Annotated in this window: 36 protein-coding genes and 2 pseudogenes; 20 read left to right on the top strand and 18 right to left on the bottom strand. The window is 72.5% G+C overall.

All coding sequences use genetic code 11. The features are described from left to right. Positions 1-404 (bottom strand): PqqD family protein (locus DLJ47_RS10450; RefSeq protein ID WP_146228067.1); only part of this gene is annotated, 404 nt, incomplete at its 3' end. A 466-nt stretch (positions 405-870) separates the two neighbouring features. Here DLJ47_RS10450 and DLJ47_RS10445 point away from each other — a divergent pair. Further along, positions 871-1,794: a hypothetical protein gene (locus DLJ47_RS10445; RefSeq protein ID WP_146228066.1), complete on the top strand. Its 924-nt coding sequence runs from the start codon at positions 871-873 to the stop codon at positions 1,792-1,794. Positions 1,795-2,000: 206 nt separating this feature from the next. Beyond that, the gene (locus DLJ47_RS10440; RefSeq protein ID WP_109899840.1) at positions 2,001-3,878 is read left to right on the top strand and encodes a Xaa-Pro dipeptidyl-peptidase; all 1,878 of its coding nucleotides are present in this window, start codon (positions 2,001-2,003) and stop codon (positions 3,876-3,878) included. A gap of 76 nt (positions 3,879-3,954) precedes the next feature. Here DLJ47_RS10440 and DLJ47_RS10435 read toward each other — a convergent pair whose 3' ends face one another. Next, positions 3,955-4,767 (bottom strand): alpha/beta fold hydrolase, encoded by an 813-nt coding sequence (locus DLJ47_RS10435; protein WP_109899839.1) that lies wholly within the window; start codon positions 4,765-4,767, stop codon positions 3,955-3,957. 71 nt (positions 4,768-4,838) lie between these two features. On the opposite strand from DLJ47_RS10435, the gene DLJ47_RS10430 reads away from it, so the two are divergent. The 4 genes from DLJ47_RS10430 to DLJ47_RS10415 all read left to right on the top strand — a co-directional run bounded on the left by DLJ47_RS10430 (position 4,839) and on the right by DLJ47_RS10415 (position 8,720). Next, a complete protein-coding gene (locus tag DLJ47_RS10430; protein ID WP_109899838.1) occupies positions 4,839-5,522 on the top strand; it encodes a TetR/AcrR family transcriptional regulator in 684 nt (227 codons plus the stop codon). A gap of 305 nt (positions 5,523-5,827) precedes the next feature. After that, the gene (locus DLJ47_RS10425; protein WP_146228065.1) at positions 5,828-6,220 is read left to right on the top strand and encodes a hypothetical protein; all 393 of its coding nucleotides are present in this window, start codon (positions 5,828-5,830) and stop codon (positions 6,218-6,220) included. 237 nt (positions 6,221-6,457) lie between these two features. Next, positions 6,458-8,011 carry an OFA family MFS transporter gene (locus DLJ47_RS10420; RefSeq protein WP_109899836.1) on the top strand — a complete coding sequence of 518 codons (1,554 nt, stop codon included), beginning with the start codon at positions 6,458-6,460 and terminating at the stop codon, positions 8,009-8,011. 43 nt (positions 8,012-8,054) lie between these two features. After that, positions 8,055-8,720 (top strand): M23 family metallopeptidase, encoded by a 666-nt coding sequence (locus DLJ47_RS10415; RefSeq protein ID WP_109899835.1) that lies wholly within the window; start codon positions 8,055-8,057, stop codon positions 8,718-8,720. Positions 8,721-8,782: 62 nt separating this feature from the next. On the opposite strand, the gene helR is transcribed toward DLJ47_RS10415, so the two are convergent. From helR to DLJ47_RS10380, 7 genes are all read right to left on the bottom strand, one after another. After that, the gene (gene helR / locus DLJ47_RS10410; RefSeq protein ID WP_233257762.1) at positions 8,783-11,023 is read right to left on the bottom strand and encodes an RNA polymerase recycling motor ATPase HelR; all 2,241 of its coding nucleotides are present in this window, start codon (positions 11,021-11,023) and stop codon (positions 8,783-8,785) included. A 159-nt stretch (positions 11,024-11,182) separates the two neighbouring features. Further along, a complete protein-coding gene (locus DLJ47_RS10405; protein WP_233257763.1) occupies positions 11,183-12,400 on the bottom strand; it encodes an MFS transporter in 1,218 nt (405 codons plus the stop codon). A gap of 255 nt (positions 12,401-12,655) precedes the next feature. After that, positions 12,656-13,417 carry a respiratory nitrate reductase subunit gamma gene (narI, locus tag DLJ47_RS10400; RefSeq protein ID WP_109899834.1) on the bottom strand — a complete coding sequence of 254 codons (762 nt, stop codon included), beginning with the start codon at positions 13,415-13,417 and terminating at the stop codon, positions 12,656-12,658. 114 nt (positions 13,418-13,531) lie between these two features. Further along, positions 13,532-14,152: a nitrate reductase molybdenum cofactor assembly chaperone gene (gene narJ, locus DLJ47_RS10395; protein ID WP_109899833.1), complete on the bottom strand. Its 621-nt coding sequence runs from the start codon at positions 14,150-14,152 to the stop codon at positions 13,532-13,534. Continuing rightward, positions 14,149-15,873 (bottom strand): nitrate reductase subunit beta, encoded by a 1,725-nt coding sequence (gene narH / locus DLJ47_RS10390; RefSeq protein ID WP_109899832.1) that lies wholly within the window; start codon positions 15,871-15,873, stop codon positions 14,149-14,151. The genes narJ and narH overlap by 4 nt, the downstream gene beginning before the upstream one ends. Then, entirely contained in the window at positions 15,873-19,538 is a 3,666-nt protein-coding gene (locus DLJ47_RS10385) for a nitrate reductase subunit alpha (protein ID WP_109899831.1), read from the bottom strand. The genes narH and DLJ47_RS10385 overlap by 1 nt, the downstream gene beginning before the upstream one ends. Before the next feature lie 226 nt (positions 19,539-19,764). Next, a complete protein-coding gene (locus DLJ47_RS10380; protein ID WP_109899845.1) occupies positions 19,765-20,202 on the bottom strand; it encodes a hemerythrin domain-containing protein in 438 nt (145 codons plus the stop codon). A 151-nt stretch (positions 20,203-20,353) separates the two neighbouring features. Here DLJ47_RS10380 and DLJ47_RS10375 point away from each other — a divergent pair, with 151 nt between their 5' ends. The 10 genes from DLJ47_RS10375 (at position 20,354) to DLJ47_RS10330 (ending at position 32,364) form a co-directional block, all read left to right on the top strand. Next, a complete protein-coding gene (locus tag DLJ47_RS10375; RefSeq protein WP_109899830.1) occupies positions 20,354-21,085 on the top strand; it encodes a helix-turn-helix transcriptional regulator in 732 nt (243 codons plus the stop codon). Positions 21,086-21,088: 3 nt separating this feature from the next. Continuing rightward, positions 21,089-21,844: a YwiC-like family protein gene (locus tag DLJ47_RS10370; RefSeq protein ID WP_233257761.1), complete on the top strand. Its 756-nt coding sequence runs from the start codon at positions 21,089-21,091 to the stop codon at positions 21,842-21,844. 364 nt (positions 21,845-22,208) lie between these two features. Continuing rightward, the gene (gene kdpF / locus DLJ47_RS10365; RefSeq protein ID WP_073839165.1) at positions 22,209-22,298 is read left to right on the top strand and encodes a K(+)-transporting ATPase subunit F; all 90 of its coding nucleotides are present in this window, start codon (positions 22,209-22,211) and stop codon (positions 22,296-22,298) included. After that, entirely contained in the window at positions 22,298-23,953 is a 1,656-nt protein-coding gene (gene kdpA / locus DLJ47_RS10360) for a potassium-transporting ATPase subunit KdpA (protein WP_109899829.1), read from the top strand. Before kdpF ends, kdpA begins: the two co-directional genes overlap by 1 nt. A 5-nt stretch (positions 23,954-23,958) precedes the next feature. Next, a complete protein-coding gene (gene kdpB / locus DLJ47_RS10355; RefSeq protein WP_446723549.1) occupies positions 23,959-26,160 on the top strand; it encodes a potassium-transporting ATPase subunit KdpB in 2,202 nt (733 codons plus the stop codon). Continuing rightward, entirely contained in the window at positions 26,160-27,041 is an 882-nt protein-coding gene (locus DLJ47_RS10350; protein WP_109899827.1) for a potassium-transporting ATPase subunit C, read from the top strand. The genes kdpB and DLJ47_RS10350 overlap by 1 nt, the downstream gene beginning before the upstream one ends. Positions 27,042-27,115: 74 nt before the next feature. Continuing rightward, positions 27,116-29,668, top strand: coding sequence for a sensor histidine kinase (locus DLJ47_RS10345; protein ID WP_109899826.1), 2,553 nt, complete (start codon positions 27,116-27,118; stop codon positions 29,666-29,668). After that, on the top strand, positions 29,665-30,345 hold the full coding sequence (locus tag DLJ47_RS10340) for a response regulator (RefSeq protein WP_109899825.1): 681 nt from the start codon (positions 29,665-29,667) through the stop codon (positions 30,343-30,345). The genes DLJ47_RS10345 and DLJ47_RS10340 overlap by 4 nt, the downstream gene beginning before the upstream one ends. A gap of 110 nt (positions 30,346-30,455) precedes the next feature. Continuing rightward, a complete protein-coding gene (locus DLJ47_RS10335) occupies positions 30,456-30,911 on the top strand; it encodes a DUF4231 domain-containing protein (RefSeq protein WP_158289808.1) in 456 nt (151 codons plus the stop codon). Positions 30,912-31,179: 268 nt separating this feature from the next. Further along, positions 31,180-32,364 (top strand): FxsB family cyclophane-forming radical SAM/SPASM peptide maturase, encoded by a 1,185-nt coding sequence (locus DLJ47_RS10330; RefSeq protein ID WP_233257760.1) that lies wholly within the window; start codon positions 31,180-31,182, stop codon positions 32,362-32,364. On the opposite strand, the gene fxsT is transcribed toward DLJ47_RS10330, so the two are convergent. The 5 genes and pseudogenes from fxsT to DLJ47_RS10305 form a co-directional block, all read right to left on the bottom strand. After that, positions 32,357-36,250, bottom strand: coding sequence for an FxSxx-COOH system tetratricopeptide repeat protein (gene fxsT, locus DLJ47_RS10325; RefSeq protein WP_109899823.1), 3,894 nt, complete (start codon positions 36,248-36,250; stop codon positions 32,357-32,359). The two genes, DLJ47_RS10330 and fxsT, sit on opposite strands and share 8 nt — an antisense overlap. Positions 36,251-36,281: 31 nt before the next feature. Beyond that, on the bottom strand, positions 36,282-37,061 hold the full coding sequence (locus DLJ47_RS10320) for a TIR-like protein FxsC (RefSeq protein WP_158289807.1): 780 nt from the start codon (positions 37,059-37,061) through the stop codon (positions 36,282-36,284). Beyond that, positions 37,058-38,263 (bottom strand): FxsC protein, encoded by a 1,206-nt coding sequence (gene fsxC / locus DLJ47_RS10315; protein WP_146228064.1) that lies wholly within the window; start codon positions 38,261-38,263, stop codon positions 37,058-37,060. Before fsxC ends, DLJ47_RS10320 begins: the two co-directional genes overlap by 4 nt. Before the next feature lie 478 nt (positions 38,264-38,741). After that, positions 38,742-39,764 carry a GGDEF domain-containing protein gene (locus DLJ47_RS10310; RefSeq protein WP_109899820.1) on the bottom strand — a complete coding sequence of 341 codons (1,023 nt, stop codon included), beginning with the start codon at positions 39,762-39,764 and terminating at the stop codon, positions 38,742-38,744. A gap of 270 nt (positions 39,765-40,034) precedes the next feature. Further along, positions 40,035-40,625, bottom strand: a pseudogene (locus tag DLJ47_RS10305) (cellulose binding domain-containing protein); the annotation flags it as partial. 172 nt (positions 40,626-40,797) lie between these two features. Here DLJ47_RS10305 and DLJ47_RS10300 point away from each other — a divergent pair. Beyond that, a complete protein-coding gene (locus tag DLJ47_RS10300; protein WP_199235774.1) occupies positions 40,798-41,406 on the top strand; it encodes an ArsR/SmtB family transcription factor in 609 nt (202 codons plus the stop codon). Positions 41,407-41,542: 136 nt separating this feature from the next. Then, the gene (locus DLJ47_RS10295) at positions 41,543-42,301 is read left to right on the top strand and encodes an SRPBCC family protein (protein ID WP_109899818.1); all 759 of its coding nucleotides are present in this window, start codon (positions 41,543-41,545) and stop codon (positions 42,299-42,301) included. 136 nt (positions 42,302-42,437) lie between these two features. Here the strand turns inward: DLJ47_RS10295 and DLJ47_RS10290 are convergent, their stop codons facing one another. Then, positions 42,438-43,007 carry a hypothetical protein gene (locus DLJ47_RS10290; RefSeq protein WP_109899817.1) on the bottom strand — a complete coding sequence of 190 codons (570 nt, stop codon included), beginning with the start codon at positions 43,005-43,007 and terminating at the stop codon, positions 42,438-42,440. A gap of 330 nt (positions 43,008-43,337) precedes the next feature. Between DLJ47_RS10290 and abc-f the strand changes: the two genes are divergently transcribed. Continuing rightward, positions 43,338-44,981 (top strand): ribosomal protection-like ABC-F family protein, encoded by a 1,644-nt coding sequence (abc-f, locus tag DLJ47_RS10285; RefSeq protein WP_109899816.1) that lies wholly within the window; start codon positions 43,338-43,340, stop codon positions 44,979-44,981. On the opposite strand, the gene DLJ47_RS35685 is transcribed toward abc-f, so the two are convergent. Next, entirely contained in the window at positions 44,974-45,150 is a 177-nt protein-coding gene (locus tag DLJ47_RS35685) for a hypothetical protein (RefSeq protein ID WP_158289806.1), read from the bottom strand. The genes abc-f and DLJ47_RS35685 overlap by 8 nt on opposite strands. Positions 45,151-45,266: 116 nt before the next feature. On the opposite strand from DLJ47_RS35685, the gene DLJ47_RS35680 reads away from it, so the two are divergent. After that, on the top strand, positions 45,267-45,407 hold the full coding sequence (locus DLJ47_RS35680; RefSeq protein ID WP_158289805.1) for a hypothetical protein: 141 nt from the start codon (positions 45,267-45,269) through the stop codon (positions 45,405-45,407). Between the two features lie 68 nt (positions 45,408-45,475). On the opposite strand, the gene DLJ47_RS10280 is transcribed toward DLJ47_RS35680, so the two are convergent. Together DLJ47_RS10280 and DLJ47_RS10275 are read right to left on the bottom strand one after the other, a co-directional pair. Then, on the bottom strand, positions 45,476-47,353 hold the full coding sequence (locus DLJ47_RS10280) for an adenylyl cyclase (protein WP_109899815.1): 1,878 nt from the start codon (positions 47,351-47,353) through the stop codon (positions 45,476-45,478). 311 nt (positions 47,354-47,664) lie between these two features. After that, a pseudogene (locus tag DLJ47_RS10275) lies at positions 47,665-47,947 on the bottom strand (polysaccharide deacetylase family protein); the annotation flags it as partial.

Here is a 47,947-nt window from a genome sequence, read left to right as displayed (position 1 = left end):
ACCCGGGCCCGCCCGATCCGCGCCTGCGGGTCGTACGGGGACTGGCGGGGGGTCGTGTCGATCCAGGAGTAGAAGTGCCGCGCGCGGTCGTACCGGGCGGCGTCGCCCGCGGTGAAGCCCTCCGGCAGGGGCGCCGCGGCGTCCTCGATGAACCCCTGTTCGATCAGCTGGTCCACCACCTCGCGGACGCTCTCCTCAGCGAGGCCCGGGTGGGTGACGGCGAGGTCCGCACAGACCTGGGCCACGTCCCGGGTGCCGTCCAGCAACGTCAGGAGCCGGGCGATGGTGCCGTCCTCGTCGTCCTGGATCTCGGCGGCCACGCCGTACTGCATCAGGCCGATGATCAGTCGGTTTCCCGGCAGGACGTACGGCTCGTGGACACTCTTGACACGCGGCCGGAGCATGCGCATCCGCCACCTCACAATGCTCACAGGGACAGCTGGGACGGAGCCGGCCGAGACGGGCCGGCGCCGGGACGAAACCCGGGTGGAGACGGCACTTCGGTCGCCACCCCCGATGTCATGTGGCGACCGAAGTGCCGGGCGGAAGGTCAGGCGCCGTTGCCCTCGCGGATGACCGTCGTCTCCAGCCGCTCCAGCTTGCGGACCTTGAGCGCGAGCTTCTTCGTGCCGGTCTGCTCGACCTTGGCCTTCTCCATGTCGTGCCTCCTCGGGTCGCATCGCCTCCCGGGCACCCCGGAAGGTGAGCCCACCCTGCCGTCCGCCGTCATCAGCTCAACACAAGTCGATCATCAATGGCGGCGTCCCGTCGCGGTGCGTGAACTCAGCGCTGCGGCACGTGGTGCGGGGCGGTGCTCCCGCTGTCGAACCGCCGCGCGGCGACCCGGATCGGCGTGATTGGATGTGCGCCGTGCGGCTGTCTGCGGGAACGGTGTGCTGGTCGGTGGTCGGCGGCGCGACGGTGGTGCACGTCCTCGGCGCGCTGTCGGACGCGCCGGTGCTCGCCGGGCAGGCGACCGGAGTGGCCCTCGCTGGCCTTGCCGCGATCGTGCTGCTCGGCGGCGGGCGGGGCCGCCTCGCCGTGGCTGCCGGGGTCGCCGTACTCGCGGTCGACGCCGTGGTGGCGGCCCGCGACCTGGCCGGGCCGAGGTACCTGTCGCCGTTCTACGCGCCGCTGAGCGCTCCCGGTCCGTACTCCGTCGGCGCCGACCTGGCCTGGCTGGGCGAGGCGTTGTCGGCGCAGCTCACCGCGCACTGGCCGACGTTGCTGGGTGTGTCGTTGATCTGCGGCGGCACGGTGCTGACGCTGGCCGACCGCCCGCGGACCGACGCGCGGTGGCCGCGCCGGGTCGGCTGGGTCGTCGTCGTGGTGGTGGCGGCCGTCCTGCTCGTCGACATCGACGGCGGGACGCTGGCCCGACGGCTGGTCACACTCGCCGCCCGGGTGCCGACCATGGTGGCGGTCGCCGCCGCACTGGCGGTGCTCGTGGTGGCCGCCGGCCGGCGGTGGCGCTCCGGCGTGCCGGCCGTGCTGGGCGCGTTGCTGCTGACCACCGCCGTGCTCAGCGCCGACCTGACGGCCACGGGGCCGGCCCGGCCGATAATCTGGCCCGAGTCGGACGCGGTCGCCGAGCCACAGGCGTTCCTGGCGGTCGGAATCCGCTCGGAGGCCTTCGTCGCCACCGCGGTCCTCGATGCCCCGTCGGCCGGCCTGGTCACGGCGCCGCTGCTGGCGCTGCTGGCGGTCCTCGCGATCGGGCTGCTGGCGCTCGCGGCGCCCGGCCGGGGCGGCGGGACCGTCCACCGTGGCGATCCGGACGCAGCCGGCGATTGACCGGCGGCGGGCGCCGCGCCTGCGCCGGTCGCGTGGTGTCGATCAGCGTCCCGGCTGAGCGACGGCGACCGTTCCCGGCCGCTCGGGTGTGGACGGATCGCCGGTCCGGATCAATCGACGGGGGTGCCCACCGCGCCCGGCGTGTGACATCTTCGGGACACCCCCTGGCCGAGCGTGGCCACCAGCCCGACCGAAGGGAGACGCGCGTGCGTCGATCCCGCTATCTGGCCCTACTCGGCGTCGGCGTGTCCGGCGCGTTGCTGCTCAGCGCCGCCCCGGCGGCGGCCCGACCCGCGGCCACCACCCCACCCGGCATCGTGGTCGTCGACGGCATGACCCAGCCGGTCTTCTCGCTCGCCGACGCGATCGAGGAGCGGGTGTACGTGCAGACCACCGTCGACACCGACCACGACGGCCGGCGCGACCGGGTGGCGATCGACATCTCCCGGCCCCGCGAGACCGCCACCCAGGGGCTCAAGGTGCCGGTCATCTTCGAGCACAGCCCGTACCGCAAGGACGTCTGGGGCGACGTGCCGTACCCGAGCGTGCTGGTGGACGAGCTGCCGCAGAACGGCCTGACCCGCGGCTCCGGGCTGCGGGCGCTCGACCTGGGCGTCCAGCGGGCCGGGGCGAAGGCCAACCTGCCGGGCTCGCTGGACGACTACTACGTGCCGCGCGGCTACGCGGTGGTGCTCGGCCAGAGCGTCGGCACCGGCGACTCCGACGGCTGTCCGACCAGCGGCGACCGGGCCGAGACGCTCGGCACCAGGGCGGTCGTCGACTGGCTGAACGGGCGCGCGCCGGGGTACGACGCGAACGGCGCGCCGGTCAGCGCCGGCTGGACCACCGGCGCGGTCGGCATGACCGGCGTCTCCTACAACGGAACGCTGCCCAACCAGGTGGCCACCACCGGGGTGGAGGGTCTCCGCACGATCGTGCCGGTCGCCGCGATCAGCAGCTGGTACGACTACTACCGGGCCAACGGGCTGGTCGTCGCACCCGGGACGTTCCAGGGCGAGGACACCGACGTCCTGGCCCGGTTCACCGCCGGCCAGGCCCGGGCCGAGGGTCGGTGCGCCGACGAGATCGCCCGCCTCACCGCGGAGCAGGACCGGGTGACCGGCGACTACACGAGGTTCTGGTGGGAGCGCGACCATCTCGACGCCCGACGGGTCGAGGCGAGCGTCTTCGTGGTGCACGGCCTCAACGACTGGAACGTCAAGACCGAGCACTTCGCCGGCTGGTGGGACGAGCTGACCCGGCGCGACGTCCCGCGCAGGATCTGGCTGCACCAGGGCGGCCACGGCGGCCCGGGCAGCAACGCGTCGGTGACCCTGCCCGACGGCCGGACCTGGACCTACAAGCAGACCGAGAACCGCTGGTTCGACTACTGGCTCTGGGGCGTACGCAACGGGATCATGGACGAGCCGACCGCGGTGGTGCAGCGGGAGAACCGCGTCTACACCACGTACGCCAACTGGCCCGACCCGGGCGCCCGTGAGGTCGCGCTGAAGCTGGCCGCGACCGACGCCACCGGGCCGGGCACGCTCACCGCGGGCAAGCGGCCGACGGGGAAGGTCGAGCAGGGCTTCGTCGACGAGGGCCGGACCGTCCACCCGGACGCCCTGGTGGCCAACCCCGACACGGCGAGCCCGCACCGGCTCGTCTACCGCTCCCCGGCCCTGAGCCACGACGTCCGGGTCTCCGGCCGGCCGGAGATGCGGCTGCGGATGGCGATCGACAACAAGCCGGACGCCAACCTCACCGTGTACCTGGTGGACTACGGCCCGGCCGGCTCGACCGCCGCACCGACGGTGGTGACGAGGGGCTGGATGGACCCGCAGAACCGTACGGACCCGGCCCGCACCCGGCCGGTGAGGCAGGGCAAGCTGTACGACTACCGGTGGACCCTGGAGCCGAAGGACTACGTCTTCCCGGCCGGCCACCGGATCGGCGTGGTCGTCTTCTCCACCGACCAGGAGTACACCCTGCTGCCGCTCGGCGGCACCCGGCTGCGGGTCGCGACGGACGACAGTGAGCTGCGGCTGCCGGTGGTCGGGGGTAGGGCCGTCCTCGGGTTCTGAACCGCCCCCGAGCCGGTGCGTCGCCGGCCGGGACGGGGGCGCACCGGTGCCACCGGTGCGCCCCCGCGCGGGACCGTCACGCCGTCGCGGTCAGGAAGGCCGCGAGCGGGTCGACCAGGCGGGCCGGCGCCCGGTTGATGCCGTCGTGGCCGCAGCGTGGCACCGGCAGGACCCGCATCCGCGGCAGTGCGGTGGCCAGGGCGGCGGCGATCCTCGGGTAGTACGGCGGCCCGGCCTGCCCGTAGGCGAACAGCACCTCGGCCTCGACCCCGGTGTACTGCTCGGGCGCGCCGCCGTGCGCCGCGACCAGGGCGGTCTCGTCGAGGGTGATGTCGAGCAGTTCGCTCATCTGCCGCCCGACCTGGGTGCGCAGGAAGAGCCGGCAGAGCGCGGTCTGCGCGCCGAGCGGCAGTCGGGACGCCGGGAGGTGCGGGTTCGCGGCGGCGCCGACGATCGCCATCGCGCGGGCCGGGTCACCGGCGCGGATCGCCGCCCGCGCCGAGGCGATGAAATCGCCGGAGAGGATGCCGTCGACGGAGATGGCCGGGTCGTAGAGCGCGAGCCGGGCGATCGGCAGGGTGAGTGCGGCGCGCAGCGCGATGAAGCCGCCCGAGCTGTGCCCGACGACCGTACGGGCGCCGGTGTGCGCGAGCACCGCGCCCAGGTCTTCGACCTCCTGCGTCACCGTGTACGGCTCGCGGCGCGCGGGAGCGTCCGCCCGACCGCGCCGGTTGTACAGGTGCACAGTGCAGCGCTCGCCGAGGGCGGTGGCCAGCCTCCGGTACTGCTCGATGGTGACCCCGCCGCCGTGCACCACGACGACGTCCGGGCCGGTGCCGGTGGTGTGCAGCACGATCTTCTCGCCATCCGGCGCGACGATCCGGTCCATGGGCGTTCCGCCTTCCCGCGTCTCCGCGTCGACAAAAACTGCGAACGACGTTTGCAGTTTACAGTGGATCGGTGAGCGACGCAGCCCCGAATTCCGGCCACTCCCAGCGCGAGTCGATCTGGCGCCGCCCCGAACGCGGCACCCGGGGCCCGGCGCCCGCGCACAACCGGGACGACATCGTGGCGGCGGCGATCGCGATCGCGGACGCCGACGGGCTGGCCGCGGTCTCGATGCGGGCGGTCGCCACCCGACTGGAGACCGGGGCGGCCTCGCTCTACCGGTACCTCTCCTCCCGGGACGACCTGCTCGACCTGATGGCCGACCGGGTGGCCGCCGAGCTGCGGCCGTATCCGGAGCCCGACGGTGACTGGCTGGACGCGATGCTGCGGATGGCCCGCGCCCAGCGGGCCGTGCACGAGCGGCACCCCTGGCTGTCCGACCTGAGCCAACGGGCGTCCGCGATCGGCCCGGAGGCGCTGGCGTTCTTCGACGCCTGCCTGCGGATCATGGCGCCGGTCCCGGCGACGCCGGTCGCCAAGTTCGAGGCGATCGGCGTGATGAACGGGATCTCCATCCTGTTCGCCCGGAAGCGGACGGCCGGTGAGGCGCTCACGTTCGCCGGCCTCGACGTCACCCCGTACCCGCACCTGGTGGCAGCCCTCACCCAGCCGCCCATCGCGCCCCCGGCCACGGACCTCTTCGAGCGGGCACAGCGGAGCCTGCTGTGCGGCCTGCTCGCGCCTGACCCGGCCTGAGCGGGCGTTCCGTCCCCGGCCGGCATAGTCGGCCGCCGGGAGGGGTAGAAGTACGTCACTGCGCCGGCAGCGGCTGGCGGCAACGTGGCCGGCCCCGCACCAGGGCTCGATCCCCCTCGACCCCGCTGGCGGCGCACCAGACGAGAGTGGAGCGTGGTCGACATGATCTTCCTGAATGGATCCGTAGCCCGGCAGGCGGCGTTGCCCGGGACGCCAGGCCGCGGTGTGCCGGCCCGGCGGCCGTACGCGCTGGTCGCCTCGCGCCGGCGGCACGGTCCCGCCAGCTGTCCGGGGCGGTGATGGCCGTGTCTGCGCTGTCCACCACCCGGCTGGAGTTCGCCAGCCCGGCGATTCCCCGTGAATACGTGGCGTACCTGCAGTCCAGGCTGCTGGAGGCCGAGGCCAGCCTGGCGGCGATGACCGAGAAGTACGACCGCACCAAGGCCCGCTTCGACCGCTGCTGCGCGCGCCGGGGCATCGACCCGGACACGGACATCGTCAACTACATCAACTCCAAGACGATGAACCCCGAGCTCAAGTTCTGGTACGCCAAGGTCGAGCACTTCCAGCGCGAGGTCACCGCCTACGGGGCGGCGCTGACCGGGCTCGAGGCCGCTCGCCGGATGCTCGGCTCCGGCGGCCGGACGGAGAACGTACGCCGAGGCAACGACCGGCGCGGCCTGAGCCGCGTCACCTGACGGCCCTCCGGCCCACGGACCTCGCCGCTCGCGCCTCCTCGCGAGCGGGCGGGGGTCCGCCGGATGCTTGCCACCGGCCAACCATCGCGCGCATTCCGCACCCGGTGGTCCTACCGCCCCACGGCGGGGATACACCGGCGCTGTCCGGGTACCCCGCCGTGTCCTGACGCGGTGGGACCCGCCACGGCCGTTCCACCGCGGACCGTACGTTCGCGCGCAGGAGGTGCGGAAGTGCCCGTGTTGGCCGCGCTCGACCCTCGGCACACCGTCGCGCCTCCCGGATACAGCCGGTGGCTGATCCCGCCGGCGGCGCTCGCGGTGCATCTGTGCATCGGACAGGTCTATGCGACCAGCGTGTACAAGAACTCGCTGATCGCCCGGTTCGACGTCAGCCAGACCGCGATCGGGGTGATCTTCAGTATCGCGATCGTGATGCTCGGTCTCTCGGCGGCGGTCGGCGGCACCTGGGCCGAGCGCAGCGGACCCCGAAAGACCATGTTCACCTCCGCCTGCTTCTGGGCGGCCGGCTTCCTGATCGGCGCGCTCGGCATCGCCACCCGGCAGCTCTGGCTGCTCTACCTCGGCTACGGCGTGATCGGCGGCATCGGGCTCGGCCTCGGCTACATCTCGCCCGTCTCCACGCTGATCAAGTGGTTCCCGGACCGTCCCGGGCTCGCCACCGGCCTGGCGATCATGGGGTTCGGCGGCGGCGCGCTGCTCGCCAGCCCGCTGTCGCGCCAGTTGCTCTCCCTCTACGACCCCGGCTTCGACCCCGCCAGGGCGGGGGCGGTGGCGTCCAGCGGCGCGCTGGTGGGGCTCTTCCTCACGCTCGGCATCGGCTACTTCGTGATCATGATGTTCGGCGTGTTCAACGTGCGGGTGCCCCCACCCGGTTGGCGCCCGGCCGGCTTCGATCCCGCGTCGGTGGCGCGCAAGCCCATGGTCACCCGGGCCAGCGTGTCCGCCGCGAACGCCATCCGCACGCGCTCGTTCTGGCTGCTCTGGATCGTGCTCTTCACCAACGTGACGGCCGGCATCGGCATCCTGGAGCAGGCCGCGCCGATGATCCAGGACTTCTTCCGGGACAACGGGGTGTCGGCCGTCTCGGTCGCCGCGGCGGGGGGCTTCGTCGGCGTGCTGTCGCTGTTCAACATGGCCGGGCGCTTCGTCTGGTCGTCGACGTCCGACCTCATCGGCCGCAAGCCGATCTACGTGCTCTACCTCGGCCTCGGCATGGTGCTGTACGTCCTGCTGGCGCTGGTCGGGCAGAACGCCACCGTGCTGTTCGTGCTGCTGGCCGGCGTCATCATCTCCTTCTACGGCGGCGGGTTCTCCACCGTCCCCGCCTACCTGCGGGACCTGTTCGGCACCCACCAGGTCGGCGCCATCCACGGCCGGCTGCTGACCGCCTGGTCCGCCGCGGGGGTGGCCGGGCCGCTGATCGTCAACGGGATCCTCGACACGCAGGGCAAGCCGGGCACGCTCACCGCCTCGGCGTACCGACCGGCCCTGTTCACCATGGTCGGCGTGCTGGCCATCGGTTTCATCGCCAACCTGCTGATCCGTCCGGTCCCGGAACGCTTCCACGAACCGGACACCGGCGGAGCCGTGCCGGTGGCGCCGGCCGAGAAGACCGACCCGGTCGCGCTGGGGCCGGAGAGCCGCCCCGCGGCGCCGGCCGTCGGGACGCAACAGGCCCGACTCTGGATCTCCTGGGCGCTGGTCACCGTGCTGCTCGGCTACGGCGTCGTGCAGACCCTGACCACCGCGGCGAAGCTCTTCACGGAGTGACCGACCGCACCACCCCGCAGCCGGAGGCTTGCCCGCGTCTGCCATGCTTCGGGCGGTGACGACCGGCCATCCTTCAGCCCGACACCGCGCCCGCCGCCACACCCGCAGACGTACCGTCCGGTGGATCCTCGCGCTCGGCGCGGCCGCGGCGATCGTCGCGGCCGCCCTGGTGGTGGTGCCACTGCTGCGGCCGCCGGGCCCGCGTCCGCTCTTCCAGCTCCCGGTCGCCTGCGGCGAGACCTGGCAGCTCGGCACCTACCCCGGGCACGACGACTTCGACGTCGACCTGTTCCCCACCACCGGCGAGGCGTGGGGGAGGCCGGTGCTCGCGTCCTCCGCCGGCACGGTCACCGTGGCCGGGATCAACGGCTCGCTGGGCGAGCGCACCCCGGACAACCCGAACGGCCCGCGCGGCCGGGGCGGGGGTTACTGGGTGAAGATCGACCACGGCGGCAGGTGGGAGACCCAGTACCTCCATCTGCTCGAACCGCCGCTGGTCAGGGAGGGCCAGCGGGTCGCCCAGGGCGAGCAGATCGGACGGGTCGGCAGCACCGGCAACTCCGGCGCCCCGCATCTGCACTACGAGCAGCGCCGCGGCTGGGAGAAGGTGGAGACCTACTTCGACGGCCAGCCGTCGGGCATCACGAACGACGACACCGAGTACACCGTCGAACGGACGAGCAACAACTGCTCCGCCGGGCAGCCGTAGCGGCCGTCGGCGCGGTGCCCCGCCAGGCGTGGACGGCGAGGCACCGTGCCGACCGGTCGGCGTCAGGAGCTGGTGAGGATCACGAGCTGCTGGGTCGCCCGGGTCATCGCGACGTAGCGGTCGACGGCCCCCTCGATGCCGGCGCCGAACGTCTCGGGGTCGACGAGGACGACCAGGTCGAACTCGAGCCCCTTCGCCAGTTCGGGGGTCAGCGACCGGACCCGGGAGGTGGCCTCGACAGTGGGATCGCCGATGACGCAGGCGATCCCGTCGGCGTGCGCGGCGAGCCAGGCGTCGAGGATCGGGCGCAGCTCCGAAACGGCTCCGTACCCGACGGGGACGCCGCCGCTGCGGATGGAGGTCGGCACGTTGGCGTCCGGGAGCGCGGCGCGGATGACCGGCTCGGCCGCCGTCATGATCTCCTTCGGCGTCCGGTAGTTGATGGTCAGGGACGCCAGGTCGATCCGGTCGAGCCCGATCCGTTCGAGCCGGTCCCGCCACGACTCGGTGAACCCGTGCCGGGCCTGGGCGCGGTCCCCGACGATGGTGAAGCTCCGGGACGGGCAGCGGAGCAGCAGCATCTGCCACTCCGCGTCGGTCAGCTCCTGCGCCTCGTCCACGACGATGTGCGCGAACGGGCCGGCGAGCCGGTCCGGCTCGGTATCGGGCGACACGCTCCCCTCGACCAGGGCGTCCCGTAGGTCCTGCTGGCGCAGCATCGTCAGCAGACCTTCGCCGTCGTCGTAGGCGTTGGCCTCGATCAGGTCGTCGACGACCCTGGTCATCTGCTCGCGTTCGACGGCGGCCGCGGTGTCGGACCGGCTCCGGCGCCCGGACGCCTGCGGGTCGCCGATCCGCTGCCGGGCCGCGTCCAGCAGCGGCAGGTCCGACAGCGTCCACGCCCGGGCGTCGTCGCGCTGGAGCTTCCGGATGTCGTCAGTGCTCAGCCAGGGGGCGCATTTTTGCAGGTAGGCGGGGACCGACCAGAGATCCGCGACGAGTTCGGCCGGGTCGAGCACCGGCCACGCCCGGTTGACGGCCGTGCGCAGCTCCGGGTTGCGCAGCAGCGACCGGCGGACCAGCTCGTCCGGCTCGTCGCCGTCGTACCTGTCGATCAGGATCGTGAGCAGTTCCGCCCAGATCGCGTCCCGCGCCTCGTTGTGCGGGGTGCCGGGATCCGGCGCGTCGAACGCGTCGGCCCAGTCGGCGGCGCTCAGCCGGAGTTCGGCGTCGTCGGTGGTGACCGTCATCCCCTTGGTCGGCGGCTCCTCGTAGAACCGGACGGCCGCCTCGATCGCCCGCACCAGGTCGGCGGACGACTTCAGCCGGGCCACCTCCGGGTCGGTCTCCACGCGCGCCGCGGCGCCCTCGGGGACGAGGTCCCGCAGGGTGCAGATCTGCACGTCCTCCTCGCCGAGGCTGGGCAGGACGTCGGAGACGTAGGTCAGGTAGGGCTGGTGTGGACCGACGAACAGCACGCCGCCGCGGCGGTGGCCGAGGCGAGGATCGGCGTAGAGCAGGTAGGCGGTGCGGTGCAGCGCGACGACGGTCTTCCCGGTACCCGGGCCGCCGTCCACCACGAGCGCGCCGTTCGATCCCGCCCGGATGATGGCGTCCTGGTCGGCCTGGATGGTGCCGAGCACGTCCCGCATCCGGTCCGACCGGCTGCCGCCCAGGCTGGCGATGAAGGCGGACTGGTCGTCGAGGGCGGCGGCGTGCCCCGCGAACCCGTCCGGGCTGAACACCTCGTCCCAGTAGTCGGTGATCCGGCCCCGGGTCCAGCGGTACCGGCGGCGGCTCACCAGACCCATCGGGTTGGCGTGGGTGGCGCCGAAGAACGGCTCGGCCGCCGGGGAGCGCCAGTCGAGCAGCAGCCGACGACCGGCGCTGTCGGTGAGGCCACGCCGTCCGATGTACACCGGCTCCGGGTCGTCCGCGCTGACCATGTGCCCGAGGCAGAGGTCCAGACCGTAGCGATCCAACGCGCGCAGGCGAGCGGAGAGCCGGCGGACCTCCTGGTCCCGGTCGACCGCCTGCCGGCCCTTGCCGCCGGGCGCCTTGCGCGCGGCGTCGAGGCGGTCGGACAGGTCGGCGGACAACTGCTCGAGGCTCTCCGCCATGGCCGCGAAGTGCCGCTCGTCGTGGGCGATCAGCGCCGGGTCGGCCTTGCCGGCGAGCTGGTCGGGCAGGTCGAACACGCTGGTGCCGGTCACGGGTGCCCGGCCGCCGTTGCCACCGGCCGCGCCGCCCGCCGCCGGCTCGCCGTTCCCACCCGCCCCATACGTCGACATGAACGTACGCATGTCGCAACTCCCCCCCATTTCCGCCAGATCCTGGCCTCGGCCAGCGATTCTGCGGCACGACCCGGGTCTTGCCACAAGCCCCCGGGTCCGCTATACCTTGAAAATGGAGGGGAGCAATCCCCCTTTTTCTTGCCTGCCCCCTTCGGGGATCCGGTGCCGTCAGGTGTCGCGCCGGGCCAGGCCGCCCATCTTCACCGCGGTGAACACCGCGGCGGCCAGTGCGACGTCGGAGAGCAGCATCAGGCCGATGGCGTACGAGCCCTGCACGCCGTACACCCAGCCCATCACCAGCGGCGGGACGAATCCGCCGAGGCCACCGGCGGCGCCGACCAGCCCGGTGACCGCGCCGACCTGGTCGGCCGGGGCGACCTTGCCGACCAGGGCGAACACGGCGCCGCTGGCCGCGCCGAGCAGCACCGCCATGCCGAGCAGCGCGACGGTCGCCACCGGCATCAGCCGGGGCTGGAAGGCCTGCACCACCGCGAAGACCGCCACCCCGCCGAAGCACCAGACCAGCACCGGCACCGGGTGCAGCCGGTCGGAGAGCCAGCCACCCAGCGGGCGGGCCAGCACGGCGAGCACCACGAACCCGGCGGTGCGCAACGCGCCGTCCCCGGCGCTCAGGTCGTACGCGGTGCGCAGGTAGGCGGGTAGGTAGACGCTGAACGCGACGAAGCCGCCGAAGCCCACCGCGTACAGGAAGCACAGTTGCCAGGTGACGGTCAGCCGGCCCACCACGGACAGCCGCCGCCAGGCCGATCCGGCCGGTCGTGCCCGGCCCGGTGCGTCCCGCAGCAGCAGGAACGACAGCACCGCGTAGCCGGCCAGGATCGCGGCGACCAGCAGGAACGGCGCCCGGTCACCGTAGGCGTCGGCGAGCCGGACGGTGGTGAAGTTGGCGATCGCGGTGCCGCCCATGCCGACGCCGAACACCCCGATGGCGAAGCCGCGCCGGGCGGGCGGGTACCAGCCGGACACCAGCGGGACGCCGACCGCGAAGGCGGTGCCGCCGATGCCGAGGAAGAAGCCGGTAACGATCAGCGCCGGGTAGGACGAGACCACGCTCAGGGTCAGCACCGGCACGATGGTGGCGAGCGTGACCAGCGGGAAGACCACCCGAGCCCCGTACCGGTCGGTGAGCGCGCCGACCGGTACGCGCCCCAACGACCCCACCACCACCGGTACGGCCACCAGCAGGGACTGCGCGGCGAAGCTGAGGTCGAGGCGCTCCTTGATGCCGGGGCCGAGCGGCCCGAGCAGCGCCCACGCCCAGAAGTTGACCAGGAAGCCGAGGGTGGCCAGGGCGAGCTGGAGCGTCGCGCCGGACCTGCCCGGCGTCGGCGTGCCGGGCGGGTCGACGTGGGGCGCACCCGGCATCGTGGCGGTGTCCGTCGGCTGTCCGTTGCGGGCGGTGGTCATCGCTGCTCCCGATCGGGTCGTCGGACCGCCCGCTGGCGTCGGCAGGCGGTGCGGATTCCTGTCGCTACGAGCCTCGTCGCGCCGATCGCCGCCGAGCAGGGCCGGAGGTCACCCCTCGGCGGGGACGTCGCCCCGGCCCGTCGGTGGCCGTCATGTTGACGCGGCCGCACCGGACAGGCACCGTGCTCACCGTGCTCACCGCGCTCACCGTGCTCACCGGGCCGAGCGGCTGCGGCCGCCGCGCGGAGTGGGCAGTCGGGGCGGGCCCTCCCAGCCGCGCCGGCTCGGTCGCAACCCGGGCCGCTCGTCCCGGCTGCGGTACACCACGTACGGCCGGGTGACGTAGCCGACCGGAGCGCTGAACGCGTGCACCAGGCGGGTGAACGGCCAGAACGCGAAGAGCGCGAACGCCCCCAGGATGTGGATCTGGAAGGCCACCGGGACGCCGGCCATCACCGCCGGGTCCGGGCTGAGATAGAACAGCGACCGGAACCACGGGGAGATCGTCTCCCGGTAGTCGTAGCCGGGACCGGAGACGTTGGCCCGGACGGTGGCCCAGAGCCCCAGCACGATCACCCCGGCGAGCACCAGGTACATCGCCTTGTCGTTGCGGGTGGTGGCGGCGAAGACCGGGCCGGTGAGCCGCCGGCGGGCGATCAGGATGCCCAGCCCGATCAGGGTGCAGAAGCCGGCCACCGTGCCGATGAACACGGCCATCAGGTGGTACGTGTGCTCGGTGACGCCGACCGCCTCGGTCCACGCCTTCGGCACCAGCAGGCCGCCGACGTGTCCGATGAGGACCATCAGCACCCCGAAGTGGAACAGCGGGCTGCCCCAGCGCAGGATGCTGCTCTCGTAGAGCTGGGAGGAGCGGGTGGTCCAGCCGAACTTGTCGTACCGGTAGCGCCAGATCAGGCCGCCGACCAGGACCGCCAGCGACAGGTACGGGTACACCACCCACAGCAGCGTGTTCACCGGTGCCTCCCTTCGTTCGCGACTGCGGTACTCCGCTGCGCTGCGTTCCTCGCGCTCACCGGTGCCTTCCTTCGTTCGCGACTGCGGTACTCCGCTGCGCTGCGTTCCTCGCGCTCACCGGCGACCTCCGGTGGTGTCGACCAGCCCGAACGGTTCCAGTCCGACCTGCTCGACCGGGGGGCCGGTGCGGGCCAACCGGGCGGCCGCGGCGAGCTCGGCCGGGCCGGCGGGCGGCAGCATCTCCCGGACGGCGGCCACCGCGTGCCGGTAGACCGACCTCTCCCGCCCGAGCGCCTCGACCAGCAGGTCGAGCCCGACCCGGTGGTCGCGCAGCAGCCGCCACCCGCCGTCGTCGACGGCGGCCAGGTCGAGCACCGCGGGCAGGAAGTCGGGCAGCTCGCCGTCGACCACCGCCAGGCCCGCCCGCCGGTACGCGGCGGCGAAGCCGACCAGCGCCTCGCCCCGCTTCCGGGTGTCCCCGCAGGTGTAGTACGTCAGGTGCAGGCAGCAGCGGCGGCGGAAGTCGAACAGCTCCACGTACGCCGCCCGGAGCTGGCCGGCCGGGGTGCCCTCGCGGTGCGCGACCACCTCGCCCAGCGGCCCGGCCAGCGCGGCCGGCAGCTCGTCCAGGGCGGCCCGCAGCACCGGCAGCGCCGCGGTCACCTCGTCGTCGGGATAGCGCAGCAGCAGCGAGGCGGCCCGGGCCGCCACCGCCCGCCAGGCCGGCCCGCTCATCGTCCACCGCCCGGCTCGGTGCCGGACGCCGGGGCGTCGTGATCCGGCTCGGGTTCCCGGGCCCGGGGCGGGAAGAGCCCCTTCGGAGTGCCCTTGCCGTCCCAGTTGAGCAGGTTGACCCGGCGCGGCTCGTCGCCGGGGTCGGTGAAGCCGTCAGCCGTCTGCCGGTCGCGGAGCATGTGGAAGGTCTCCACCTGCACCGGCACCGGCGTCCCGGACGACTCGCCGAACGGTCCCTGCCCGTACGGGCCGCCGCCGCCCATGCCCGGGCCGCCCTCGTAGTCGAGGCTGCACTCGGTGGCGATCGTCTCCAGCCGGTGCGCGTCCTCGGCGTGCGCCGCCGGGATGACGTAGCGCTGCTCGTACTTGGCGATGGCCAGCAGCCGGTACATCTCGTCCATCTGCTCGCCGGTCATGCCGACCGCGGCGGCGATCGACTCGTCGGGCGCCTCGCCCAGGTTGATCCGGCGCTGGTAGGCGCGCATCGCGGCGAGCCGGTCGAGCACCCCGCGCACCGGACCGGGATCGCCGGCGGTGAAGAGCTCGGCGAGGTACTCCACCGGGATGCGCAGCGCGTCGATGGCGCCGAAGAGGTTGCCCGCCGCCTCGCCGTCGTGGCCGGTCTCCCGCAGCACGTCCACCACCGGTGACAGCGGCGGGATGTACCAGACCATCGGCATGGTCCGGTACTCCGGGTGCAGCGGCAGCGCCACCTCGTACTTCATGATCAGATCCCAGACCGGGGAGCGTCGCGCGGCCTCGATCCAGTCGTCGGGGATACCGGCCGCGCGGGCGGCGGCGACCACCCCCGGGTCGTGCGGGTCGAGGAAGACCGAGCGCTGCGCGTCGTACAGGTCGTGCTCGTCCTCCAGCGCGGCGGCCTCGGCGACCCGGTCGGCGTCGTAGAGCATCAACCCGAGGTAGCGCAGCCGGCCGACGCAGGTCTCGGAGCAGATGGTGGGCTGGCCGATCTCGATGCGCGGGAAGCAGAAGGTGCACTTCTCCGCCTTGCCGGTGCGGTGGTTGAAGTAGACCTTCTTGTACGGGCAGCCGGTCACGCACATCCGCCAGCCCCGGCAGCGGTCCTGGTCGACCAGCACGATGCCGTCCTCGGCCCGCTTGTAGATGGCCCCCGACGGGCAGGACGCGGCGCAGGACGGGTTGAGGCAGTGCTCGCAGATGCGCGGCAGGAAGAACATGAAGGTCTTCTCGAACTCCTGCTTCACCTGGTCGGAGACCTTCGCCAGCACCGGGTCGGCGGCGGCGATCTCGTTGCCGCCGGCCAGCGAGTCGTCCCAGTTGGCGCTCCAGGTGATCTTCGTGTCCGCGCCGGTGAGCAGCGACTTCGGCCGGGCCACCGGGGTGTCCTCACCGGCCGGCGCGGTGAGCAGGTGCTCGTAGTCGTACGTCCAGGGCTCGTAGTAGTCCTGCATGGCCGGCAGCTTCGGGTTGGCGAAGATGCTGAACAGCCGTTTCACCCGGCCGCCGGAACGGGGCTTGAGCCGGCCGGCGCGGGTGCGGACCCAGCCGCCCTGCCAGCGTTCCTGGTCCTCGTAGGTGCGCGGGTAGCCCTGGCCGGGCCGGGTCTCCACGTTGTTGAACCAGACGTACTCGACCCCGGACCGGTTGGTCCACGCCTGTTTGCAGGTCACCGAGCAGGTGTGGCAGCCGATGCACTTGTCGAGGTTCATCACCATCGCCATCTGGGCCATCACGCGCATCAGTACTGCACCTCCTGCGAGCGGCGGCGGATCACGGTGACCTCGTCGCGCTGGTTGCCGGTGGGTCCGAGGTAGTTGAAGGCGAACGAGAGTTGCGCGTACCCGCCGATCAGGTGGGTGGGTTTGACCAGCAGCCGGGTCAGCGAGTTGTGGATGCCGCCGCGTCGGCCGTTCACCTCGGCCTTCGGCACGTCGATCACCCGCTCCTGGGCGTGGTACATGTAGACGGTGCCCTCGGGCATCTTGTGGCTGACCACGGCCCGGCAGACCACCACGCCGTTGCGGTTGACCGCCTCGATCCAGTCGTTGTCCCGTACGCCGATCTTCGCGGCGTCCGCCTCGCTCATCCACATCGTCGGCCCGCCCCGGGACAGCGTCAGCATCAGCAGGTTGTCCTGGTACTCGGAGTGGATCGACCACTTCGAGTGCGGTGTGAGGTACCGGACGGTGATCTCCAGCTCGCCGTTGCGGCCCAGCCTCGGCTCGCCGAACAGCTTGTGCATGTCCAGCGGCGGCCGGAAGATCGGCAGCGCCTCGCCGGCCTCGTGCATCCAGTCGTGGTCGAGGAAGAAGTGCTGCCGCCCGGTGAGGGTGTGCCAGGGCTTGAGCCGCTCGGTGTTGATGGTGAACGGCGAGTAGCGCCGCCCGCCGTGCTCGCTGCCCGACCACTCCGGGCTGGTGATCACCGGGACCGGGCGGGACTGGGTGTCGGCGAAGGTGATCTGCTTGCCCTCGTGCTCGGCGGCCAGGTCGGCCAGGCGTACGCCGGTGCGCTTCTCCACGTCCCGGAAGCCGGCGGTGGCGACCCGGCCGTTCGTGGTGCCGGAAAGGGCGAGGATCGCCTCGCAGGCGTGCACGTCCGTCGCCAGCGACGGCCGCCCGTCGGCGACGCCGCCGCGGATCTCGCCGTTGCGGCGGCGCAGGTACGCCACCTCGGGCCGGACGTCGACGTGCACGCCCTTGCCGGTGGTGCCGAGGGTGTCCAGCAGCGGGCCGAGGGCGGCCAGTTGGTCGGCGACAGCGCCGTAGTCGCGCTCCACCACCAGCAGCTTCGGCATGGTCCGGCCCGGCACCGGCGTCTCGCCCTCGGCCGCCCAGTCCCGCACCCGGCCGTGCGGCGTGGCCATCGCGTCCGGGGTGTCGTGCAGCAGCGGCGCCGCGACCAGGTCCTTCCGGACACCCAGGTGGGTGGCCGCGAGCCGGGAGAACGCCCGGGCGATGCCGTGGAAGGTGGCGAAGTCGGTGCGGGTCTGCCACGGCGGGTTGATCGCCGGGGTGAACGCGTGCACGAAGGGGTGCATGTCGGTGCTGCTCAGGTCGTGCTTCTCGTACCAGGTGGCGGCCGGCAGCACGATGTCGGAGAAGAGCGTCGTCGAGGTCATCCGGAAGTCGAGGCTCAGCAGCAGGTCGAGCTTGCCCTCCGGCGCCTCGTCCCGCCACGTCACGTCCTTCGGCCGCAGCTGCGCCGGGGCCTCGTCGGCGCGCAGGTTCGCGTCGGTGCCGAGCAGGTGCCGCAGGAAGTACTCGTTGCCCTTGGCGGACGAGCCGAGCAGGTTGGCCCGCCACACGGTCAGCACCCGCGGCCAGTTCTGCGGCGCGTCCGGGTCGGTGCAGGCGAACCTCACCTTCCCCTGGCCGAGCTGCTCCGCCACCCAGCCGGCGGGATCGTCCGGTCGGGCGGCCAGGGCCTCGTCGGCCAGGTCCAGCGGGCTGCGGTCGAAGGTCGGCATCGACGGCATCCAGCCCGACCGGGCCGACTGGGCCAGCAGGTCCATGGTGTGCTTCCCGGCGAAGGCGCCCGTGCCGGTGGGGGAGGCCACCACGTCCGCGGAGTAGGTGTCGTAGCGCCACTGGTCGGTGTGCACGTACCAGAACGCGGTGCCGATCATCTGCCGTGGTGGGCGGACCCAGTCGAGGCCGAAGGCGAGCTGCTGCCAGCCGGTCACCGGCCGGCACTTCTCCTGCCCGACGTAGTGCGCCCAGCCGCCGCCGTTGACGCCCTGGCAGCCGGTGAGGGTCACCAGCGCGAGGATCGCCCGGTAGGTGGCGTCGGAGTGGAACCAGTGATTCGTGCCGGCGCCGAGCAGGATCATCGACCGGCCGCCGGAGCGCTCCGCGTTGTCGGCGAACTCCCGGGCCACCCGGGCCACCTGGGCCGCCGGCACCCCGGTGATCGGCTCCTGCCACGCCGGCGTGTACGGCGCCTCGACGTCGTCGTAGCCGGCCGGCCACTGCCCGGGCAGCCCGTCGCGGGCCACCCCGTACTGGGCCAGCAGCAGATCGAACACGCTGGTCACCAGCTGGCCGCGCACCATCCGGGTCGGCACGCCACGGCGCAGCACCTGTGGGGTGTCGGTGTCGAAGCGGGGCAGCTCCACCTCGACCGGGTCGCCGGCGCCGAGGCAGGTCAGCGCCGGTTCCAGGTCGCCCAGGTCGAGGTTCCACCAGCCCTGCCGCTCGCCCCACCGGTGGCCGAGGCTGCCGCCGGGCACGGCCGGGGCGCCGGTGGCCGAGTCCCAGAGCACCGTCTTGAAGGCCGCCTCCCGCCCGGTCTCGCCCAGGTCCTCGGCGGTGAGGAACCGGCCCGGCCGGTACGCCCCGTCCGCGCCCGGCTCGAGGGTCACCAGGAACGGCAGGTCGGTGAAGCGGCGCACGTAGTCGACGAAGCGCGGGGTGCGCCGGTCGACGAAGAACTCCTTGAGCACGACGTGCCCCATCGCCATCGCCAGGGCGCCGTCGGTGCCCGGCTGGGCGGGCATCCACTCGTCGGCGAACTTCACGTTGTCGGCGTAGTCCGGGCTGACCACCACGACCTTCTGGCCGCGGTAGCGCGCCTCGGCCATCCAGTGCGCGTCCGGGGTGCGGGTCACCGGGACGTTCGAGCCCCACATGACGAAGTAGGAGGCGTCCCACCAGTCGCCGGACTCGGGCACGTCGGTCTGGTCGCCGAACACCTGCGGGGAGGCCACCGGCAGGTCCGCGTACCAGTCGTAGAAGGAGAGCATCGACCCGCCGAGCAGCGAGACGAACCGGGCGCCGACGGCGTGCGACACCATCGACATCGCCGGGATCGGGGAGAACCCGGCGACCCGGTCCGGCCCGTACGCGGAGATCGTGTGCACGTGCGCGGCGGCGATCATCTCCTGCGCCTCGTCCCAGGTGATCCGCACCAGCCCGCCCTTGCCGCGCGCCCGCTGGTAGCGGCGGCGGCGTTCCGGGTCGGCCTGGATGTCCGCCCAGGCGGCCACCGGGTCGCCCAGCCGGCCCTTGGCCTCCCGGTACATCTCCACCAGCACGCCCCGGGCGTACGGGTAGCGCACCCGGGTGGGGGAGTAGGTGTACCAGGAGAAGGCGGCGCCCCGGGGGCAGCCCCGTGGCTCGTACTCCGGCCGGTCGGGCCCGACGCTCGGATAGTCGGTCTGCTGCTGTTCCCAGGTGATGATGCCGTCGCGGACGTACACCTTCCAGGAGCACGAGCCGGTGCAGTTGACCCCGTGCGTGGAGCGCACCACCTTGTCGTACGACCAGCGGTCCCGGTAGAAGGCGTCGGCCTCCCGGCCGCCGATCTGGTGCAGCGTCCGGCCGTCGGCGGAGACCTCGGCCCGGCGTACCAGGCCGCCCACCGACAGCAGCGCTCGCCCCGCCCCTCCCGTCGCTCGTGACATCCGCGCCGCTCCCCTCGGGTAGATCGCCGTGCTGCCCACGTTCGTCAAAGGTGCGCCGGAGCGCAACCGGAGACCGGGGCGTCGCGATCATCGTGCCGGCGCGGTACCGCGGAGAACCGGGCCGAAGGTCCCGAGATCGACGGGCGATGTCCCCGCGGGAGGGCACCGTCGCACGACCGCCCGAGGACGGGCGGGCGTTCTGATCGCGATCGATGGAGGGGGTGCGTTACCGGGGTGCGGCGGCCGGCGGGGTGATCCGGTCCCAGGCCGGGATCGGCAGTGCGATCACCGCCGCCGGGAAGAGCCCGTGCTCCTCGTTGTCGATGTGCCGGTGCAGCCGGTCCAGGGCGGCCAGTACGGCCGGCCAGTCCGGCGCCGCGCGGTCCACGCCGCCGAGCACGCCGTGGATGTCGTCGTGCTCGGCGCAGAGCTTGGCCACCGCGTCGGCCAGGCTGCCCTCCTCCCGCAGCTCCACGAAGAGCCCCCGCTCCTCGGCTGCGGTGTGCGGCAGCAGCAGGGCGAGCAGGTCGTCGAGGGCCGCGTGCGGGTCACCGCCGTCGCGTACCGCGGTGCGGAGCCGGCCGGCGGCGTTCGCGATCGCCTCGTGCTCGGCGGAGAGCCGACCGATCAGCGGGAACTCCCGGCAGCCGCAGTAGTTGCACACGGCACTCATCTCCCCGGCCGGATGGACGTCTGCCGGCATCGTCCGTCCGGCGGCGATGCCGCCGGCAGGGCCGGACGCCCCGGAATCTTGGGACCGTGGACCCGGGTTCGGGAGGTTTTTGCGGGTGAACGACGTTGTAACGTTGGTTGACGTGGAAACCCCGAGAACCGGGCCGGTCGGCGAGACGATCGATCCCCGCCGCCATCGGGCGCTCGGCACCGCCAGCCGGGCCGCGATCCTCGACCTGGTGCGCGCCGCCGACACCGGACTGACCATCGCCGAGGTGGGGGAGCGGACCGGGCTGCACCTCTCCACCGTCCGCGCCCACCTCGACCGCCTGGTCGACGCCGGGCTGCTGGTCCGGGCGCGGGCCAGCGGTGGGCAGCCCGGCCGGCCGGCCTGGCGCTACCGGGCCGCCGCCACGGCGGCACCCGCCCCGGCACCGTACCGGGCGCTCGCCGCCGCCCTGCTCGACCACCTCTCCCGCCGCGATCCCGGCGCCGCCCGGGCCGAGGCCGTCCACGCCGGCCACGGCTGGGGACGCCACCTCGCCGCCGCCGCGACCGCCACCGGCAGCGACCCGGTCGACACGTTGCTCGACGTGCTCCGTGGGCTGGGCTTCGACCCGCGCCGGCACCGGACCGCCGACGGGACGGTCGAGGTCCACCTGCACACCTGCCCCTTCCTGGAACTGGTCAACCGCAGCCCAGACGCGATCTGCGCGCTGCACGTCGGCGTCGTCCGGGGCGCGCTCGAACACGCCGGCGCCCCGCCGACCGGTGCCGTGCTCGAACCCTTCGGCGCGCCCGACGCCTGCGTGGTGCGGCTGACCCTGCCCGCGCCCGACGCCGACGCGGCGCTCGTGCCGTCCGGGGTGAGCTGACCCGTGTCCGCCGCCGCCACCGCCACCCGCCCGGCCGGCTCCCGCCGGCGGATCCGCCGCTTCCTGCCACCGCAGCACGGCGCCTGGGCGATGCTCCTGCTGCCGTACACCGTCGGGGTGGCGCTGGTCGGCCCGCGCTGGCCGCAGCTGCCGCTGCTCGGCGCCTGGCTGGCCGGCTACCTGCTGTCGTACTACGCGTTCCAGGCGATCAAGACCCGCCGACCGCGGCGCTTCGCGGAGCAACTGCTGGTCTACGGTCTGGTGGCCGCGCCGCTCGCGGTGGTCGTGCTGCTCGCCCGGCCGGCCGTGCTCTGGTACGCCCCGGGCTACGCCGCGCTGCTGGCGGTCAACGCCGGGTACGCCTGGCGCCGCCGGGAGCGAGCCCTGCTCAACGACCTCGCCTCGGTGGCGCAGAGTTGCCTGCTGGTCTTCGTGCTGGCAACCATCGCCGGGGTGCCCCTCGCCGAGGTGGCTCCCGCGTTCCTGGCCCTGCTGCTGTACCTGGTCGGCACGGTCTTCTACGTCAAGACCATGATCCGGGAGCGTGGGGATGCCGGCTACCTGCGCCTGTCCATCGGCTTCCATGCGGTCGCGCTGCTCGCCGCGGCCGGGCTCGACCTGCTGCTCGCGCCGGTCTTCCTGCTGCTGCTGATCCGGGCGGCGGCTCTGCCGGGCCGGGGGCTCCGGCCGGCGCGGGTCGGGATGATCGAGATCGGCTGCTCCCTGCTCGTCCTCGCCGTCGTACTGATCGCGTTCTGACCGCCGGCCCCGAGCCGGACGCGGGCGGCCGATCCCGGCTGCCTGACCACCGGGGCCGAGCCGCCGGCGGTTGATCCCGGCTGGCTGCTCCGCCTGTCGCCACCCCCCGGGCACCCCCTCCCGACGCCGGTTCCTCGGCGTGCGCGTGAAAACCGCGTCAATAACCGCCTCGTCGCCGTCATGGTCGCGTCAAAGCCCCTGTCGGCCCGGTTCGCGCGGCGCTTTGATTGCCCGGCGCGGCCGGGAGGCGGCCGCGGGAACTCGTCCGGTAGGGGGAGTCAGACGTGTCTGACGTGCTGTTCGTGGGGCTGACGGTGGGGTTGTTCCTCGCCCTCGCCCTGGTGGTGCGGGCGGTGGAGAAGCTGTGAGTGCGGTCAATGCCGTCGGCCTGGTGCTGGCGATCGGCCTGGGTGTCTTCATGGTGGTCGCCCTGCTGTTCCCGGAGCGCTTCTGATGACCATGACAACGGCCGGCGTCGTCTTCGTCCTGTCGCTGGTGGTGGCGCTGGTCGCCGTGCACAAGCCGGTCGGCGACCACATGTATCGGGTGGTGTCCGGCACCCGGCATTCCCGCGTCGAGCGGGGGATCTACCGCCTGGTCGGGGTCGACCCGGCCGCCGAGCAGGGCTGGGGTGTCTACGCCCGCGGCGTGCTGGCCTTCTCGGCCGTCTCGATCCTGTTCCTGTACGGATTCCAGCGGTTGCAGAACCACCTGTGGCTGTCCCTCGGCTTCGACCCGGTGGTCACCCACGGAGCCTGGAACACCGCGGTGTCGTTCGTGACCAACACCAACTGGCAGTGGTACTCGGGTGAGTCGACCATGGGTCACCTGGTGCAGATGGCCGGGCTGGCGGTGCAGAACTTCGTCTCCGCGGCCGTCGGCATCGCGGTCGCGGTGGCCCTGGTCCGCGGCTTCGCCCGGCACCGGACGGGCCAGCTCGGCAACTTCTGGGTCGACCTGACCCGGATCACGCTGCGCATCCTGCTGCCGATCGCGGTGCTCGGCGCGATCGTGCTGATGCTCGGCGGGGTGGTGCAGAACTTCTCCGCCGGCACCGAGGTCAGCACGCTGACCGGTGGCAGCCAGACCATCACCGGCGGGCCGGTGGCCAGCCAGGAAGTGATCAAGGAACTGGGCACCAACGGCGGCGGCTTCTACAACGCCAACAGCGCCCACCCGTTCGAGAACCCGACGGCCTGGACCAACTGGCTGGAGATCTTCCTGATCCTGCTGATCCCGTTCAGCCTGCCCCGGGTCTTCGGCCGGATGGTCGGCCAGCCCCGCCAGGGGTACGCGATCGCCGCCGTGATGGCGATCCTCGCGCTGGCCAGCGTCGCGCTGACCAACGTCTTCGAACTGGCCGGGCAGGGCACCGTGCCGCAGGCGGTCGGTGCGGCGCTGGAGGGCAAGGAGGTCCGCTTCGACGTGTCGAACTCGGCGACCTTCGCCGCGGCGACCACGTTGACCTCGACCGGCGCGGTCAACTCGTTCCACGACTCGTACACCGCGCTGGGCGGCATGATGCCGCTGGTCAACATGATGCTCGGTGAGGTCGCCCCCGGCGGCGTCGGCGCCGGCCTCTATGGCCTGCTGATCCTCGCGGTGGTCACGGTCTTCGTGGCCGGGCTGATGGTCGGCCGGACGCCGGAGTACCTGGGCAAGAAGATCGGCGCTCGGGAGATCAAGTTCGCCGCGCTGAACTTCCTGGTGACGCCGGCCCTGGTGCTGATCGGCACGGCCGCGGCGTTCGCCACCGGCAACGCGGCGACCGCGCTGAACACCGGCCCGCACGGGCTGTCGGAGGTGCTCTACGCGTTCACCTCGGCCAGCAACAACAACGGGTCCGCGTTCGCCGGCATCACCGTGAACACCACCTGGTGGAACACCGCGCTCGGACTGTGCATGCTGCTCGGCCGGTTCCTGCCGATCATCTTCGTGCTCGCGCTGGCCGGCTCGCTGGCCCGGCAGCAGCCCACCCCGGCCTCCGAGGGGACCCTGCCGACCCACCGCCCCCTGTTCGTCGGGATGGTCGTCGGCGTCACGGTCATCCTCGTCGCGCTGACCTTCCTGCCCGCCCTCGCGCTCGGCCCACTGGCCGAAGGGCTCTGATCTCCATGAGGAACGAGAACATGTCCGTCCCGTCGGTGACATCCGGCGAAGCGCCGACCGCCGGCACTTCCGCCCGCCAGGGCAACCGTGCCGGCGGGGGGCTGCTGGACCCACGGCAGCTGGTCCGGTCCCTGCCGGACGCGCTGCGCAAGCTCGATCCGCGCACCCTGTGGCGCAACCCGGTGATGCTGATCGTCGAGGTCGGCGCCGCCTTCACCACCGTGCTCGCGGTCGCGGACCCGTCGGTGTTCGCCTGGGCGATCACGGGCTGGCTCTGGCTCACCGTGCTCTTCGCCAACCTGGCGGAGGCGGTGGCGGAGGGTCGGGGCAAGGCCCAGGCGGCCACCCTGCGCCAGGCGAAGCGGGACACCATCGCCACCCGCCTGATCGGCTGGGCGCCCGGCATGCCGGCGAACCGGTACCGGGACGAGGCCGTGCCGGGTCCGGAGCTGAAGCAGGGCGACATCGTCCTGGTCGAGGCGGGCGGCGTGATCCCCGGCGACGGTGACGTGGTCGAGGGCATCGCCAGCGTCGACGAGTCGGCCATCACCGGCGAGTCCGCGCCGGTGATCCGTGAATCGGGCGGCGACCGTAGCGCGGTCACCGGCGGCACCCGGGTGCTCTCCGACCGGATCATCGTACGGATCACCCAGAAGCCCGGCGAGAGCTTCATCGACCGGATGATCGCCCTGGTCGAGGGCGCCAACCGGCAGAAGACGCCGAACGAGATCGCGCTGAACATCCTGCTCGCCGCGCTCACGATCATCTTTCTGCTCGCGGTGGCCACCCTCCAGCCGCTGGCGATCTTCTCGAAGGGTTACCAGGCGGCCGCGCCGGACACCGGCGCGATCACCGACACCGGCGTCAGCGGCGTGGTCCTGGTGTCCCTGCTGGTCTGCCTGATCCCCACCACCATCGGCGCGCTGCTGTCGGCGATCGGCATCGCCGGCATGGACCGCCTGGTGCAGCGCAACGTGCTCGCGGTCAGCGGCCGGGCGGTCGAGGCGGCCGGCGACGTGAACACCCTGCTGCTGGACAAGACCGGCACGATCACCCTGGGCAACCGGCAGGCCGCGGAGTTCCTCCCGGTCGACGGGGTCGCGGCGGCCGACGTGGCCGACGCGGCGCAGCTCGCCAGCCTGGCCGACGAGACGCCGGAGGGGCGCTCGGTGGTGGTGCTCGCGAAGAACGAGTTCGGGCTGCGCGAGCGCGAGCCCGGGGTCATGCCGCACGCCACCTTCGTGCCGTTCACCGCCCAGACCCGGATGAGCGGCGTCGACCTCGGCGCGGAGAGCGTCGACGGCGGCGTACGCCGGATCCGCAAGGGCGCCGCGGCGGCGGTGCTCACCTGGGTACGCGAGAACGGCGGCCACCCGACCGGCCAGGTGGACGAGCTGGTGGACGGGATCAGCGGCACCGGCGGCACCCCGCTGGTCGTCGCCGAGCACCTCGACGGCCAGCCCGCCCGCGCGCTCGGCGTCATCCATCTGAAGGACGTGGTCAAGTCCGGGATGCGCGAGCGGTTCGACGAGATGCGCCGGATGGGCATCCGAACCGTGATGATCACCGGAGACAACCCGCGGACCGCGAAGGCGATCGCGGACGAGGCCGGGGTGGACGACTTCCTCGCCGAGGCCACCCCGGAGGACAAGCTCGCCCTGATCCGAAAGGAGCAGGAGGGCGGCCGGCTGGTCGCGATGACCGGCGACGGCACCAACGACGCGCCGGCGCTGGCCCAGGCCGACGTCGGGGTGGCGATGAACACCGGCACGTCGGCCGCGAAGGAGGCCGGCAACATGGTCGACCTCGACTCGGACCCGACCAAGCTCATTGAGATCGTCGAAATCGGCAAGCAGCTGCTGATCACCCGGGGCGCGCTGACCACGTTCTCCATCGCCAACGACGTGGCGAAGTACTTCGCCATCATCCCGGCCATCTTCGCCGGCCTGTACCCGAGCCTGGACGCGTTGAACGTCATGCGCCTGGCCAGCCCGGAGTCGGCGATCCTGTCCGCCGTCATCTTCAACGCGATCGTCATCGTCGCGCTGATCCCGCTCGCCCTGCGCGGCGTGCGGTACCGCCCGGCCAGCGCGTCGAAGCTGCTCAGCCGCAACCTCTGGCGCTACGGCCTGGGCGGCCTCGTCGTGCCGTTCCTCGGCATCAAGCTCATCGACCTGCTCATCCAGTTCATTCCGGGGATTTCCTGATGCGCCTGCCCAGCTGGCTCGCCCAGCACCTCGCCGCTCTGCGGGCCCTGCTCGTCTTCACCGTCCTGCTCGGCCTGCTCTATCCGCTCGCCCTGGTCGCCGTGGGCCGGCTCCCCGGTCTCGACGGCAAGGCGGACGGCTCCCTGGTCAGCCTCGACGGGCGGACCGTCGGCAGCAGGCTGATCGGGCAGTCGTTCACCGACGCCGACGGCAACCCGGTGCCGCGCTACTTCCAGAGCCGCCCGTCCGCCGCCGGCGACGGATACGACCCCACCGCTACCGCGGCCAGCAACCTCGGCCCGGAAAGCGTGGTGGACACCATCGCCACCGACCCCGAGGAGTCCACGCCGAGCCTGCTCACCCAGGTCTGCGCGCGCAGCAAGGCGGTCGGCGAGCTGGACGGCGTGGACGGGCGCCGGCCGTACTGCACCCCGGACGGGGTGGGTGCGGTGCTCGCGGTGTTCCGCGCCGACGGGCTCACCGGCCCGGTGACCCGGGTGGTGAGCGTCAACCAGACCGCCCCGGCCATCCCGTTCCTGACCAGCTACCAGGGGGTGCCGGTCGAGCTGGCCGAGCGCGGGCGGGACTACGTGGCCGAGGGTGGGGTCGTCACCCCGGTCCGCGGCGACGCGCCGGCGGACCCGGCGGTGCCCGCCGACGCGGTCACCGCCAGCGGCAGCGGGCTCGACCCGCACATTTCCCCGGCGTACGCGGAGTTGCAGGTCAACCGGGTCGCGCGCGAGCGCGGCACGGACCCGGACGCGGTCCGCCGGCTGGTCGAGGAGCACACCACCGGCCGGGCCCTCGGATTCATCGGCGAACCCGGGGTGAACGTGCTGACCCTCAACCTGGCGCTGGACCGGGAATTCCCGGCCCGCTGAGGCCCCCGATCGCGCGGGCGGGGCCACCCGGGTGGTCCCGCCCCGTACCGTCATCGCAGGGAGAGGAAGGTCGCGTGCCACGAGGTGAACTCCGCATCTACCTGGGCGCCGCCCCGGGCGTCGGCAAGACGTACGCCATGCTGGAGGAGGCTCACCGGCGGGCCGAGCGGGGCACCGACGTGGTGATCGGGCTGGTGGAGACGCACGGCCGAACGCACACCGCGGCCATGATCGGCGACCTGGAGCAGGTCCCCCGCCGCGCTGTCGGCTACCGCGGCGCCGAGTTCACCGAGATGGACGTCGACGCGGTGCTGGCCCGCCGTCCGCAGGTCGCCCTGGTCGACGAACTGGCGCACACCAACGTGCCCGGCTCCCGCAACGGCAAGCGCTGGCAGGACGTGCAGGAGCTGCTCGACGCCGGCATCGACGTGCTCTCCACGGTCAACATCCAGCACCTCGAGTCGGTCAACGACGTGGTCGCGCAGATCACCGGGACCGTCCAGCGGGAGACGGTGCCCGACGAGGTGGTCCGGGCCGCCGAGCAGGTCGAGCTGGTCGACATGACCCCGGAGGCGTTGCGCCGGCGGATGGCGCACGGCAACATCTACCGGCCCGACAAGATCGACGCGGCGCTCGGCAACTACTTCCGGGTCGGCAACCTCACCGCGCTGCGCGAGCTGGCGCTGCTCTGGCTGGCCGACAAGGTGGACGAGCAGCTCGGCCGCTACCGGGACCAGCAGGGCATCGCCGACACCTGGGAGGCCCGGGAACGGGTGGTGGTGGCGCTGACCGGCGGGCCGGAGGGGGAGACGCTGATCCGCCGGGCCGCGCGGATCGCCGCCCGCGGCAAGGGCGCCGACCTGCTCGCCGTGCACGTGGCCCGCAGCGACGGCCTGGTCGGCGCGGACCCGGCGCAGCTCGCCCGGCAGCGGGTGCTGGTGGAGAGCCTCGGCGGCACGTACCACCAGGTGCTCGGCACCGACGTGCCGGCCGCCCTGCTGGACTTCGCCCGCGGCGTCAACGCCACCCAGCTCGTCCTCGGCGCCAGCCGCCGGGGTCGGTTCGCCCAACTCTTCTCCCGGGGCGTCGGGGTGACCACCATCGCGCAGTCCGGCGCCATCGACGTGCACCTGGTCACCCACACCGAGGCCGGCCGGGGGCGCCGGGCCGCCGGGGTGCCGGCGGCGCTGTCCCGGCGTCGGCGGCTGCTGGGGTTCGCCCTGGCCGCGCTCGGCCTACCCGTGCTCACCCTGCTGCTGACGGTGCTGCCGGACGTCACCCTGGCCAGCGACATCCTGCTCTTCCTCGCCGGCGTGGTCGCCGTCGCGCTGGTCGGCGGGCTCTGGCCGGCGCTGGTCGCCGCGCTCGGCGGATCGCTGATCCTCAACTGGTTCTTCACCCCGCCCTACCACACGCTGACCATCGCCGAGCCGGACAACCTGCTCGCCCTGGCCGTCTTCGTCGGGGTGGCGGTCTCGGTCAGCTGGATCGTGGACGTCGCGGCGCGGCGTACCCGGGAGGCCGCCCGTGCCGCCGCCGACGCCCAGACGCTCGCCGCGGTGGCCGGTGGGGTGCTGCGCGGTGGGCGCCCGCTGATCGCGCTGCTCGACCAGCTCCGCGAGACGTTCGGCCTGCGCGCGGTCAGCATGCTGGAACTCGCCGCGGAGGCCACCGGCCGGCCGGCCCGGACCCGGGAGGAGCGGGCGTGGCGGGTGGTGGCGAGCGTCGGCGACCGTCCGGCCACCACCCCGGACGCGGGGGAGACGACGGTGCCGGTCGACGAGCGGATCACCATCGTCCTCCGCGGCCGGCGGCTGGCGGCCGCCGACCGGCGGCTGGTCGAGGCGTTCGCCGCCCAGGCAGCGGTGGCGCTGCGGCAGGAGCGGCTGGCCGAGGAGGCGGCCACCGCCCGGCCGCTGGCGGAGGCCGACCGGATGCGGACCGCGCTGCTGGCCGCGGTCAGCCACGACCTGCGAACCCCGCTCGCCTCGGCGAAGGCGGCGGTGACCAGCCTGCGCAGCCCGGACGTCGACTTCGACGAGGAGGACCGGGCGGAGCTGCTGGCGACCGCCGAGGAGTCGCTGGACCGGCTGGCCCGGCTGGTGGCCAATCTGCTCGACATGAGTCGGCTCCAGGCGGGCGCCCTCGGGCTCACCCCGGCCGCGATCGGCCTCGAGGACGCGGTGCCGCGCGCCCTGGACGAACTCGGGCCGCCGGCCGCGGGCGTCACCGCCGACATCCCGGCCGACCTGCCCGCCGCCACCGCCGACCCGGGCCTGCTGGAGCGGGTGCTGGTCAACCTCATCGCGAACGCCCTGCGGTACAGCCCGCCCGAGCAGCCGCCGACGGTGACCGCCAGCGCCCACGCGGGCCAGGTCGAGCTGCGGGTCATCGACACCGGCCCGGGCATCCCGGAGGACCAGTGGGAGCACGTGTTCCTGCCGTTCCAGCGCCTCGGCGACCGGGACAACCAGACCGGGGTCGGCCTCGGGTTGGCGCTCTCCCGCGGGCTCGCCGAGGCGATGGGGGGCAGTCTCACCCCGGAGACCACGCCGGGTGGTGGACTGACCATGGTGCTGCGGCTGCCGGCCGCCAGCCAGGGCATGGTGGAGGGACCACAGGAATGACCAGGGTCCTGGTCGTCGACGACGAGCCGCAGATCCTGCGGGCGCTGCGGATCAACCTGCGCGCCCGCCGGTACGACGTCGAGGTCGCCGAGACCGGCGCCGGCGCGCTGAAGGCCGCCGCCAGTCACCCGCCCGACCTGGTCGTCCTCGACCTCGGCCTGCCGGACATGGACGGTGTCGAGGTGATCCGCGGGCTGCGCGGCTGGACCGGCGTGCCGATCATCGTGCTCTCCGGGCGGGCCGGCAGCGAGGACAAGGTGGAGGCACTCGACGCGGGCGCGGACGACTACGTGACCAAGCCGTTCGGGGTCGAGGAACTGCTCGCCCGGATCCGGGCGGTCACCCGGCGGCTCGGACCCTCGACCGACGCGAGCGCGACGTTGCGGGTGGGGCGGCACACCGTCGACCTCGCCGACCGCACGGTCAGCCGCGACGACGGCACCGAGGTCAGGCTCACCCCGACCCAGTGGGCGGTGCTGGAGAAGCTGCTCCGCCACCCCGGCAAGCTGGTCAGCCAGCGGCAGTTGCTGCACGACGTGTGGGGGCCGGAGTACCAGAACGAGACGAACTACCTGCGCCAGTACATGGCCCAGCTGCGCCGCAAACTCGAGGACGACCCGTCCCGCCCCCGGCACCTGATCACCGAACCGGGGATGGGCTACCGCTTCCGCCCGTGACGACGCCTGGTGCCGGTCGAAGAGCCGGCGCGCGGCTGATGGTCCGCTGTTGACCGAACGGGGATCATCGGAGTTGCCGGGAGTGCCGAACGATGGGGTGTGCCATGGTCGTGGAACCGAACGACGCCCGCACCGAGCGGTCCTACGCGATGGAGGTCGCCGACGGTTCGTACCGGTGGTATCTGGTGGCCGCGAAGCGCTCCCGCCGATCACACCGGATTTCCGAACTCACCACCGTGGTGCTCTCCGCGGCGATCCCGCTCGCCGCCCTGCTCGTGCCCAGTCGGCCGCAGATTCCCGCGATTCTGGGTTCGCTGCTGGTGGTCATCGCGGGGTGCCGCGCGGTGTTCCAGTGGCAGGAGAACTACCTGCGGTTCAGCCAGGCGCGGGAGGCGGTGGAGGAACAGCGTCGGCTCTATCGGGTGGGCGCGCACCCGTACGACGATCCGGCCCTGCGCGACGCCGAACTCGTGAAGGCGGTGACCCGGATCGAAGGCGATGAAATGCAGCGATGGGCGCAAATCGCCCAGGAACGCGCGGAGCCGGGTCGGTCGCTGCCGAACTAGACGTGTCGTTGAGTCGGATATTTGTAGTCGTTTTCGCATCTGCGGTTTGTTTTAATGCAGGGAAGTGAGGCAATTTCGCCGGCCAGGGGGCGGGTATGCCACTAGCTGACGTGTCAGTCCAGCCGACCCGCCCGAGCAGCGCCGGTCCCGACAGCGCCAGTGCCATCACCGTGTCCGATGAGGACGAAGGCTTCGACGTCCTGTCCCATCACCTGCGCGCGGCCCGCCGCCGGCAGCGCGATCCGGAGTCGACGGAGCAGGTCGCGCCGTGGAACTCCGCGGTCTGACGCCCTGGCTCCCGTTCCGGCAGTTCGTGGTGAAGATCCACGGCTGGTGCGACCTGGCGTGTGACTACTGCTACGTGTACGAGCACGTCGACCAGAGTTGGCGGCGTCGCCCCCGGGCCATGTCCGCCGCCGTGGTCGACGCGACGGCGGCGCGGATCGGCGAACACCTGCGGCGGCACGGGGTCCGGGAGGCCCGGGTCATCCTGCACGGCGGTGAGCCGTTGCTGGCCGGCCCGGCCCACCTGGCGAGGACCGTTGCCGCCGTCCGCGCCGCCGCGCCCGCGGACACCGACATCGGCTTCACCGTCCAGACCAACGCCGTCCGGCTCGGGCACGAGTTCCTCCGGCTCTTCCTGGACCAGCACGTCCGGGTGGGGGTGAGCCTCGACGGTGGACTCGCCGCGCACAACCGGCACCGCCGCTCGGCGGCCGGCGCGGAGAGCTTCCCCCGGGTCGCGCGGGCGCTGGCGCTGCTGGGCAGCGAGCCCTACCGGCCGATCTACGGCGGCATCCTCTGCACCATCGACCTCGCGAACGATCCGCTGGAGGCCTACCGCAGTCTCCTGGCGTTCGAGCCGCCGATGATCGACCTCCGGCTGCCGCACGGGAACTGGGTCCATCCACCGCCCGGGCGGCACCCGGCCCGCACCGGGACGCCGTACGGCGACTGGCTCGTCGCGGTCTTCGACGAGTGGTACGACGCCCCGCGCCGTCCCGTCGCGATCCGGCTCTTCGACTCGATCATCCAGCTCCTGCTCGGCGGCGCGAGCGGCACGGAGGACATCGGCACCACCCGGACCGGCGCGGTGGTCATCGACACCGACGGCAGCATCCAGGGCAGCGACGTGCTGAAGACCACCGTCCCCGGCGCACCGGAGACCGGGCTCGACGTGTTCTCCCACTCGTTCGACGACGCCCTCGCGGTGCCGTCGATCCGCGCCGAGCAACGGTCGGCGTACGCCGTCCCCCGGGCCTGCGGTGGCTGTGACGTGCTCGACGTCTGCGGCGGCGGGCTGTACGCGCACCGCTTCCACCCCACCGCCGGGTTCGATTTCCGCTCCGTCTACTGCCTCGACCTGTTGCGGATCATCCGACACGTCCGGCGACGCGTCTCGGCGGACCTGGCCGCCCGGCGACCCCCCTCCGCGTCGGCGCCGCTCACATGACGAACGGCTCGATGTCGAGGTCGACCCGGCGCTTCTGGCGCCCCAGCTCCGTGATCGGATGATCGTTGCCCAGCACCTGAGCCGAGTAGGCCACCGCGTCGTGCCAGCCCGACTGGTCGTAGTCACCGCCGGCGAGCCGACCCACCGCGACGTTCAGCATCGCGCCGATCAGGGCGATGTTCTCCGGTCGCAGTGTCTCCCGGAGGATGTCGTACGCGCGCTCGTCGGTGTGCCGGCCGTACTCGGCGTCCCCGGCGGCGTGCGCGGCGTTCGCGACGTTGACCAGGGCCAGCGCGGTGATGGTGTGCGCGGCGCCGAGCACCTCCTCGAACCCCGCCGCCGCCCGCTCGGCCATGGTGCGACCGGCCGACAGGTCACCGCACCGGCGGGTGAAGACACCGAGGTTGTTGAGGGCGACCAGGTACAGCGGGTGCGTGGGTTCGAACAGCTCCCGGTAGGCCCGTTCGGCGTCCGCGGCGAGCCGCCGGGCGACGTCGTCCTCGCCGAGGTCGGACGCCACGTTCGCGCGTTCCAGGCGGCACCCGACGGTGGCCGGGTGACCGGCGCCGAGGACACGCTCGTAGCGCGGCAGCGCGATGTCGAGCAGGCTGGCCGCCAGCCGGGTCTCGCCGAGCCAGCGCAACGTCGTCGCGAAGTTGCGCAGCGTCCGCAGGGTGTCGGGATGCTCTTCGCCGAGCACCTCCTCGCAGGCCTTCCACGCCACCTCGAGCGTCTTACGCGAACCTTGCAGGTCCCCGTTGTCCCGCTGGTCCGTGCCGTAGGCGTCGGCCGAGGAGAGGGTGAAGGGGTGCCGCTCGCCCAGCAGCCGGCGTCGCTTGTCCAGCGTCTGCCGGTCCAGCCGCAGCGCTTCCGCGTAGTTGCCGGCCAACCGCATGGTCAGCGCGTAGTTGAGCGCCGCCATCAACGTCCGCGGATGGTCCTCGCCGAGCACGACCGGGATGAGCCCGAACGTCTTCGCCTCCCGCTCCTCGGCCTCGGCCCACCGGCCCTGCTCCCGCAGATCCTGGGCGTAGCTGCCGGCGACCATCAGGGTGTACGGGTGGTCCTCCCCGGCCACCCGGGTGAACCGCTCCATCAGGTCGTTGTCGATTCCGTACGCCTCGGCCATCCGCCCCAGGTCACGGATGATGTTGGCGTACTGGAACCGCAGGAGCAGCGTCATCACGTCGTCGGGATCCGGGAACAACTCCGCCCAGGCGGCGATGGCCCGGTCGGCGAGCTGCTCGCCGCCGGCGTAGTAGCCGCGCAGCCGCAGGTAGCGGACCAGGTCGATGATCAGCTTTCGGACGTTCGGCGAGTTCGAGGTGACCGCGTCGAGTGCGTCGACGTGCGGCCGGAGCCCCTCGTAGAGCGGCCAGTTGTCGGCGTTGTCGGCGTCGCCCGGGTTGATGTCCGCCAACGCCTCCTGGGCGATGCCCCGGTCAATCACCCGCGCGTCCGGGCTGAGGCCGTGCCGGATCGCCTGCTGGGTGAGCACGTGCATGCTGATGCTGCGGCTGGCCGGATCGGACTTGATCAGACCGAACCGTCCGATGTGCTGGATCAGCCGGCTGAGCAGGAGTGGGTCGCGGAGCGCCGCGTCATGCTCGGCGAGCAGCGAACCGATGCGCTCGGACTTCAGGATGGCCGTGGGGATCGGGTTGGGTGCGAAGAACGCGAGCAGCTCGACCAGCCGGGCGGCGGCCGGGCTCCGGCCGCGCAGCGACTCCATCGCCACCGAGAACGTCGCGGTGATCGGCGCGTCGTAGCCGGGCACCTGGAGGGCCTCGGCGACGTGTCCCTCCAGCAGCCGCAGGTACTCCGGCAGGGTGCCGGCCGTGCTCGCCAGCCAGTAGCCCGCCGTCTCGACCGCCGCCGGAAGGTCACCGAGCCGCTCCGCCAGGACCGCTGACTCGCTGGTGGCCAGCTTCGCGCCGCGCCGGGCGAGCAGGGCGACGCTCTCGGCCCGCTCGAACACGTCGACCTGCATCTCCCGGGTGGAGCGGGACCACGCCTGGTCCCGGGTGGTGATGATGGCGTCGCCCGGGCCGGTCGGCACCAGGTCGGCCAGCTCGCCGGGATCCTCGGCGTTGTCGAGCACGACGAGCCAGCGGGTGGCCCCGTCCCGCTCGCGCAGGGCGCGCAGCACCGCGTCGACCCGCCCGGTGCCGTCCCGGTTGGGCGGCAGCCCCAGCACCTCGCCCAACGCCTCGAAGCCGGCGGTCACCTGTTCGACACTGTCGGCCGAGATCCACCACACGATGTCGTACGCGGCCGCGAACCGGTAGACGTACTCCAGGGCGATCTGCGTCTTGCCGACGCCGCTCATGCCGATCAGCGAGACCGCGGTCGACCCGTTGAGGTCGAGCAGCCGATCGCGCAACTCCTCGATCGTCGCCTCCCGCCCGACGAACGCGGGGTTGCGCCGACTCGGCACCCGCCAGTGCCGGGTGTGCTGGGCGGGAAAGCGGATACGCGAGAGTTCGCCGGCGGCGGATCCGGGCGGCGTGTAGCGGATCCCGAGGGCGGTGAAGACGGCCTGCACCGCCTCGTCCGCCCGGAGGTTGGGGAAGTCCACGGTGCCAGCCACCGACGCCGGCACCGGCAGGACCGGACCGTTGACACGCATCGGCACGAGGAAGTCGGCCGGACGCAGATCGGCCCGGTCGACCTCGCGCCGCCAGTACCGTTCGATGCCCTCGTAGGTCAGCCCGTCGTGCGACAGCAGCACGACGACCCGGTCGATGCCCTCCAGCGCTGGTGCCTCCTCCCGGCCCGGCCCGACCAGCAGGCAGTCGTGGCCGATCCGGGTCAGTTCCTGGCTGATCCACTCCGCCCAGATCCGGTCGATCGCGGCGTACTGCACGATCACCTGGATCGGCGCCGAGGTTGCCGTCCGCTCGAACCGGGCCAGCACCGACAGTCGCTGCTTCTCCGGGGTGTCCGGGGTCTCCAACGGCCGGTCGGCCAGCAGCTCGGCGAGGGCCACGAACGCCGACAGCGGCGAGTTCGGCTCGCTCGGGCGGTCACCGAAGACCGCCAGGATCTCCTCGTACGCGTAGTACGGCTTGTACGGCACCTCGACGCTGCGCCAGTAACGGTCGCCGTCGAGCTCGAGCGCGTCGGTGTACGGCCGGAACTTGCGCTGCGCGTAGTCCCGGCCCCGCTGGAGTTTGGCCTGCTCGCCCGGCTCGACCCGGCCCGGCAGCGGGTAGATCCTGATCGACGGGTCCGCGCGCACGATGGACCGGGCGACGCTGACCGCGCCGTCGACGCCCTGGGTGTTGAGGGCGAAGCAGTCGACGACCGTGTCCGGGAGGGTGATGGTGCATACCCCGGCGCTGTCGCTCAACCCGGTCCGGCTGTCGACCAGCACGAAGTCGTAGTCGCGACGCATACCCGCCGCGAGCGCGTCGATGAAGCCCTTACCGTTGAGGCGCTGCCAGAAGTTGTCCCAGTCGAACTTCGAGACCTTCACCGAGTACCGGCCGTCCTGCTTGCCGGACGGGAGGAAGTCCAGCACACCGCCGTGCGGAAACATCCAGTTCAGCGACATCGTGGCGCTGTCGAGGCGGCTCACCTCCTCGAACCACGAGGGCGAGCTCTCCTGGGTCACCGTGGCCGCGCTGTAGCGCTGGAGCAGCTCGATCAGGCCCTCGGTCCGGCGCAGCTCGTCGTCGACCAGGAACGGGTGGAAGTAGCGGTGCAGGCCGGGCGACTCGAGGTCCCAGTCGATCGTCAGCACCTTGTAGCCGTTGCTGGCCAGGATCCACGCGGTGTTGGCCAGCGCCATCGTCCGGCCGCTGCCGCCCTTGTACGAGTAGAAGGTGATGATCCGCCCCTGCCGCGGCTCACCGGCGGCGGGCTCGGGGACGCTACCGGACACCGTGGACCTCCCTCTGGATCGCTGTCACCGGTCAGTTGCCGTGCAGTCGCGGAAGCTCACCCCTGCCGCCCAGATCGGGCGGCGTGCGGGGTCTGCCGTCAGGGTGCTGCCGAGCGGTCACCTCGGCGTCCCGTTGCCGGGGAACCGCCCCGGCGCCGCTCCCCGTGGGCGGAACGGTCGGAAACGCGGCGGGCAGGCGGTAGAAATCCGGACCCGGCCGGGATGGCGGAATCGGATGACTCCGCGCCGTACCGACGATCAGAGCCGCGAGCTTGCCCACGAATTCATGGTAGGCATCACGATGCCGGGTCAATCGCATGACGTGGAGCAGGCCCTCGTCGAACACGACGGTCGACATTGATCGGTCGGCGTACTGAATCGTGCCGAGGTGCTCCGGAATCTCGGTCGGCCGCCACGAAACAGGCAGCAACGAGGGCGCGGCGCGACCGGTGGTCGCGCGGTATGCCGACAGGCGGTCGGCGAAGGCCTGCCATTCCCGACCACAGGATTCGCTGGCGAAGTAGGTCGGTGAGCTGAGCGCGACGAAGACCCGACAGGTGCCGAGTGCGGTCCTGATCTCCTCCGACCAGTCGGCGCCGAGGCGCAGGTTGGCGATGCTGAGAAACCCGGTGGCGGCCGGGTCGCTCTTCCGAGTGCCGCTCACCGCCCGCACCTCGTTGCGCAGATCCTTGAAGAAGCGCGCCACCAACTCGTCGTCGGTGTCGCTCGATTCGGCGAAGCTCAGGAAGAAGAAGGTGTCGGGGTCGGCCTCCGCGCCCGCCGTGCCGCGCCGACCGGTTGCCCCGCTCAAGGGGCGTCGAGCAACGGGCGGCTGCCGGCAGGGGCGCCCGGGGCGACTCTGCGGACATCCGCGGAGCGGAAGGTGAGGTTGCGCGACGCCTCCAGGATGCCGCCCAACTCCTGCTCGAACTCCTCGGCGGAGTCGGGGCCGATCCGCAGCATGGGGTTGCACCGCGCGGAGCGCAGGGCGAGCAACCGCGACAACGCCTCGGTCAGCTGCTCCCGCGCCTGGCTCGTCTCCGGGTCGGTGGCACTGATCGGCACCACGAATCCGGTGGCCGGGTCGGCTCGCCGGTCGACTTCCGCCAGCGCCTCCCGGTGCGCGGCGATTCGCACCACCCAGGCGTCGATCAGCATGACGAGCAGTTCGTCGTCGGCGTCCGCCCGCTCCAGCACACCGACGATGTCCTCGATGTCGTCGATGACATCGGAGTCGAACAGATGGTCGGCGGCGACCGCCTGTGCCTGGGTGGCGAGGGCCTCCGGCCGCAGTGGACGGTACGGCCGCCAATCGGCCCGCCGGGGACCGTAGAAGTCGAGGTCTTCGCGGACCGGGGCCATCTCGTCGCGACGTCCCGCCGCGACGACGAAGCGCACCGACTGCGACGGGAACCCGGCTCTGGCGCCAGCCGGCCGGGCGGCGTGGTCGCCCACCGCTCGGAAGGCGTTCGGCGTGGCCGCGTAGGGCAGCAGGGTGACCGCCGGCCGTACCGGATCGGTGCGGCTGACCTCGACGATGTGACGGGCGAGTCTGCCCAGCAGGTCGCGGTAGCGGGACCGGTTGCTCGTGAGCCGAACCAGTGCCCGGACGTCCGCCCGCCGCGCCACGTCCGTGGTGAACTCGCCGGCAGGGAGGTCGCCGTAGAGCCCGTTGTCGCCCCAGGCGACCGGCACGACGGCCTTCGGCCGGCGCCCGGTGATCGTCTCGTGGTGGTGCAGCCGGTCCTGAAAGGCCGACCATTCGCGGCCACACCGCTCGGTGAGGAAATACCGCTGCGAACAGATCGCGAGGAACACCGTGCATTCCGCCAAAGCCTGCGCGGCCGGTCTCGTCCATTCACCGTCGAGGACGGCGTCGTCGCCGAATGTGAAGACCGTCAACGACGTATCGCCGCCGCTCAGCAGCCGGACGGCGTCGCAGAGTTCGCCGAGGAACGCTTCGGCGTAGGCGCCGTCGTCGTCGGGTCTGTAACTCAGAAAAATGGATGCCACAACCCCTCCGGACACGCTCGATTGGACGCGGAGGCGCGGTCTCGGCGCAGGTCGCAGGATCCTCCAGAGCTACATACATACACGCAAGGGTGTTGAGAACGCAATCGGGTGCACAGTCGGATAAGCGCTGGTGCAAATCGGACGATAACCGGCCGGTCGACGGTGCGGCTCGACGGTCGTACCGTCTCGAACCTGCTCGATGCCGGCATGGCGTCATCCGACCGTTGCCGGCCTGCGGCGGGTCGACGTCGCCGGCCTCGCCGACGACAGTCACGGTCCGTCCGGACGGGTTCCCGATCCCGCCGCGGGGCGCACCACGGGTGGTTGACCGCGCGCCAGCTCGCCATGCCGGTGAGTGTTCCGCACCGCCGGGGCGAGCGGTCCTGGTCTGTCGGAAAGTTCGCGGAGCCGTGATCACAGCCGGACGGGCAGCACGTCCCGGGCCGGGTGAGCGTCGGTTGCGGCCGACCCGCGCCGGTCACGGGGCGCCGAAGGCGCCCGCGCCCCGGGGCAGCAGGCCGCTGCCATCCGCGGGCGGCCGGGCGGCGACCCGGTGGCGTTCCTGTTTCGCCCGGTAGAGCCGCTGGTCGGCGGCGAGCATCAGCGCTTCGAGGGAGTCGCCGTCGTACGGTGCGGTGGCCGAGCCGATGCTGACGCTGGTGTGCTGGCCCACCGCCGCGCCGATCCGGGCGGCGATCGCCCGGGCGGTGGGTTCGTCGGCGTCGACCAGCACGACGACGAACTCGTCGCCGCCGACCCGGGCGATGGCGTCCTCGACGCGCAGCACGTCCCGGGCCGCCGACACCGTCCGCCGCAGCAGCTCGTCGCCGGCGGCGTGCCCGAGGCGGTCGTTGACCAGCTTGAAGTCGTCCAGGTCCAGGCAGAGCAGGGACGGGCCGGGCCGGCAGCCGCCGTGGAAGAGGTGGCTGGCGAACTCGGCGAGGCCGCGCCGGTTCAGGGCGCCGGTGAGCGGATCCAGCGCCGCGAGCGCCCGCAGTTGGGACCGCTGCCGCGCCAGGATCCGGGCCTGCGTCGAGCAGACCGAGGCCAGCACCAGCATGCCCGCGAGGTAGATGAAGACGTGACCGGAGTTCGCCGGTCCGCCGGTGCCGGCGACGGCGAGGTAGGAGCCGACGACGAGCACCTCGAGCGCGATCATCAGCCGCAGGTGCGGCGTGTAGTTGGCGACGAACACGGTGGTGGTCACGAAACCCAGCGCGGCCGGCGAGGTGACACCCCCGTCCCAGTGCGCGCCGAGCGCCGCCGCCAGGAGCGTGATCAGCAGGATGGTGAAGGAGAGGCGGTAGCCCGCCACCTGTGTCGTCACCCGCCGCGCCGCCCACACCCCCACCAGCCCGGACGCCATGCCACACAGGTACGCCGCGAGCATGAGGGACCGGTTCGGCTGGTGGAGCGTCAGCAGACAGTAGATGACGGCCACCGCGTGCGAGACGACGTGCAACGCCGCGCCGAGGAGGATCCTGCGGCGCCGCTCGTTCACCCGACTGTCCACCGTATCCACGCCATCCCGACGACGGACGTGGTAGGGCGACCGGTCGAGGCGGCCGGGTCATCGGTCGGTGTCAAGGCCGCTGCGGTGGCGCGTCCTACCACCCCGCCATTGAATGGTGTGCCTCAGTTCACAGTCAATAGCCGTACCACCGCTCTCACCAGCGGGTACGCGTCCGGATACGCGGCGTCGCGCGGTGCCGCGGGTCGGGACTGGACGGCCGGCGGACGCCCGCTGCCAACCCCCGCTCGCCGGTGACACTCAGGCGACCGCGCAGGGCGATCCGTTGAGCGTGAACGAGGTCGGCCGCCCGGTGTTCCCGGTGTGGGTGGCCTGGAAGCCGATGCTGACCGAGGCGTTCGGCGCGATGGTGGCGTTGTAGGCGACGTGCCGGGCGGTCACCGCGCCGCTGGCCGGCGCGTACGAGGCGTTCCAGCCGCCGGTGATGGTCTGCCCGGCGGGCAGGGTGAAGGCCAGGCTCCAGCCGTCGACCGGGATGGTGCCGGTGTTGGTGATGGTCACCGAGGTGGTCAGGCCGGTGTTCCAGGCGTTCACCGCGTACGCCACCCGGCAGGCCCCGGTGGGCGGCGGGGGAGTGCTCGGCGGCGGGCTGGTCGGCGGCGGGCTGCTGGGCGGCGCCGTGCTGTCCAGGCCGAAGAAGCGGATCGCCTGGGCGGCGTCGACCGGCAGGTTGTGCGGGACGCCCTGCATGCTGATCGCCTCGACCGGCGCCGTGCCGCCGCTGCCGCCGTAGCGGGTGCGGCTGTAGCCGGGCTGCGGGCTGTCGGTGTACGTCGGCGTCTGGCTGAGCCCGTGCAGGTTGGTCCACTGCTTGATCTCTTCGGTGAAGTTCGCAGCCCCGCCCCACTTATCCATACTTGTGGATGTTCCTGAGCCGGACGTGGTCGGGCGCCGGGCAGCCTCGATCGGAACCCCCGCCCATCGGCAAGCGGCGTCCCACGCCGGGTCAACCGACAACAAGTTTTGTCTTGACAGGAAAAGCTGTCGGTGAGAGGCTCAGAGCATGTTCGACATCGCAGTGATCGAGGACCCGGCGGCAGCCGAGGCGTCGCTGGACCCGACGCGGGCCCGGCTGCTGGCCGAGCTCGCCGAGCCGGCCTCGGCGACCATGCTCGCGGCGCGGGTCGGCCTTCCCCGGCAGAAGGTCAACTACCACCTCCGCGCACTCGAGCAGCACGGCCTGATCGAGCTGGTCGAGGAGCGCCGCAAGGGCAACGTCACCGAACGGGTCATGCGGGCCACCGCGGCGTCGTACGTCATCTCGCCAGCCGCCCTCGCCGCCGTGCGGCCCAAGCCGTCCGAGCAACCCGACCGGCTTTCGGCGCGGTGGCTGCTCGCCGTCGCCGCCCGGCTCGTGCAGGACGTCGGCGCGCTCATCACCGGCGCCGACCGGGCGAAGAAGCGGGTGGCGACCTTCGCGATGGACGCCGAGGTGCGGTTCGCCTCGGCGCGCGAGCGGGCCGCGTTCGCCGAGGAACTGGCGTCCACGCTCACCGACCTGGTGAGCAGGTACCACGACGAGTCGGCCCCCGGCGGGCGCGCGCACCGGGTGGTGCTCGCCCTGCACCCCAGCGTCACCCCGGCCGGCGGCGACGAGACCGGGAAGCCCTGAGCCGACCGCAGCGGCCCGGCCGCCGCTGCCGCACCACCCGGCCGGCGCCGGCCGAACGCCGCTGCCGCCAACCGCCACCCCACCCCGACCGACCCCCGACCGACCACGACCGAACACCGACTGAGAGGTGCCGACCATGGGACACGCATTCGAGCTGACGAAGGACATCGAGCTGGCCGCCACGCCCGAGCAGGTGTGGGAGGCGATCGCCACCGGGCCGGGGATCGACTCCTGGTTCATGGGCCGCAGCGAGGTGAACCCGGGCGAGGGCAGCCGCACCCGCCACGACATGGCCGGCTTCGTCAGCGAGGCGACGGTCACCGGCTGGGAGCCCGGCAAGCGGTTCGCGTACCGCGGCGACGCCGGCCCGGACGGCACCTTCATGGCCATCGAATACCTCATCGAGGGCCGGGAGCAGGGCAGCACCACGCTGCGGCTGGTGCAGAGCGGCGTCCTCGGCGACAACTGGGAGACCGAGTACGAGGCGATGAAGGTCGGTTGGGACATGTACCTCGGCACGCTGGCCGCGTACGTCGCCCACTTCGCCGGCCGCGCCGGTGCCCCGGTCACCGCCTTCCGGCCCCAGGCCGGCACCCCGGACCAGGTCTGGGCGGCGGTCGCCCGCGCCCTCGGCATCACCGGCCCGGTCACCGAGGGTGCGCCGGTCCGGTTCACCGTCGACGGACTGCCGCCGGTCGAGGGGGTGGTCGACCTCGCCGGGCTGCCCACCTACCTCGGCGTCCGCACCGACGACGCGCTCTACCGGTTCCTGCACTCCGGCACCGAGCGCGGCAACGCGCTGGTGCTCGGCCACCACCTGTTCGGCCCGCAGCAGGACCCGGAGCGCACCGGCCAGGCCTGGCAGAACTGGGTCGCCGCTCTCCCGATCGGCTGACCACCGGCCGGCCGCGGCCCCGCCACCCCACGACGGGTGGCGGGGCCGCCGCCTGTCGACCGCCGGGATCGCGCTCGTCGCCCACCGGCCACAGCGGATCTTCCGCCGCGTGGTCGACGAGCGGTCGGCTCGCGACCTAGCCGCTCCACGCCTCGTGCAGGGTGCAGACCGCCGACGAGAGCGGCCGGCCGCGGTCGTCCCGGGTCACCCGGGGCGCGCCCGGCAGGCACCGACCGGCCAGCGTCACGGTGGCCTCGGCGCAGGGCAGCACCTGCATCGACAGGCCGTGGCCGCGCCCGTGGAGGGGAAACTCCGGCGCCGCGAACGGGCGGGCGTCGAGGATGCCGGACAGCCGTACGGTGATGTCACCGCCGTGCGCGGTGGTCCCGCTCGTCGGGTCGATGTTCACGGCGGTCTCGGCGACCGTCACCGTGGCCGCCGGCCAGCCGGGCAGCGCGGTCGCCTCGTCGAAGTTGCGGACGAAGTACTCCTCGATCCGGCCGGCCAGCCGCCCGTCGTCCCCGACGACGTGGAGCCGGCCGTCGTACCAGAGGATCAGCACGTTGCCGCTGCCCCAGATCGACCAGTCGACGCGCCAGACGGAGGCGTACGCGCTCGGCTCGTCGCCCGCGTAGAGGGTGGCGAAGGGATTGGCGCCCAGGAGCAGCGGCCGGCGCACCGCGTACGGCCCGGGATTTTCCGGCATCCGGCCCTCCTCGTTTCGATGGCCGACGCCCACCCTGGTGGGCGCGGGCCCGCGCTCGTACGTCGAGATAGTGGATCTTAGTAGGCCCCCGGGCGCCGGGGGGCGGACCCGGACGGGAACGGCACCGGCGGTGTTAGGGTCGAGGGGAGTGATCGAGTGAGGGAGATCAGACATGGCAGGTGACGACGACATCTCCGGGTGATACCGGGAGGTCCGGCCACCGGCGGGCGCAGTGACCAGCGCCGCCGCCGTGGCCATGCCGTCGTTCCACCAGCCCGTGTCTGCTCAGGGCCGGCGCCGCCGCGCCCACGTCACTTCCGAGGTCTCCCGATGTCCGATGCGTTCATCGTCTGCTCGAACCTGTCCTTCGCCTGGCCGGACGACACCCCCGTCTTCCAGGACCTGTCCTTCTCCGTCGGCGCCGGCCGCACCGGTCTGGTCGCGCCGAACGGCGCCGGCAAGACCACCCTGCTCAGGCTGATCGCCGGCGAGCTGCGCCCCACCGGCGGCGCGGTGACTGTCAACGGGGTGCTCGGCTACCTCCCGCAGAACCTGTCCCTCGTCGGTGACCTGACGGTGGCCGAGGTCCTCGGGATCGACCCGGTGCTCCGGGCGCTGACCGCCATCGAGTCCGGCGACGCCAGCGAGGAGCACTTCACCACCATCGGCAACGACTGGGACATCGAGGAGCGCACCCGCGCCGAGCTGGACCGGCTCGGCCTCACCGAGGTCACGCTCACCCAACGGCTGCGGACCCTCAGCGGCGGCCAGGTGGTCTCCCTCGGCCTGGCCGCGCAGCTGGTGAAGCGACCGGACGTGCTGCTGCTCGACGAACCGACCAACAACCTGGACGTCGACGCCCGGCACAGGCTCTACGGGGTGCTGGAGAACTGGACCGGCTGCTTGTTGCTGGTCAGCCACGACCGGGCGCTGCTCGACCGGATGGAGCGGATCCTCGAACTCGACCGGGGCGAGGTCCGCTCCTACGGCGGCAACTACACCGCGTACGCCGAGGCGGTGCGAGCCGCGCGGGAGGTGGCCGAGAAGAACCTCCGCAACGCCGCGCAGGAGGTCAAACGGGAGAAGCGGGAGATGCAGCAGGCCCGCGAGCGGGCCGAGCGCCGAGCCAGCACCGCGTCCCGGAACCTGAAGAACGCCGGCCTGCCGAAGATCTTCGCCGGCACGATGAAGCGCGGCGCCCAGGAGTCGGCGGGCCGGGCGCGCGAGACGCACGCCGCCCGGGTCAGCGAGGCCAAGGCCCGCCTCGACGAGGCCGGCCGTGCCGTGCGCGAGGAGGAGAAGATCACGCTGGAGCTGCCCGGGACCAACGTCCCGGCCGGCCGTACGGTCTTCCTCGGCGAGCGGTTGCAGCTGCGCTACGGCGACCGGGCGCTCTTCGCCGGCGACGGGCTCGACCTGACCATCCGCGGGCCCGAGCGGATCGCCCTGACCGGGCCCAACGGCGCCGGCAAGTCGAGCCTGCTGCGCCTGCTCAACGGTGACCTGACGCCGGGCAGCGGGGTGGCCCGCCGGGCCGAGGGGCGGGTCGCCTACCTGTCCCAGCGCCTGGACCTGCTGGATCTCGACCGTACGGTGGCCGAGAACCTGGCCGCGTTCGCGCCGGACCTGCCCGAGGCGCAGCGGATGAACCTGCTGGCCCGCTTCCTGTTCCGGGGCGCCCGCCCGCACCTTCCGGTCGGCGTGCTCTCCGGCGGGGAGCGGCTGCGCGCCACGCTGGCCTGCGTCCTGTTCGCCGAACCGGCGCCGCAACTGCTGCTGCTCGACGAGCCGACGAACAACCTGGACCTGGTCAGCGTGGGCCAGTTGGAGAGCGCGCTCAACGCGTACCAGGGTGCGTTCGTGGTGGTCAGCCACGACGAGCGGTTCCTGGAGAACATCCGGGTGCAGCGCTGGCTTCGGCTCGCCGAGGGCCGGCTGCTGGAGATCGCGGCGCCCGACGGGGGAGCTATGTGATCTTCGGGCCGGTGAGCCGGTAGCCGTCCTCGACCAGCGTGCGGGTCATGTGCTCGGCGTACCACTGTGGCCAGTCGGGGTCGGGCCGGCCCAGCTGCTGCTCGTGCACGCCGTGCGCCTCGGCGGCCCGCTTCAGCGCGTCCAGCAGGACCTCGGTCGTCGGATCCATCGCCGTCCCTCCCCGCTCGCGCTGTCCGTCCGGGTGCCGTCCGCACCGTTCGCCGATGCCGCCCGTTCCGTCGGCCGGTCGACCCGCGACCCCGTCACCGGAAAGCCTAGGCCGAGGTGCCGCGCCCGGAGGCGGAACGCCGACTCGCCGACCGCGCCGAGGGTCGCGGAGACCGGACACTCCCGGTCCTCAAGTCGGATCTTCCCTTCGAGGAGTACGACGAGGCGCACATCCGCCGGCTGCGCATCGCCCTCTGACCAGGGGCGGCGTGCACGCGGACGGGCCGGAGCCGCGCTCGGCTCCGGCCCGTGCCGTCGGTCGTCGGTTACGGAGCCGGGTACTGCGTGACGTAGACCGGCGCGCCGACCCGGGTCGTGTCGGCCGCCTCGCCCACGCCGTTGACCACGTGGTCGATCGTGCCGGCGCTGAGGTTGACCGTCATCACATGGTGCAGCCGCACGCCCGGGGTCACCGGGACCTCGAAGCCGTTCTCGGTGTGGATCGACGGGTTGTTCTGGTTGAACACGTAGACGCCGCCGCCGTACAAGGTGTGGTGCTTCACCCGGTCGCCGACCTTGTACCCGGCCCAGCCCTCGACCTCGCCGTTCATCCAGTCGGCCTGCGTCGGCGGGTCGTACGGCAGCTCGTTCTGGTAGAGGATCGTGGTGCCGTGCTCGCCGTTCCAGACCGTGTTGTAGCGCTGGAAGTGCTCGACGAAGAGCCCGGTCGCGGTCACGTGGTCGCCGTTGATGACCGCTCCGTACCGACCGGTGTTGGTCCGCCACCGCTGGGTGTCGCCGTTGACGCCCTCGGTGAAGCCCTCGACGCCGTGGTCGCCGCGCCACACCCAGGTGTGGTCGATGAGGACGTGGTCGCTGTTGACCTCGAGGGCGATGTTCGTCCGGCCGATGTGCGGCCCGCCCACCCGGAAATAGACGTCGGACAGGGTCGTCGGATTCCACGGCGTGCTGTGGTTGCGGCCGTGCCGGTCGCCGACCCGAAGCAGCACCGGCGACTCGGTCGGGCCGGCGTCGATCGTGACGCCGGCGATCACCACGCCCGGAACGCCCGCCACGTCCAGCGGAACGGAGCCGCCCACCGCGGTGAGGGTGGCGTGCCCCAGGCCGAGGACCACCGTGTTCGGCCGCTTGACCTGGATGCTGCGGGCGATGTCGTACACGCCGGGGGTGAGCAGCAGGTGCTTGCCGCGAGCGAGTTGGCTGTTGATGACCCGGACCGGATCGGACGGCTTGGCGATGAAGAAGTCGCCGATCGGGATGGTCCGGCCGGGCGTCAGGCCGTCGGCCCAGGTGATGCCGCGGCTGTCGCGCCGCACCGCGGGCACCCGGACCTGGTAGCGGCCCTTGGCGTCGACGAACAGGTAGGGCTTCTCCCGGCTGAGCGGGGTGCTGTCCAGCGTGGTGTACGGCGGGTCGGGGAAGCCGGCGTCGTCCGGTGCGCCCACCACGCCGGCGAAGACCTGGTTCCACACCGCGTTGGACCAGCCGGCGATCTCGCTGTTGCGGGTCAGCCACTGCTGCTGGGAGCCGTTGGTGGTGGCGGGCAGCCGGGAGTCGGCGATGAAGCCGCCGCTGGCGTACTGCGGGCCGGCGGTGCAGTAGTCCATCAGCGACAGGTTGCCGCCGGCGATGTCCAGCCGGCGCATCGACACCGCCTGGGAGACGGCCCAGAAGTTCGCCGACGACCGGCAGCCGTCCTGGCCGGCGGCGTCGATGTCGATCGACAGGTTGGACAGCGTGCGCCAGAAGTTGACCAGCGCGATGCAGTTGCCGGCGCCACCGTCGGCCAGGCAGCGGTTGTAGACCTCGACCTTGCCGTTGACGTCGACGTCGGTCGGGGTGGCGCCCAACCCGGCGACCTCGGTGTAGTAGCCGACCTTGACCTGCAACGGCTGCTCCACGGTGCCGTAGCTGCCCGGCTTGAACAGGTAGGCGTGCCGGGCGGTGCCCATCTCGGCGTCGACCTGGCGGGTGTGCGCCGCGTCCAGCGTCGCCTGGATCTCGCTGACCGGCATGCTCGGGTCGAAGATCGTGACGTTGGGCCCGAAGTCCGGCGTGCCGTGCCGGGGCGTACCGGCGGTGGCGGCGGTGCCGGTCAGGCCGGCGGCGGTGGTGGCCAGTGCGAGCCCGAGCGCGAGCGCCCGGCCGCCGGTCCGCCGCCCGCCGCGGGGATGCGTCGTCATGCGGTTCGTCCTCTCCGCTGGCCGGCACCTGCTCCCGGGCGCAGCGACGTGGGTGGGGAAGGGAGACCTGCCACTGTCGGCGGTCGGACAGCCTCTGTGAGAGCGCTCTCTCGACCGTTCGACTTGTATCACGTCGTGAAGGAAGGGGTGGCTTGTTTCTACCCTGTGAACCGGGCCGCCCGCTACCGGCGCGAGCATCGATTTTCCGTCCGGCGGGGTCCAGGGCAGACGCTGGTCGTGGCCGGCCGGCCGGGACATGCGTGGGGGTGGCGACGCAGCGCGTCGCCACCCCCGGGTCGGGTGTCGTCGGGTCAGGAGGCGGTGCAGGAGCGGACCTGGGGTCGGGTCCAGTTGCCGTTGGCCATGGTGGTGAAGCCGAAGACGTTGCCGCTGCCGTTCGACCGCATGGTCATCACGTTGCCGCTGCTGTCCCAGCTCGGGGTGCCGTTCCAGGTCGCCGAGACCTTCTGCGGCGGGGTCACCGCGACGACGACCGTCCAGTTGCTGGCCCCGCTGACGGTGACCTCGCTGTTGAACCGGTCGCCCCAGCGGGTGCCGTCGCGCAGGGTCGCGGTGCAGCTGCCACCGCCGGGC

Origin of the sequence: Micromonospora sp. S4605 (assembly GCF_003176715.1) — a bacterium.
Taxonomy (GTDB): domain Bacteria; phylum Actinomycetota; class Actinomycetes; order Mycobacteriales; family Micromonosporaceae; genus Micromonospora; species Micromonospora echinaurantiaca.
This window is presented reverse-complemented; position numbering and strand designations above follow the sequence as displayed.

What these genes read in the sequence shown, in the direction of transcription:
- DLJ47_RS10300 (WP_199235774.1), top strand. Translation starts at nt 40,798, where the DNA reads ATGTTCGACATCGCAGTGATCGAGGACCCGGCGGCAGCCGAGGCGTCG.
- DLJ47_RS10385 (WP_109899831.1), bottom strand. Translation starts at nt 19,538, where the DNA reads ATGTCACGAGCGACGGGAGGGGCGGGGCGAGCGCTGCTGTCGGTGGGC.
- DLJ47_RS10340 (WP_109899825.1), top strand. Translation starts at nt 29,665, where the DNA reads ATGACCAGGGTCCTGGTCGTCGACGACGAGCCGCAGATCCTGCGGGCG.
- abc-f (WP_109899816.1), top strand. Translation starts at nt 43,338, where the DNA reads ATGTCCGATGCGTTCATCGTCTGCTCGAACCTGTCCTTCGCCTGGCCG.
- narJ (WP_109899833.1), bottom strand. Translation starts at nt 14,152, where the DNA reads ATGAGCGGGCCGGCCTGGCGGGCGGTGGCGGCCCGGGCCGCCTCGCTG.
- DLJ47_RS35685 (WP_158289806.1), bottom strand. Translation starts at nt 45,150, where the DNA reads ATGGATCCGACGACCGAGGTCCTGCTGGACGCGCTGAAGCGGGCCGCC.
- helR (WP_233257762.1), bottom strand. Translation starts at nt 11,023, where the DNA reads ATGCGTACGTTCATGTCGACGTATGGGGCGGGTGGGAACGGCGAGCCG.
- DLJ47_RS10290 (WP_109899817.1), bottom strand. Translation starts at nt 43,007, where the DNA reads ATGCCGGAAAATCCCGGGCCGTACGCGGTGCGCCGGCCGCTGCTCCTG.
- kdpB (WP_446723549.1), top strand. Translation starts at nt 23,959, where the DNA reads ATGAGGAACGAGAACATGTCCGTCCCGTCGGTGACATCCGGCGAAGCG.
- DLJ47_RS10435 (WP_109899839.1), bottom strand. Translation starts at nt 4,767, where the DNA reads ATGGACCGGATCGTCGCGCCGGATGGCGAGAAGATCGTGCTGCACACC.
- DLJ47_RS10350 (WP_109899827.1), top strand. Translation starts at nt 26,160, where the DNA reads ATGCGCCTGCCCAGCTGGCTCGCCCAGCACCTCGCCGCTCTGCGGGCC.
- narH (WP_109899832.1), bottom strand. Translation starts at nt 15,873, where the DNA reads ATGCGCGTGATGGCCCAGATGGCGATGGTGATGAACCTCGACAAGTGC.
- DLJ47_RS10405 (WP_233257763.1), bottom strand. Translation starts at nt 12,400, where the DNA reads ATGCCGGGTGCGCCCCACGTCGACCCGCCCGGCACGCCGACGCCGGGC.
- kdpA (WP_109899829.1), top strand. Translation starts at nt 22,298, where the DNA reads ATGACCATGACAACGGCCGGCGTCGTCTTCGTCCTGTCGCTGGTGGTG.
- DLJ47_RS10295 (WP_109899818.1), top strand. Translation starts at nt 41,543, where the DNA reads ATGGGACACGCATTCGAGCTGACGAAGGACATCGAGCTGGCCGCCACG.
- DLJ47_RS10415 (WP_109899835.1), top strand. Translation starts at nt 8,055, where the DNA reads ATGCTTCGGGCGGTGACGACCGGCCATCCTTCAGCCCGACACCGCGCC.
- DLJ47_RS10280 (WP_109899815.1), bottom strand. Translation starts at nt 47,353, where the DNA reads ATGACGACGCATCCCCGCGGCGGGCGGCGGACCGGCGGCCGGGCGCTC.